Annotated in this window: 37 protein-coding genes and 2 pseudogenes; 20 read left to right on the top strand and 19 right to left on the bottom strand. The window is 60.0% G+C overall.

Translation table 11 applies throughout. From position 1 onward, the window contains the following. The 6 genes and pseudogenes from FHX09_RS27780 to FHX09_RS27755 all read right to left on the bottom strand — a co-directional run. Positions 1-182: pseudogene (locus tag FHX09_RS27780) on the bottom strand (aldehyde dehydrogenase family protein); the annotation flags it as partial. Between the two features lie 135 nt (positions 183-317). After that, on the bottom strand, positions 318-1,043 hold the full coding sequence (locus FHX09_RS27775) for a ribonuclease activity regulator RraA (RefSeq protein WP_132590395.1): 726 nt from the start codon (positions 1,041-1,043) through the stop codon (positions 318-320). Positions 1,044-1,057: 14 nt separating this feature from the next. Then, entirely contained in the window at positions 1,058-2,794 is a 1,737-nt protein-coding gene (gene araD / locus FHX09_RS27770; RefSeq protein ID WP_132590397.1) for an L-arabinonate dehydratase, read from the bottom strand. Between the two features lie 41 nt (positions 2,795-2,835). Continuing rightward, entirely contained in the window at positions 2,836-3,705 is an 870-nt protein-coding gene (locus tag FHX09_RS27765; RefSeq protein WP_183721199.1) for an ABC transporter permease, read from the bottom strand. A gap of 3 nt (positions 3,706-3,708) precedes the next feature. Then, positions 3,709-4,524 (bottom strand): ABC transporter ATP-binding protein, encoded by an 816-nt coding sequence (locus FHX09_RS27760; RefSeq protein WP_132590401.1) that lies wholly within the window; start codon positions 4,522-4,524, stop codon positions 3,709-3,711. A gap of 65 nt (positions 4,525-4,589) precedes the next feature. Further along, complete coding sequence (locus FHX09_RS27755; protein WP_132590403.1) at positions 4,590-5,594, bottom strand: ABC transporter substrate-binding protein; 1,005 nt, start codon at positions 5,592-5,594, stop codon at positions 4,590-4,592. A 147-nt stretch (positions 5,595-5,741) separates the two neighbouring features. Here FHX09_RS27755 and FHX09_RS27750 point away from each other — a divergent pair, with 147 nt between their 5' ends. Further along, the gene (locus tag FHX09_RS27750; protein WP_007800779.1) at positions 5,742-6,434 is read left to right on the top strand and encodes a GntR family transcriptional regulator; all 693 of its coding nucleotides are present in this window, start codon (positions 5,742-5,744) and stop codon (positions 6,432-6,434) included. A 205-nt stretch (positions 6,435-6,639) separates the two neighbouring features. Here FHX09_RS27750 and FHX09_RS27745 read toward each other — a convergent pair whose 3' ends face one another. The 6 genes from FHX09_RS27745 to FHX09_RS27720 form a co-directional block, all read right to left on the bottom strand. Beyond that, on the bottom strand, positions 6,640-7,122 hold the full coding sequence (locus tag FHX09_RS27745) for a MarR family winged helix-turn-helix transcriptional regulator (RefSeq protein ID WP_132590405.1): 483 nt from the start codon (positions 7,120-7,122) through the stop codon (positions 6,640-6,642). A gap of 145 nt (positions 7,123-7,267) precedes the next feature. Further along, on the bottom strand, positions 7,268-8,299 hold the full coding sequence (locus tag FHX09_RS27740; RefSeq protein WP_184450966.1) for a leucyl aminopeptidase: 1,032 nt from the start codon (positions 8,297-8,299) through the stop codon (positions 7,268-7,270). 44 nt (positions 8,300-8,343) lie between these two features. Beyond that, positions 8,344-8,985: an N-carbamoylsarcosine amidohydrolase gene (locus FHX09_RS27735; RefSeq protein WP_132590409.1), complete on the bottom strand. Its 642-nt coding sequence runs from the start codon at positions 8,983-8,985 to the stop codon at positions 8,344-8,346. A gap of 11 nt (positions 8,986-8,996) precedes the next feature. After that, positions 8,997-9,749, bottom strand: coding sequence for an Asp/Glu racemase (locus FHX09_RS27730; RefSeq protein ID WP_132590411.1), 753 nt, complete (start codon positions 9,747-9,749; stop codon positions 8,997-8,999). Positions 9,750-9,823: 74 nt separating this feature from the next. After that, positions 9,824-10,624, bottom strand: coding sequence for an alpha/beta hydrolase (locus FHX09_RS27725; RefSeq protein WP_007800770.1), 801 nt, complete (start codon positions 10,622-10,624; stop codon positions 9,824-9,826). Continuing rightward, a complete protein-coding gene (locus tag FHX09_RS27720) occupies positions 10,621-11,757 on the bottom strand; it encodes an FAD-dependent monooxygenase (protein ID WP_007800768.1) in 1,137 nt (378 codons plus the stop codon). The genes FHX09_RS27725 and FHX09_RS27720 overlap by 4 nt, the downstream gene beginning before the upstream one ends. A gap of 358 nt (positions 11,758-12,115) precedes the next feature. On the opposite strand from FHX09_RS27720, the gene FHX09_RS27715 reads away from it, so the two are divergent. The 11 genes from FHX09_RS27715 to FHX09_RS27665 all read left to right on the top strand — a co-directional run bounded on the left by FHX09_RS27715 (position 12,116) and on the right by FHX09_RS27665 (position 28,857). Continuing rightward, a complete protein-coding gene (locus FHX09_RS27715; protein WP_246699523.1) occupies positions 12,116-12,655 on the top strand; it encodes a (2Fe-2S)-binding protein in 540 nt (179 codons plus the stop codon). Further along, positions 12,652-16,194 (top strand): molybdopterin cofactor-binding domain-containing protein, encoded by a 3,543-nt coding sequence (locus FHX09_RS27710; protein WP_184450964.1) that lies wholly within the window; start codon positions 12,652-12,654, stop codon positions 16,192-16,194. Before FHX09_RS27715 ends, FHX09_RS27710 begins: the two co-directional genes overlap by 4 nt. 13 nt (positions 16,195-16,207) lie before the next feature. Further along, a complete protein-coding gene (locus FHX09_RS27705; protein ID WP_132590417.1) occupies positions 16,208-18,892 on the top strand; it encodes a carbohydrate-binding protein in 2,685 nt (894 codons plus the stop codon). Positions 18,893-18,909: 17 nt separating this feature from the next. Beyond that, the gene (locus FHX09_RS27700; protein WP_184450962.1) at positions 18,910-21,165 is read left to right on the top strand and encodes a trehalase family glycosidase; all 2,256 of its coding nucleotides are present in this window, start codon (positions 18,910-18,912) and stop codon (positions 21,163-21,165) included. Between the two features lie 355 nt (positions 21,166-21,520). Then, complete coding sequence (locus FHX09_RS27695; RefSeq protein WP_132590421.1) at positions 21,521-22,597, top strand: extracellular solute-binding protein; 1,077 nt, start codon at positions 21,521-21,523, stop codon at positions 22,595-22,597. Continuing rightward, positions 22,587-23,501: an ABC transporter permease gene (locus FHX09_RS27690; protein WP_132590423.1), complete on the top strand. Its 915-nt coding sequence runs from the start codon at positions 22,587-22,589 to the stop codon at positions 23,499-23,501. Before FHX09_RS27695 ends, FHX09_RS27690 begins: the two co-directional genes overlap by 11 nt. A 10-nt stretch (positions 23,502-23,511) precedes the next feature. Further along, on the top strand, positions 23,512-24,291 hold the full coding sequence (locus FHX09_RS27685) for an ABC transporter permease (protein ID WP_007800754.1): 780 nt from the start codon (positions 23,512-23,514) through the stop codon (positions 24,289-24,291). Continuing rightward, positions 24,278-25,327 carry an ABC transporter ATP-binding protein gene (locus FHX09_RS27680; RefSeq protein ID WP_132590425.1) on the top strand — a complete coding sequence of 350 codons (1,050 nt, stop codon included), beginning with the start codon at positions 24,278-24,280 and terminating at the stop codon, positions 25,325-25,327. Before FHX09_RS27685 ends, FHX09_RS27680 begins: the two co-directional genes overlap by 14 nt. Positions 25,328-25,329: 2 nt before the next feature. After that, positions 25,330-25,926 carry a cysteine hydrolase gene (locus tag FHX09_RS27675; protein WP_132590626.1) on the top strand — a complete coding sequence of 199 codons (597 nt, stop codon included), beginning with the start codon at positions 25,330-25,332 and terminating at the stop codon, positions 25,924-25,926. Between the two features lie 55 nt (positions 25,927-25,981). Next, a complete protein-coding gene (locus FHX09_RS27670; protein ID WP_007800749.1) occupies positions 25,982-26,470 on the top strand; it encodes a MarR family winged helix-turn-helix transcriptional regulator in 489 nt (162 codons plus the stop codon). Positions 26,471-26,508: 38 nt separating this feature from the next. Continuing rightward, complete coding sequence (locus tag FHX09_RS27665) at positions 26,509-28,857, top strand: glycoside hydrolase family 3 C-terminal domain-containing protein (protein WP_007800747.1); 2,349 nt, start codon at positions 26,509-26,511, stop codon at positions 28,855-28,857. A gap of 265 nt (positions 28,858-29,122) precedes the next feature. Here the strand turns inward: FHX09_RS27665 and FHX09_RS27660 are convergent, their stop codons facing one another. Further along, positions 29,123-30,118 carry a LacI family DNA-binding transcriptional regulator gene (locus FHX09_RS27660; protein WP_132590628.1) on the bottom strand — a complete coding sequence of 332 codons (996 nt, stop codon included), beginning with the start codon at positions 30,116-30,118 and terminating at the stop codon, positions 29,123-29,125. 175 nt (positions 30,119-30,293) lie between these two features. On the opposite strand from FHX09_RS27660, the gene FHX09_RS27655 reads away from it, so the two are divergent. The 6 genes from FHX09_RS27655 (at position 30,294) to FHX09_RS27630 (ending at position 35,621) form a co-directional block, all read left to right on the top strand. Continuing rightward, positions 30,294-31,241, top strand: coding sequence for a sugar ABC transporter substrate-binding protein (locus tag FHX09_RS27655; RefSeq protein ID WP_132590427.1), 948 nt, complete (start codon positions 30,294-30,296; stop codon positions 31,239-31,241). A 124-nt stretch (positions 31,242-31,365) separates the two neighbouring features. Further along, positions 31,366-32,487 (top strand): ABC transporter permease, encoded by a 1,122-nt coding sequence (locus tag FHX09_RS27650; RefSeq protein ID WP_132590429.1) that lies wholly within the window; start codon positions 31,366-31,368, stop codon positions 32,485-32,487. A 2-nt stretch (positions 32,488-32,489) separates the two neighbouring features. Beyond that, positions 32,490-33,284: an ATP-binding cassette domain-containing protein gene (locus FHX09_RS27645; protein WP_132590430.1), complete on the top strand. Its 795-nt coding sequence runs from the start codon at positions 32,490-32,492 to the stop codon at positions 33,282-33,284. 82 nt (positions 33,285-33,366) lie between these two features. Further along, positions 33,367-34,170 (top strand): TIM barrel protein, encoded by an 804-nt coding sequence (locus FHX09_RS27640; RefSeq protein WP_184450960.1) that lies wholly within the window; start codon positions 33,367-33,369, stop codon positions 34,168-34,170. Between the two features lie 42 nt (positions 34,171-34,212). Further along, positions 34,213-35,205, top strand: coding sequence for an inositol 2-dehydrogenase (gene iolG / locus FHX09_RS27635; protein WP_132590434.1), 993 nt, complete (start codon positions 34,213-34,215; stop codon positions 35,203-35,205). A gap of 128 nt (positions 35,206-35,333) precedes the next feature. Then, positions 35,334-35,621, top strand: coding sequence for a MurR/RpiR family transcriptional regulator (locus FHX09_RS27630; protein WP_007800733.1), 288 nt, complete (start codon positions 35,334-35,336; stop codon positions 35,619-35,621). Positions 35,622-36,099: 478 nt separating this feature from the next. On the opposite strand, the gene FHX09_RS27625 is transcribed toward FHX09_RS27630, so the two are convergent. From FHX09_RS27625 to FHX09_RS27605, 5 genes are all read right to left on the bottom strand, one after another. Further along, complete coding sequence (locus FHX09_RS27625; protein WP_132590436.1) at positions 36,100-37,284, bottom strand: M20 aminoacylase family protein; 1,185 nt, start codon at positions 37,282-37,284, stop codon at positions 36,100-36,102. Positions 37,285-37,356: 72 nt separating this feature from the next. After that, positions 37,357-38,136 (bottom strand): amino acid ABC transporter ATP-binding protein, encoded by a 780-nt coding sequence (locus tag FHX09_RS27620; protein ID WP_132590438.1) that lies wholly within the window; start codon positions 38,134-38,136, stop codon positions 37,357-37,359. Continuing rightward, complete coding sequence (locus FHX09_RS27615) at positions 38,133-39,059, bottom strand: amino acid ABC transporter permease (RefSeq protein ID WP_132590440.1); 927 nt, start codon at positions 39,057-39,059, stop codon at positions 38,133-38,135. The genes FHX09_RS27620 and FHX09_RS27615 overlap by 4 nt, the downstream gene beginning before the upstream one ends. Next, a complete protein-coding gene (locus FHX09_RS27610) occupies positions 39,056-39,943 on the bottom strand; it encodes an ABC transporter substrate-binding protein (RefSeq protein ID WP_132590442.1) in 888 nt (295 codons plus the stop codon). Before FHX09_RS27610 ends, FHX09_RS27615 begins: the two co-directional genes overlap by 4 nt. A gap of 60 nt (positions 39,944-40,003) precedes the next feature. Further along, positions 40,004-40,972, bottom strand: coding sequence for a nitrate ABC transporter substrate-binding protein (locus FHX09_RS27605; protein WP_132590444.1), 969 nt, complete (start codon positions 40,970-40,972; stop codon positions 40,004-40,006). A 103-nt stretch (positions 40,973-41,075) separates the two neighbouring features. On the opposite strand from FHX09_RS27605, the gene FHX09_RS27600 reads away from it, so the two are divergent. Together FHX09_RS27600 and FHX09_RS30535 are read left to right on the top strand one after the other, a co-directional pair. Further along, the gene (locus tag FHX09_RS27600; RefSeq protein WP_132590446.1) at positions 41,076-42,401 is read left to right on the top strand and encodes a PLP-dependent aminotransferase family protein; all 1,326 of its coding nucleotides are present in this window, start codon (positions 41,076-41,078) and stop codon (positions 42,399-42,401) included. Positions 42,402-42,502: 101 nt separating this feature from the next. Continuing rightward, positions 42,503-42,628, top strand: a pseudogene (locus tag FHX09_RS30535) (short-chain dehydrogenase); the annotation flags it as partial. A gap of 450 nt (positions 42,629-43,078) precedes the next feature. Here FHX09_RS30535 and FHX09_RS27595 read toward each other — a convergent pair. Continuing rightward, positions 43,079-43,185 (bottom strand): aldehyde dehydrogenase family protein (locus FHX09_RS27595; protein WP_184450958.1); only part of this gene is annotated, 107 nt, incomplete at its 5' end.

Below are 43,185 nucleotides of genomic sequence, written 5' to 3'. Positions count from 1 at the left end.
GGTGACTTTCCCCCCAGTTCCTGATGCACCCTTTTGACTGTGAGGGCACCGGTGCGAGCCACCTCGATCCCAGCCGCAGTTGAGCCGGTGAAAGAAACAAGGTCGACGTCGGCATGGCTCGTCAAAGCATTGCCGACAACGCGGCCATCTCCATGAACAAGGTTGAACACGCCCTTGGGTACGTCGTTTCATGTCGGCAAAGGCGGTCGACAGCAGCTTGCGCAAAACCTCGGCCTTACAAAGAAATAGTAAACGTCAGTCACTACTTGGAACCACAGCATGCTGGTGGCAGGGTAAGGAGAAAGGCCACACGGCCTTCAGCGCCCGCAGGTTTGGCGCCACGTTTCATACTTCGCCAAGTGCTCGTCCTTGGTAGGAGGGTAAAGACCGATGATGGCTTCGCCAGCCTTGACCTGCTCGAGGACAAAATCCTCGAAGCTTTCCATCGCCGTGCATTCCTCGGCAAGTTCTTCCGCAAGATGAGCTGGGATTACCATCACGCCGTCTCGATCGCCGACCAGCACGTCACCGGGAAATACCGCCACATCGCCGCAGGCGATCGGCACATTGATATCGAGCGCTTCGTGGTGAGTCAGATTGGTCGGGGCCGACGGCTTTGCGTAATAGGCGGGCATGTCGAGTTCGCCGATGCCGACCGCGTCGCGAAAGCCGCCATCCGAGACGACGCCGGCGGCGCCGCGTAGCGCCAGGCGGGTGATCAGGATCGACCCGGCAGTCGCTGCGCGGGCGTCCTTACGGGCATCCATCACCAAGACATGGCCGGGTGGGCAGGTTTCCATCGCGACGCGCTGCGGATGATCGGCATTGCGGAATACGGTGATCGGATTGCGATCCTCGCGGGCCGGAATGTAGCGCAGTGTAAAGGCCTGCCCGACCATGGTATCGGCCTTCGGCGCCACGGGCACGACGCCCTGGATGAACTGGTTGCGAAGGCCGCGCTTGAACAGCGCTGTGGCGATCGATGCGGTCGAGATCTTCTTGAATTTGGCGCGGGTCGCTTCGCTCAATACGTAGTCGGTCATCGGTATTCCCTTCCTCAATAGATATCCGGCTCGCCGGCATTCTTGCCGAAACCGGTTTCCAGAAAATCGAAGTCGCAACCCTGGTCGGCCTGCGTCACGTGGCGGGAGAACATCCAGCCGTAACCGCGCTGGAAGCGCGGCTCCGGCGCCTTCCATTCGGCCTTGCGGCGGGCAAGCTCATCCCCGCTCACCAGCATGTCGAGTTGACGATTGGGCAGGTCGAGACGGACGATATCGCCGTTCTGCAGGAGCGACAGCGGCCCGCCGATATAACTTTCCGGCGAAACGTGCAGCACGCAGGCGCCGTAGGATGTGCCGGACATGCGGGCGTCGGAGATGCGCAGCATGTCGCGGTGGCCTTGCTTGATAAGGGCCTTGGGGATGGGCAGCATGCCCCATTCGGGAAAGCCCGGCCCGCCGAGCGGGCCAGCATTTCGCAGAACAAGCACATGGTCGGGCGTGACGTCGAGTTTCTCGTCGTCGATCGCCTTCTTCATCTCCGGATAGCTGTCGAACACCATGGCCGGGCCCTGATGCACATGATATTTCGGGTCACAGGCAGCCGGCTTGATGACGGCACCGTCCGGGCAGAGATTGCCGCGTACCACGGCGAGCGAACCCTCGTGATAGACCGGATTGGAAAGCGGCCGGATGACATCGTCGTTATAGACCTGCGCGCCCTCGAGGTTCTCACCCATGGTCTTGCCAGTAACGGTCATTGCCGAAAGTTCGAGCCGGTCCTCAATCTGCTTCATCAAGGCTCGCAAGCCACCGGCATAGAAAAAGTCCTCCATCAGGTAGTCCTTGCCGGATGGGCGGACATTGGCGATCAGCGGCGTGACGCGGCCGAGGGCGTCAAGGTCGTCGAGCGTCAAGTTGACACCGGCGCGCCGCGCAATGGCGATCAGGTGCACGACTGCATTCGTGGAACAACCGGTGGCCATGGCGACGATCGCGGCATTGCGGCAGGCAGCATCGGTGACGATCCGGTCGGGGGTGAGATCTTCCCAGACCATGTCGACGATGCGACGGCCGCAGCTTGCCGACATGCGCTGGTGGTTGGCATCGACGGCGGGGATCGACGAGGCACCAGGAAGGGTCAGGCCCATGGCATCGGCAATCGCCGTCATGGTCGAGGCAGTGCCCATGGTCATGCAGGTACCGGCGGAGCGGGCAATGCCACCCTGCACGCCCAGCCATTCCTCGTCGGAGATGTTACCTGCGCGGCGTTCGTCCCAGTATTTCCAGGCATCCGAACCGGAGCCCAGGATCTTCCCCGCATAATTGCCACGAAGCATCGGGCCGGCGGGGAGATAGATCATCGGCACGCCGGCCGAGATGGCGCCCATGACGAGGCCAGGCGTGGTCTTGTCGCAACCGCCCATCAGCAGGACGCCGTCGAGTGGATGCGAACGGATCATCTCTTCCGTCTCCATGGCCAGCATGTTGCGGTAGAGCATGGAAGTCGGCTTGGTGAAGCTTTCGTCGACCGAGAGCGACGGCATTTGAACCGGGAAACCACCGGCCTGGGAAACGCCACGCTTCACATCCTGCACGCGTTCCTTGAAGTGCGAATGGCAGGTGTTGAGTTCCGACCAGGTGTCCAGGATGCCGATGATCGGCTTATCTCGAAAGTCCTCTTCCGCATAGCCGAGCTGCATCATGCGTGAGCGGTGACCGAATGAGCGCAGGTCGTCAGGCGCAAACCAGCGGGCGCTTCGCAGCGTTTCTGCCGTTTTTTTGTTTGTCATGGGATGACCTTCTTGGGAATTGCGAAGGAACAGTCTGACATCTATTCCTTCATGCCCCATTTCTGGATGGTATGGCGTTCGATCGTCTGGAAAACGAGGTTTTCAACGATCAGACCGATAATGATGACGGTGAGAAGGCCGGCGAATACCGCCGGGATATCGAGCAGGTTGCGGTTCTCGAAGATGAACCAGCCGAGACCGCCCTGGCCGGACGAGACGCCGAAGACAAGTTCGGCGGCGATCAGCGTGCGCCAGGCAAAGGCCCAACCGATCTTCAGACCGGTGAGGATGGACGGGAAGGCGGCCGGCACGAGGATGCGCAGCACGTATGAAATGCCGGTGAGGCCGTAGTTTGCCCCGACCATGCGCAGGGTGCGAGACACGCCGAGGAAACCGGAATGGGTGTTGAGGGCAACGGCCCAGAGCACCGAATGCACGAGCACGAACACCAGGCTGGAGGCACCCAGGCCGAACCAGATCAGCGCCAGCGGCAAAAGCGAGATGGCCGGGAGCGGATTGAACATTGCCGTCATGGTTTCGAGAAAGTCGGTACCGATACGGGTGTTGATGGCCAGCACGGTCAGGAGCGCGGCCAACACCGTGCCCACCGCATAGCCCACGAACAGGATCTGCAGCGTCGTCCAGATCCGGGCCGGCAGTGTCCCGTCCGCAAAGCGGTCGATCAGCGTGGTGATCGTGTCGGTGAGGGTCGGGAACAGCAGCGGGTTGTCGAGAAACGAAGCATAGACCTGCCAGACGACGGCAAGGGTCAGGATCAGCAGCGTCTTGCGCAAGGCGCCGATGCCCCACAGGGTTTCGAGTGGGCTGAGCTTCTGTTCCACCGGCTTGATGTTGTCATAAGGTTTGTTGGCCTCGACATCGGCCGCGAGAATGATGTTTGCGGACAGCATGGCTTATTCCTTGTGACCGGGCTCGTGGGAGAACAGCAGGTTATGGATATCGCGCTCAAGGGCCGCGGCGCTGCCATCCTCGTGGCTGATCCTGTCTACATCGACGACCTCTGCCTTCACGCGGCCGGGATGCGGCGAGAGCAGCAGGATGCGGTTTGAGATCTTAATGGCCTCTGCGATCGAGTGGGTGACGAAAATGACCGTGAACTTGGTGTCTTCCCAGAGCTGCAGCAGCTCGTCCTGCATCTGCCGGCGGGTCAGCGCGTCAAGGGCGGCGAACGGTTCGTCCATCAGCAGGATGTCCGGCTGCATGGCCATGCCGCGGGCAATGGCCACGCGCTGTTTCATGCCACCCGACAGTGTGTGCGGGTAGCTTTCGATGGCGCGAGTCAGCTTGACCTTGTCGATATATTGGCGAGCCAGCGCCTCGGCTTCGGCCTTCGGCAGCTTGCGGGCGACAACGAGCGGGAACATGACATTTTCTAACACCGTCTTCCATGGCATCAGCTGGTCGAATTCCTGAAACACCATCATCCGGTCTGGCCCGGGGCGCTTTACCTCACGGCCGTTGATGTGGATCGCGCCAGCAGACGGAGCCATGTAGCCGCCGACAGCCTTCAGCAGCGTGGACTTGCCGCAGCCCGAGGGGCCGAGAAGAACGAAACGGTCGGATTCGCGGACATTGAAACTGACGTCTTCGGTGGCGGTGATGAGAAGGTTGGGTGTCTTGTAGCGCAGTGTCACGTGGTCAACGGACAGAAGCGGTGCCTTGTCGGCAGCCGGCGCAATGCGCTCGGCGGCGGCAATATTTGCCTGCATGATGGGTTCACTCCCTAAGAGGAGCAGCGGCAAGCGTGTCCGCCGCTGCTGGTGTCGCGACGGGCTCAGTTGCCGTTGAGATAGGCGCTGTCGGGCAGGTAATAGTCGGTCCAGGCCTTTGGCATGGTCTTCAGCGTGCCGATCTTGTTGAGATGTGCGGCAAACTTCATCGTTCCCTGCGGGTCGGTGCGCCATTCGTCCATGCCGGGTTCCTTCAGCATGGCGAGAAGATCGTCGAGGCTGGTCTTGTCGCCGGAGATGGACTTATAGGCTTCAAGGGCTGCCTTCGGATCCTTCTTGATGAAGGCGACGGCCTCTTCGGTCGCCGTACGCAGTGCCTTGACCAGTTTCGGATTGGCTTCTGCGAAGGCCGTGGTGGTGAAGAAGGTGGCTTGGGTCAAGGCACCGCCAAGGATTTCGCGCGAATCCGTGACCTTGTGGACACCTTGCTGTTTCAGCTCGACATACTGGAACGGCGGTGCGGAGAAGTGGTTCTTCACTTCATGCTTGGAGTTGGCGATGGCTGCCACTGCATCCGGATGGCCGAGCTGCACGGTGTTGGAATCGAATTTCTTGACCTGATCGTCGCCATAAAGCTTGGCTGCCGCCATCTGCAGCAGGATAGCCTGGGTCGAGACGCCGACAGTCGGCACGGCGATCTTGTCGCCTTCGCCAATATCCTTCAGCGATTTGATGCGCGGGTCGTTGGACACCATGATGACAGGTTGGGCCGAGCTGGTGATGATGCCCTTCACCTTGCCGCGGGTGCGATCCCACAGAAGCAGGAGGTTGCCAGTACCTGTATTGACGACATCGACATTACCGGCGAGCAAGGCATCAGTCTGGGCGCCACCGCCGCTAAAAGTCCGCCATTCGACGGTCACGCCCTCGACACCCTCGTTGGCGGCCTGTTTTTCGATGAGCTTCTGCGTCTCCATTACATGGCTCGCAAGATAAAGAATGCCAGGCTGCCGGGTGATGGAGATATTGGTCTTGTCCTGTGCCTGGCTCGGACAAGCCAAGCCTAGAGCCATAGCAATTGCGGTCACGCCGCTGATCAAGAGTCGCATGGTTTTCCTCCCAAGGTGCGGACCCTCCCGGCCCGGGTTTCGCCTAGTGTGAAAAGCGATTAATGCATTGAAGCACTAAAACATCAGTGCATCAACCCCGCTTTTATGTTTTAGTACTGTGATGGCGAGCAAGTGGATGGAAATGGGATGGGTAGTGTGATGAGGGGCAGCCAACTGGACCGTTCGAGGCAGGTGGCGCTACAGGTGCATGAAATTCTGCGGGAGCGCATCCTCAAGGTAGAACTAGCGCCAGGCACGATTTTGTCGCGGGCATCGTTGCAGTTGGAGTTCGGGGTCAGCCAGACGCCGGTACGTGACGCCCTGATGCGGCTGCAGGAAGAAGGGATCGTCGATGTCTATCCGCAATATGCGACGGTTGTGGCGAAGATCGATATTGACCATGCCAGGCAAGCGCAGTTCCTGCGGTTGTCGATCGAACTCGAAGCGGTGCGAAGGTTAACGGAGGCGGCACCCGCCAAGACTGCAGCCGAACTTGGAGAAATCCTCGCCAGGCAGAAAGCGGTGGCAACGCCCGAAACCTACGACACATTTGACGGCATCGACCGCGAGTTTCACAGAAAACTCTATGAAAGGAGCGGCATCCTGCAGCTCTGGGCAAATGTTCGTCGCCAGAGTGTTCACCTCGATCGATTGCGTCGCCTGAACCTGCCAATGCCTGGAAAGATGCAGATGGTGATCGCGGACCACGCGGCAATCGTCGAGGCTATAGGGTCCGGCAAACCCGAGGCAGCGGCTGCGGCGCTAAGGCGCCATCTGTCAGGCACTCTTTCCATCATTGACGTTATCAGCGCAGAATTCCCTGATTATATTCGAGCTTGATTGGACAGCCCCAGGGACTATCACATTCCGAGAATAACGCTTCATAGGGGCTGATTTTTGTTACTCAGCCGAACCTCATGCTCTTAACAGGCGATAGAGACTGAGCCGAAATCGCGAACGCCAGTTCCATAAAAAGCGATATATGCCGCAATCGCCTGATCGATGGTTCGATTCCGTTCAAGACCGCAGGTACCCCAATCAACACCTACTGTTCTCCAGTCTCATCGTCGGCGATCTTGCGCAGCAGATACAACAACGCTATGCGTTCCGCGGGGTTGAGACGCGCGACGGTCTTTTCGCTGATGATATAGGCTTGTGGATACATGTCCTGCAGCAGGGCTTCGCCCTTGGGCAGCAGGGAGATCACCACCTTGCGGCCGTCGGCCTGGTCCTTGGAGAGATCGATCAGTCCGCGGGCCTTCAGCCGCTCGACGATGCCACGGATGGTCGCCTGGTCGACGGAGGTGGCCTTGACGAGCTCGACCTGTGAACTGGGCCCGAGGTCATGCAGCGCGCACAGCGTCACAAACTGCACCGATGTCAGGTCTGGATCACTGGCATTGGTCTGGAAAATCGACAGATGACGCTGATAGGCCTTGCGCAGCAGATGCCCGACTTGCTCCGTGACGTGGTAGCCATTCTGAGGCGCCGGCGCTTCGGGGAGGCCTTCGGTGTCTTTTGCGGTCATCGTCGGTGTGGTCCATCGGTTTGCGGCTCTTCGGCGCGAATGCATCGCGGACTGCAGGAAACATCACAGCAGGTTGCGCTGGTCAAGGCGTCTCGAGCCGCACCCGCTCCGCGCGATTTCACGCGGAGCGGTTTGGCTATCTCGGCTATTTGAAGTTGTACTTCATTTCCTTGACGGCGATGTCGCCATCCAGAACCATCGGTTCATCGTCGAGGAACAGCGAGCAACCGCGCATCGGGATGTCTAGATGGCAGGCGGTGTCGTTCGGGCCGCCGAGCTCGTTGTTGGGGCCAGTGGAGAACATCACGTTGCCGTAGAAGGAGCGTGCCTCCATGCCCATGCCTCCGGGGAATTCGCCGGGCACCATTCGATGCCACTTAGCGTTCTGATTAAGGCCCCAGCCGACATGGCTCATGCCCATGCCACGCGGGTCGTTGAAACCTGCCATATAGGATTTGACCAGCTCGGCATCGAGACCGCCGCGAATGTCGGTGATCCAACCGTTTTCGATCGTATAAATGATCGGGTCGCGCACGTAGATGTTCTGCGGCAGCAGGATATCGCCCGGAGCAACGACGATTGTACCGTCGACGCCATCGTCGTCACCACCGGTAAAGACAAAGCCGGACGGCCAATGATCCCAGCGGCCCGGCTCGTCCGTGCACGCATATTCGGTAATGGCGGGATAGGTGTTGAGCTTGTAGGTGACATCCGTGCCATGCAGAGAAGTGATCCGCATCACCTTCGCCTTGGACAGCAGGTCTCCGGCAAATTCAACGCGCTCGCGCAGTTCCTTTGTCGGCAGCATGCGCGCCAGAATCTCCGGCGGTTCGACGGCGGTCAGGATACGCGTGCCGGCCGCCTGGATCGCCATCTGTTCCGGGCTGAAGAGTAGAAAGATGCAATCGATCAGCATGTCGGCGGCCTTCAGGGCCTCTACCGCTTCCGGCATGGCAGCAAGGCCTGTCTGGCCGACCGCCCATGCACCTGCCGGCGGCACCGGCGGCAAACGCATGTGATACATCTTGGCGCCAAGACGCATGCCCGCCGCCATGAAGGCGTCGGCGTAATCGAGGCGCTCGTTGCCCTGGGTAAGGACAATGAGTTTTTCTCCCTCGTGGACGCCCGACATCTTCAACTGATGTAGGCAGATTTCCGTGAAGCTGAATTGATCCATGCTCGTTCCCTTATCTTGCTTGAAGGCTTGGGTGTTTCGTCCAGTTACGGACAGTCGGACTTGACCTTGGCGATTTCGGCGATCGCCTCCTCCCTCGAAACGACATCGCCATATTTGCTGTCGATATCGAAGAGGTTGGCATTGTGCGGATCCGGGTGCCGGTCGCCGACGCATTCTCGCACGACGATGCCCCGAAATCCGTGCTGGACCGCATCGACGGCGGTGGCGCGAATGCAGCCGCTGGTCGAGCAGCCGGCCATGATCACGGTGTCGATGCCCTGCGCATGCAACTGTGAGGCGAGGCTGGTGCCGAAGAAGGCGCTGGCATATTGCTTGACGATGACGAGCTCGCCATTGGAAGGCTCGACGCCGTCGCAGAACTCGGCAAGTGCGTTGCCTTCGACCATCCCCTTCATGACAGGCGATTTCTTCACCCACATGCCGCCATCGGCGCAGTTTTCCGCGAGATAGAGGATGCGCGTATGGATGACCGGAATGCCGGCCTCGCGGGCGGCCTGGATCAGCGCCGGTGTCTGCGCGACCGCTTCAACCACGCCCGCCGCAAACAAAGGCGCGCCCTCGGTGGTGTATCCCTTGAGGAAGTCAATGACGAGCAGGGCAGGGCGTTGACCGAAGCCGATGCGGTTGCCCCAGACGCCCTGATAATTGCTTTCTGCGCTCTGCATAATGGCCCTCTTCAGTAACCGCCGGACAGAAGTGCGCCGGCGCCGGGCACGACTGCCTCCAGGCCGAGCTTCTTCAACATGCAGTATGTGGTTGCAACCGCGGCGGTCAGAACCGGCTTGCCGGTCATGGCTTCGACCTTGGCAATCACCGGCAGCGACGGCATCTGCACGCAGGCCGAAAGCACGATCACGTCAACGTCGGTCAGGTCGAGCGTCTGCACGATGGCCGGCAGGTTTTCCGGGTCGTGGCGGGCGACATCGAGATTATCGGCAATTTCCAGCGCCCGCCAATCCATCACCTCGAAGCCCTCTTCGCGAATATAGTTCACGACGAGTTCGGTGAGGGGCTTCATATACGGTGCGACGACGGCAATCTTCTTGGCCTTCATCACCTTCAGGCCTTCGATCAGCGCGCCGGCGCTGGTAACAACCGGAATGTTCGTGTCGTTTTCCTGAGTGCGGCCGGTGAGGCGCTTTTCCGACTGGCGGTGATAGCCGAGGCCCATCGCCATGATCGCAACCAGGCAGGCGTATCCGAGAACATCGACGCGGGCGTCGGAAAGCTCGACGGCGCAACGGTCGGATTCGGCGTCCATCGCTGCCAGTTCTTCCTTGACCACTTTCTTCATTCGCATGCGGCTGGAGTGGAAGGTGAAGCGCTCGGGGCGGATGGACTGGCGTGCCGTCAACATGGCGGGAATTTCGGTCTCCATCGTTGTATTGGAGCTCGGAACGATCTGGCCGATACGGTAATATTTCTGCACGGATGGAATCCTCTGCGTTGCAAAAGCGAGTGTCAAACAAACGCCGGTGGATCGTCGATCCGCCGCCGTTCCAATCAACGGGAGAGAAAATCTCCAAGCGCGGCAAAGAAGCCGTCGAAATCATCCCAAGGGATCATGTGCCCGGCATTGGGCACCCGGGTGATTTCCAGCGCCGGATACAGCGAGCGGGCCTCGTCCTCGTCCACGGTTTCGATCACGCCTCCTCGGCCGGCCACCATCAGCATCACCGGCCGCTTGAGCTTCGGCAGATCCGGGAGGATGTCGTCCTTGTGGAAGTCCTCGAAGGCGGTGACGATGGCGGGCTCGTAGCAGGTGTGCAGCCATTCGGCGCGCAGTTTCAGCTGTTCGTCGGTCCATGTCGGGCAAAACGCCTTCATGCCTTCCGCATCGATGCCCTTCAGCGCAAGGCGGATGCTGTCGACATACCAAGGCAGCTTGCTCGGGTAGGCGCGGCGTCCGGGGCCAGAAACCGGCGGATCGATCAGCGCGAGCCTCGAAAACGCCTCGGGCGCCGCAACGGCGGCGCGGATGGCGATGCGCGCGCCCATCGAATGGCCGAGTAGGGCAGGGGCAGGAAGCCCGAGCGCTGTGGCGAAGCCGACCACGTCGGCGGCCATCGCGTTGAGGCCGTAATCAAGGTCGGGCCCCGTCGAAGACAGCCCCCGGCCGCGCACGTCGATCACGTAGACGTCGTAGCGTTCGGCGAGCCGCTCGGCGACGAAACCCCATGTGATCGCAGGGCTGGTGATGCCAGGGATCAGGATGACCGCAGAGCCGCTTCCGCCGTAGCGCAGATAGTGTTGCCGAATGCCGTTGGCGAAGACGTTCGCACCGTACAAGGCGCCGCCGCTCATGCTGCGGTCTCGCTCTTCAGCGGCTCGGCATAGATGTCGTAGCCATAGACCCACGCGGGATCCTCCTGCTTGAGCAGGAAGGTGTTGGCGTTCGAAACGCTCTGGACACGCGTCGCGCGGTCGCGGCGGTTAGTCTCATACAGTCCGAAAGCGGCGCGGAAATCGTTGATGCCGGTTTCCTGCAGGCAGCGGGTCAGCATGGCGGCGTCTTCGATCGCCATCGCGGCACCCTGCGCCATATGGGGTTTCATCGGATGGCAGGCATCTCCCAGCAGCACGAGGCGGCCCTTGCTCCAGAGTGGCAGCGGGTTACGGTTGAACAACGGCCACTTCGTCACCTCATCGGTGCTTTCGATCAGAGCCTGGATGATCGGATGATAACCCTCGAACGCCGCCGCCATCTCGTCGCGGCTGCTGTCGACGAAAGCCGAATCGAACTCCCAGGCTGGATGCGGAACGCCGGTGACATAGTAATATTCGTCGCGGCGAGCCGTCGTGTAGTAGACCATCATGTGACGGTCCGAACCCCACCACTTGACGCAATCCTCAAACGTCAGGTCGTATTTCTTCAGCTTGTCGGACGAGATCAGAGCGCGATGACCGACCCAGCCGCTGTAATTCGGCCTTTCTGCGCCGAGCAGCGTTTCGCGAACGCGCGAATTGATACCGTCGGCGCCGATCACGATATCGGCGCGCACCGAGGTTCCATCTTCGAATTCGATCAGCACATCGGTGCCGTTGTCGTCGAGGCGGGCCAGCTTCTTGCCGAAATGCAAGGTGCCCGGCTGCAACGCATCGCACTGAATGGCCTGCAGGTCTCCGCGGTGAACGGTGCAATAGGTCTGGCCGTAACCTTCGAGCGGAACCCGCGCGGTGTATTCGCCGGTAATGCCGTCGCGGCTGAGCCAATGGCTCGGTGTGCTGCTGATGCGGATGACCTTCTTGTCGACGCCGATGCGCTCGAAAATCTTCAGGACGTTCGGCCCCATATGGATGCCGGCACCCAGGCGCGAGAAGCTCGGCGCCTGTTCATAGACGTTGACGTCAAAACCCGCGTGCTGGAGTAGCGCACCCGCGACGGCGCCACCGAGGCCGGCGCCGATAATCGCGATCTTTTCTTTTCCGTTAGACATAGCGACCCTTCTTAGCTGTCTTTCGACGCATTGTTCCCACGATTGGTGGCTTGGCAAAAGTCTAGCGCATACGCTCTAAATAGCAATAGCGAGGCTTTAATTTTCATCAAAATTGTGCAGAAATTCCTTCGTCAATTGAATATACTAGGGAAATCGCAATCGCTAAATCCGACTTGTCATCTGTCATTATAAAGCGTATACGCTTTTTAATAAAATAAAAGGGGCAATAGATGCGAAGAGTCGGTGACTGTCGCATCGTTATGATTTGTGGGCGTCCGCGCGATGTCTGCTGCGTAGCGGTTCGGCCGATGGAAAAAGGCGTGGTCTGTGTTTCGTTCTCCGGTGCGGAGGGCCTGCTTTGACACTGCCAGTTTGCTTCAGTTTGAATGTGAACGATGCCGTAGCGAGCGTCGAAGCAAGCCCGGAAACACCGCTCCTGTACATCCTAAGAAACGATCTCTCTCTCAACGGCCCGAAGTACGGTTGTGGGCTCGGGGAATGCGGGGCGTGCGCCGTTCTCGTGGACGGTCGTGCCGTCCGGTCCTGCACGGTGCCGCTCGGTGCGGTTGGCGCGCGCCGCGTAACCACGCTTGAAGGGCTCGGGACACCCGAGCATCTGCATCCGGTCCAGGCAGCCTTTATCGACGAGGCCGCCGCTCAGTGCGGATACTGCCTGAATGGCATGATCATTGCCACCGCTTCCCTGCTCAATCGCAATGTTGATCCGAACGAGGAAGACATTCGCGACGCACTGCGCCATCATCTCTGCCGCTGTGGGACGCATATGGAAATACTCGCTGCAGCCAGGCGGGCCGTCGGCTATGCCAAAGCCGAACGTGCGCGCCGACCCATGCCGGATCCCGTGCCGCTGGACGCCGTGAAGGAGGTTTCTCCATGACCAATCACCGCGAAATGCCAAAATCCGGCTATATGTCCGCTGCAGACATGCTGCTCATCGTCAATGATGCGTCGCTGGGCGATGCCGCAGAGCTTTACATCGCGGTCGGTGCGGATAGCCGTGTGACCGCATTCAACGGTCACGTCGATCTCGGGACCGGCATCCGTACCTCGCTGGCGCAGATCGTAGCCGAGGAGCTCAGCGTGCCGTTCGAGCAGGTGGATATGGTGCTCGGCGCCACCTCGGCTGCCCCCAATCAGGGTGCGACGATCGCCAGCGAAACGATTCAGATCACTGCCATTCCCCTGCGCCAGGCCGCCGCCACCGCCCGCCATTATCTGCTCGCCAAGGCGGCAAACAAGGCTGGCGTGGCGCTTGAGCGGCTGATCGTGGACAATGGCATCATTCGTACGGATGGCGGCGAGAACTGGCAGCTCAGCTTCGGCGACATCATCGCCGGCGACCATGTGAGGCTGTCGATCGACAAGACAGCCGCGCTAAAGCCGGCGGCGGACTATCGGCTCGTCGGCTCGTCGCGTCCGCGTGTCGATATTCCTGAAAAGGCCACCGGGCGCTGGACCTACGTGCATGATGTACGCGTGCCCGGCATGCTGCACGGTCGGGTCGTGCGCCCTCCCTATGCCGGTTTCGATCACGGCGAGCATGTCGGCAATAGCCTGATTTCGATCGATGAAGGATCGGTCGCGCATATTCAGGGGCTGGTCGGCGTGGTCGCCATCGGCGATTTTGTTGGTATCGTCGCGACCCGCGAGGAGATCGCCATCGAGGCGGCCAAGAGCCTGAAGGTCGTCTGGCGCGCGCCGCCCGAGTGGCCGGATCTGAACGCACCTGAAAAGGCGATTCGAGCCAACCCGGCGAGGCCGCGCAAGCTTGCCGACCTTGGCAATGTCGATATGGCGCTGGCCGGCAGCGCCCAGCCGATGAACCGCACGTATGTATGGCCCTACCAGATGCACGGCTCCATCGGTCCGTCCTGCGCGGTGGCGGACTATAGCGAGACAGGTCTCACGGTCTGGTCGGGCACGCAGAACCCATTCCCCATGCGCCGCGATCTGGCACTCCTTCTCGACATGCCGGAAGATCTCATCCAGGTCGAGCGGCTGGAAGCTGCGGGCTGCTATGGCCGTAACTGCGCCGACGACGTCACGGCTGACGCAGCACTGCTGTCGCGCGCCGTCAAGGCACCCGTGCGGGTGCAACTGACCCGCGAGCAGGAACATGCCTGGGAGCCGAAGGGCGCCGCCCAGATCATGGACGTGCGCGGCGGTCTCGATCTGGAGGGTGGTCCGTCTGCCTACGATTTCGAAACGCGCTACCCCTCCAATCTGGCGCCGACGCTGTCCCTGATCCTAACCGGCAAGGTGCCTCCGGTTTCCGACGTCGTGCAGATGGGCGACCGCACCGCGATCCCGCCCTATGCTTACGGCAATCTTCGCGTGACCGTGCATGACATGCCGCCGATCGCGCGCGCTTCCTGGTTCCGCGGCGTCTCGGCGATGCCGAACACTTTTGCCCACGAATGCTACGTCGACGAACTGGCCGCCGCCGCCGGCGTCGATCCGGTCGAGTACCGGCTTCGCTACCTCCACGATCCGCGCGCCGTCGATCTGGTGCATGCGCTGGCCGACCGGGCGAAGTGGGTGCCGCATACGGCATGGGGCACTCTCGGCGGCGAGGGCGACCTGCTCTATGGGCGCGGGTTTGCCTATGCCGTTTACGTCCACGGGCCGTTCCCGGGCAAGGCCGCCGCATGGGCCGCTTGGGTCGCCGATGTCGCCGTCAATAAGAAGACCGGCGAGATCGCGGTGACCAAGGTCACCTGCGCGCAGGATTCCGGGATGATGATCAATCCCGATGGCGTGCGCCACCAGATCCATGGCAATATCATTCAATCCACCAGCCGGGTGCTGAAGGAGAAGGTCGAATTCTCGTCGACCGCCGTGCAGTCGAAGGAATGGGGCGGCTATCCGCTGATCACCTTCCCCGAGGTGCCCGCCATCGACGTGCTGATGCTGCCGCGGCAGGACGAACCGCCGCTCGGCGTCGGAGAGTCCGCCTCCGTTCCCAGTGCCTCGGCCATTGCCAACGCGGTCTATGACGCCACCGGCATTCGCTTCCGTGAATTGCCATTGACGCCGGAGCTGGTGCTCGCTGCGCTGAACGGCAAGAAGGATGAAACCCCTTCCGCCCCGCCCGCGAATAAGCGTAAGTGGTGGAACATCGGTCTTTCCGCCGTCGGTGCTGTCGCGGCACTGTCCGGCATCGTCACCGTGTCCTCGCCATGGCGACAGGCAATCGGCACCATTCAGCGGCCGGATACCAATGTCTATAGCGCCGCCACCATCGAGCGTGGACGGCTGGCGGCAGCTGCCGGTGCCTGCAATGTGTGCCATGTCGGCCCCGACGGCACGCCCTTTGCTGGCGGCCGACGCTTCGACACGCCTTTTGGGGAGGTCTATGCCACCAATATCACGCCGGACACGGAAAACGGTATTGGCGCGTGGTCCTATCCGGCCTTCGAGCGGGCCATGCGCGAGGGCGTGAGCCGTGACGGCCATCACCTCTATCCCGCCCACCCCTACACATCATTTGCGGGTGCCGATGATGCTGATCTTCAGGCGCTCTATGCCTACATGATGACGCAGGCCCCGGTTGCCGAAAAGGCGCCGGAGACGAAACTGAAATTCCCCTACAGCATCCGCGCGATGATGGCGGGCTGGAACGCGCTTTTCCTGAAAGCGGAGCCGTTCAAATACGTCCAGGCCCGTAATGCACAGTGGAACAGAGGCGCTTACCTAGTGGAAACGCTCGGCCACTGTTCGGCCTGCCACACCGATCGAAACATGCTCGGCGCGGAAAAGAGCGGCAGCGCCAGGCTTTCCGGCGGCTTTGCCGATGGCTGGGAAGCGCCGGCCTTGAATGCCTTCGCCAAGGGTCCGGTCGGCTGGACCGCCGATGCTTTCTACGACTATCTGCGCACCGGTCACTCGCGCGATCATGGCAGCGCGGCGGGCCCGATGGCGCATGTCGTCGAAGTGATGCAGCCGCTGCCGGACACCGATATCCGCGCCATGGCAACCTATCTCGCAAGCCTGAACGAAGCGCCTGCCGACACCAAGGCACAGAGTGAAGCGGCCGTTGCGGCGAGCGAAGCCGCCAAGGTCTCTGCTGCGCATATTTCACCGAAGGGCGAGCGGCTTTTCAACGGCGCCTGCGCCACCTGCCATACCGGAAACACTATCCTGTCGTCGCTTGCCCTCAACAGCAACCTGCATGCAGACACACCCGACAATCTCATCCAGGCGATCCTGAACGGCGTCGAGGCGCCGGCGATCCTTGCGCAAACCACCGGCCGCGAAGGCCCAGAGGTGATGTCGATGCCGGCGTTTCGCGAGACGTTGAACGAAAGCCAGATCAAGGATCTCGCCGCCTATCTCAGGGCGCGCTTTGCTCCGGACAAGCCGGCCTGGACGGAGACGACAAACGCCATACAGCGCGTCACGGCATCAAGCCACTGAGGGAGCAGACGAGTTGGCCCAGATCCGAACCGGACAGGATATCGACCACCGCGGCGTGTTCGAAAAACCGACAGCCGCCTTTCGGCCCTCGGCCTACTGGTTCTGGCATTCGATCCCGACGGAGGAGGTCTGCCACGCACAGCTCGACGATTTCAAACTGAAGGGGATCGGCACCATCCTCATCCAGGCGCGTCTTGCGATGTCGCGGGATGATTATCTGTCGCCTGATTACCTCAATGCCTATCGCGTTGCGGCCGAAATCGCCGGTGAGCTTGGCCTGAAGCTCGGCATTTATGACGACTACAACTGGATCAGCGGTCACGCCGGCGGGCGCACGGTTGCGGGCTGTGACGCGGTGCGCGAACGCCACCTGTTCTGGGCCTCGTCCGAGCAGGCTGAGGGGCAGATCAGCGGCATCCATCCGCCTTTCACGCAAAAGATGGGGTCGGACATTTTCGAGTGGCAATATGAAGGCGGTCGGGTCGAGTGGTGCGAATGGGTGGTCGCGTCCGCCCTGCTGCATTCCTCCGATGAGGTTGGCGGTCTGGACGAGATTGTCGATGTGATCACACAGACATCGGTCGTTAGAAGCGACGATGTTTCCTGCACCTACGCATTCGACGGCGAGATTAAAGACGGCCAGACGTTGACGGTCTTCATCAGCGCGCGCTCAACGACCTCCCGGCTGATCAACTACCTCCTGCCGGAAGCCGCGGAGCGGTTCATCGACGTCGGGCTTGATCCGCTCGTCGAAGCGCTTGGTGATCTCGTGCCTGATCCCGTCGGCTTCGTGTTCTATGACCAGCCGGCGGCCGGGTTTTACAAGTGGGATCAGATTTCGGGCAGTCTCGGCAACAGTCTGCTGTTTGCTTCGACGCTGCCGGATGCCGCTTTGCACAGCACGGGCCAGCCGTTCGCCAAGACGCTGCTGGCGCTGCTGCGCGATGTCGGGCCTGAAACCTTGCGGTTGCGCGCGCAATTCTATGCTGCCTATTCAGCCCTGATGAACGATGCCTTCTCCGGCACGCTGCGTCGATGGGCCGAGGGCAAGGGCATCGCGCTGACTGGACACGAGATCCTACCGCATATCAGCGCGTGGTCTTTGAACGGCGGTTTCACCAGCATAGACCCCAGGGTTGCGCTCGCTGTGGATTTCTTCGGCATCGACGCTTTCAGGCATGAGACGGCGGTCGATTCCAACAATTTCATTGCCCAGCTTGCGCCGAAGCTGGGCGATTCCGTTGCCCGCTCGAATGGCCGCAGCCGCTGTGTCGTGGAGACCTATGCCAGCGCCGAGCGAACGCCCGTGCGCGCCGCCGGCCAATGGGAGCTGACGCTGGAGACAATGCGCGCGCAAGCGATCCGGCTCTATTGCCTCGGCACCCGACAGTTTCTCTGGCACGGCGTTTACCAGAGCGATGGTCACGACGACGATCCGACGCCCTTTGCCAATCCGCGTTTTGATTTCGGGCCGGGCATCAATTTCGAGCCGTGGTGGAGTTATCACGATCTGTTCGCGCAGGAGACCGCACGCATCTCCGCCTTCATCGAGCCGGCCAAACCCCGTACCCCCGTTGCAATCCTCTATCCGCTTCAGACTGCGTTCGCAGAAGGCCCGCGCCACACACATGCCACCCACATCGGCGCATGGTGCGAAAAGCTTCTGACGCAGGGACGCGACTTCATGTTGGTGAGTGAGGCTGATCTTGCGACTGCAACGATAGAGAGTGGCCGTCTCCTGGCATCGGGTCTGGTTTTCGATGCGATCGTCCTGCCATCTGTGACCGTGCTGGAGACTAAGGCGACGTTGCAAACCCTTGATGCCTTCAAGGCTGCGGGCGGTGTCATCTGGTCGTCGGGCGATCACTTGTCCACCGTCTGCGATAGCGCAATACGGGATGCCGTCGAGGTTTCAGTGCATGTCGAAGGGATGCCCGGCGACAGCGATGTGATCGCTCTGTTGCAGTCGCTTCCGTCGTCCGGTCCCGACTTGGTCTGCCGCTCTGGGAACAAGCCATGGCAATGGGTCGGATACGAGGCTGACGGCTGGTGGCGGGTTGTCCTGTTCAACGATGGCTCAACGGAGCTCGTCAGCGAGATCTCCTTCGGAGACAGCTTCGAGTGTGAGGTTTGGGCCGCGACGACAGGCGAGGTGAATGAGGCATCCACCTTCGGTCGTCTGGCGGTCGCGCTCGCACCACAGGAAGTACGTTGCATTCGGCTGCGGCAAGTGCTGCAGAAGGCAACGATCCAAGGTCAACTCTCGGATCAACCGCTTCTTGATGCTGGACACGCGATATCGCTTGTCGACGGTTGGAGCTTTGCGCCGGGCACCGGTTTAGAGTTCGTGCCGATTTCGGTGCTATCAGGTTGGGAGATGCAGGGCTTTACCGATTTCTCCGGTACCGGCATCTATCGGCTGACGCTGGAAATAGGCGATGAGGCCGATTGGGTCCTAGAATTGCCTGAGGTCAATACCGTGGTCGCCGCGTGGCTGGACGGCAGGCAGATCGATCGCCGCGGCTGGCGGCCCTATCGTTTTGCCTTGGGTCGGTTGGTCTCCGGTGTTCATTCGCTGGAACTGCGCGTCGCCAACACGGCCGCAAATCGCTATTACAGCAACACACCCTATCTCGGCGACAGCCTCGACAAGAGCGGATTGACCGCAGCACCGAAACTCATCCCGCAGACAAACTGACCGGAAACCACCTAGCCATGCCACAACATTCGACGATCCCCCTGATGCGCGCCTGGAACAGCTGGTCCAACCGGCCGGCCGAAATGGTTTTCCTGCCCCTCGGCGTGCGGATCACGCCGATTCTGTACTCGACCCGCAGCAAGTCGACCTCTGTCATCGAACCGCGCCGCGACTCGGTCCGGCTGGGGCGCCACACGATCGACGGCTCGCTGATCGAGCTGGAGACCGATCACAGCGGCACGACCGTGGCCTTTTCGACCACGAAGACCGATCCCTTCGCCGTTCGCGGCAGCTGGGACGGCAAGGTTTCGGCCGAATGGGGGCTGCGCTTCTGGGTGACGCTGGCGATCTCGTCCGATGGCAGTGAGCTCGCCGTCCATGATGCAGGGCGAAACGTCACTCTCTTGAAGATCGGCACCCGCTTCGTGGCGGTCGCGACCTCCGAACCGCCGATCCATGTTACCGGCCACGAGACGATCGACGCATTGTGCGCGGATTTCGAGGAGAACGGCTACTTCTACACCGCCACTCGCAAGAACGAGGCACCTGTCATCGCCTTGCGCTTCAATCTCGAAATGATGCGCAAGGGCGCCTATGCCGCAGGCGTTGCCGATAGCGCGGAGCTTGCCATTTCGAAGGCGCAGGCCTGCCTCGCTGCCGGTGCGCCCGCCGAAATCGCCGATGTCCAGGCAGGCGTGTTCGAAGGCGCGCTCGACGCCATCCGCGATGTGGTCGCCTGGAACACGATCTGGGACGAAACCAATGCGCGCCCCTATACGGCAGTGACGCGGATCTGGAACCTCGGGAAGTTCGCGGTCTGGTACAATGACCAGATTTTCGCGGCTCTATTGGCCGGCGTCTTCGACGCGGATCTGGCGCGCGAGAATATGGCCACTGCGGTGGCGGGTGCGACGCCGCAGGGAAATATCGCCTGCATCGTCACCTCCAACGACGCATGGGTCGATCGTACGCAGCTTCCGTTCGGTGCTTTGGTGGTCTGGCAGTTGTATCAGCGCACCGGCGAACGCTCGATGATCCAGGCAAGCTATGATGCGCTGGTCCGCAATCGGCGCTGGTGGCAGGAAAACCGCGATCCGGATGGTTTAGGGCTGCTCTCCTGCGGTACGTCGGATGTTGGCGAGGGCCTGTACAAGGGGACTGCCTTTGCCGCGCGCAATGAAACCGGCATGGACAATTCCGCGACCCATGACGAGGCGGTCTACGATCCCGTCACCCGCACCCTGTCGACGTTCGACCTCGGCCTCAACTGTGCAGCGGCTCTCGACGCCGAGATGCTGTCGAAAATGGCCGCGGTGCTCGGCAAGCCCGAAGATGCACGCGAATTCGCCGCCCTTGCCGAGCGCAGCCGCAAGCTGATCTCGGAAACACTGTGGGACGAAAGCCGTGGCATATTCGCCAATCGCCAGCGGCGCGGTGGCTTCGTGCGGTCGCTATCGCCGACCAGCTTCTACCCGCTGCTATGCGGCGCGGCCACGCCAGTGCAGGCCGCCCGCCTGCTCGAGCATCTGAGCGATGAAAGCACGTTCGGCGGCGACTACGTTCTTCCGAATGCTACGCGCGACGATCCTGCGTTCGCCGACAATGTCTACTGGCGCGGACGCATTTGGCCGAATGTTAACTACATGGTCTGGCTCGGCCTGCGCCGCTATGGCTTCGTTGCGGAAGCGAGCAAACTTGCCGCCCAGAGCTACGACCTCTTCATGAAGTCCTGGCGCGAGGATCGCATCGCCTCTGAAAACTACAATGCGGTGACCGGCGAGGCGATGGACCAGGGCGATACCGACCCGTTCTACATCTGGGCAGCGATGCTGCCTCTGATGGCCGCCGGCGAGATCGTCGAGTTCGATCCCTGGACGGGCTGGACCGTGCGCAACACTGGGCAGGATGTCGCTCTCGGGCCGATGGTGTCGCCGTCAGGAACGCTGCATCTGGCCGTTGAAGCAGGCATTCTTGCCTTGACGCTGAACCGCCGCACCGCGCTCAGGACCGACCTGCGGACCACGCTCTCGCGCATCACCATCGCAGAAGGGCGGATTGCCTGCACCGTCGCGCCAACCGCCGAAGATGGCTATATCGAGCTGCCTGACCTGAACATTCGTCAGGTCGTTGCTGTCCGTCTGGATGGGGAGAATGTCGCCTTTGTTGCATCACAGCAAGGGATACGCCTCATGATTGCCGAGAGCGCCCGTGACCGCCAACTCGACGTCTATTTTTCACCATGCGAGCCGCTCCCCACGCAAGGTAGCGCTTGACACAAGTCAATTCCTCATCAATAGTTTGTATACAAATAAAAAACGAAAAGACTGATACTAATATCAGAGGGTTTGAACTGAGGTCGGCGACAAATCGAATGATTGAAGTTGGCTTTCTATCGGCGTTATACGCTATTATCCGTCTATAAAACGATGTTCCGCAACTGTGCGGCGCAGGTTTTCACTTGCCCGGAAAAATGCGTGTTCCAATATTCGATTTCCTCTGATGATAGTTTGCATACAAACAATTAGATGTGCCTGGCATGTCGCCTGTTTTCGGCTTAGCCGATCCGTTGAGGTCGCTGACTGCGGTCGCGATCGTCTATAACTGTGTATGTTCAAGAGGGGTGCCACAATGACTGAACTCACCAGACGCAATACGATGAAGTTGATGTCCGCAGCGCTTGTCGCTGGCGTCAGTTTCTCCAGCCTGCCGCGCAAGGCCTTTTCGGCTGGCACCATCACGGTATTGAACTGGCAAGGCTACGGCACGGACGAAGCATGGTCCGTCAAGGCTTTCACCGAAAAGACCGGCATTGCAGTCGTTCACGACTACTATAGCTCGGAATCGGAGATGCTGACCAAACTGCGCACCAATCCGGGCGCTTACGATCTCGTCGTTCTCAACGCCGCACGTTGCGCCCAGGCCGTTGCCGAAGATCTGCTGCAGCCGATCGATTTCAGCAAGGTTCCGAACGCAGCGACGGTCGATGAGAACCTGCGCTCCAACCCGAACTTCAGCAAGGACGGCAAGGGCTTCGCAGTTCCGTGGGTCTGGGGCATGACCTCGCTCGCCATCCGTGAAGGCATGCCGGTTCCCAATAGCTACGCCGTTCTCGCCGACCCTGCCTATAAGGGCCGCGTTGCCATGGACGACGATGCGATCATCAACGTTGCCGTCGGCGCCCTAATGAGCGGCCAGGACATCAACGATCCAAAGGATCTGGCCGCTGTTACGGCTGCACTCAAGTCGATCAAGCCGAACGTTAAGCTTCTCTGGTCCACGGAAGATCAATGGAACAAGTCGTTTGCCGCCAAGGAATTCGACCTGTCGCTCTTCTGGTCGGGCGGTTCGGTGCGCTCCAAGCGCAACTCGAAGCTTCCAGTTCAGTTCGTTGTTCCCAAGGAAGGCGGCATCGGTTGGGTCGATGGTCTCGGTATCCCGGCATCGGCTCCGAACGCGGAAGGCGCGCTTGTGTTCGCCAACTGGATGATCGATCCGGCATTCTATGTGGAATGGGCCACCAAGGTCGGTGCTCCGGCGTCGTCGAACTCGGCCGCTCTGTCCGCGCTTCCGACCGACGATCTGAGCCGCCAGGTGCACAAGCCTGAATACCTGAAGACAATGGGCATCATGTCGGCGCTGCCGGACGATCGCCGCGAAGCCTTCAACAACGTATGGCAGGAAGTGAAAGCCTTCTATGCAGAATGACCAACTGACATTGGCGTTAGTGCGTGGACCTTCGGGTCCGCGCAGTCGGCGCGCGCTCCCGTCATGGGTTTCGACGACAGCCTTGCTGCTGCCAACTTATGCTTGGTTGACACTTGCTGTCTTCCTGCCGCTGCTGACTATGTTCGTGTTCAGCTTCATGTCGGCGACACCGATGGGCAAGGCCCCGATCGTCTTTACGCTGAAGCAGTACCGCGCCTTCATCGATCAGCCCTATCTGGTCGGCATCGGCATCACATCATTGCTGATCGGCTTCTGGACAACGCTGTTTTGCGCCATACTCGGCTTTCTCGCCGCCGTTGCGCTGGTTCGATCGACCTTTGGCAAGACGCGCGAAATGCTGCTGATCCTGATCCTTCTGCCCTTCTGGACCAACGGTCTGGTGCGCGTGTTCTCTTGGACGATGGTGCTCCGGGAAAACGGCTTCCTCGACAATCTGCTGCACATGATTGCGCCCGAGGCCGGATCGATCGGCTTTCTCTACACACGCTATGCAATCGTGGTCGGTCTTGTTCACGGCTATCTGCCATACATGATCCTGACCTGTTACATCGCCCTGGTGGCAATCGACGACGCGATCATAGAGGCTGCATCCAGCCTCGGCGCACGCTGGTGGACCATTCTGTTCAAGATTCTGGTGCCGCTCGCGGCTCCTGGCCTGATCTCCGGCTCCGTCCTGATCTTCATTCCGGTCATCGGTTCGTTCATGGAGCCGCGCATCCTGGGTGGCCGTGTCGGCGTCACCATGGGGACGGTGATCGAAGACCAGTTCACGCAAGCCTTCAACTGGCCGCTCGGCGCATCATTGTCCTTTACGCTGCTGGCCGTCGTGCTCGCCATTTTCGCAACCTTCTCCGGCGTTCTGCGCCGTGGCACGACAGCTTGAGGAGGGGATCATGAACCCGCTTGGACGTCTCTATCTCATCGCGATCCTGATCTTCCTCTATACGCCCATTCTCGTGATGATGGCGATGGGCTTCAACGCTTCGCCGCTTTATCAGCTGCCGTTCAGCTTTTCGCTGCAATGGTACCAGGCGCTGTGGAGCAACACTGTTTTGCTGACGGCCGGCATCAACAGCATCGTTATTGCCACCATCACCGCGGTGCTGGCGACAGCGCTCGGGACCATGGCATCGGTGGCGCTGTCGCGGCGGACATTCCGCGGCAAGAGCCTGCTGCAGCTTATGCTTCTGCCACCGATTGCCATCCCATGGCTGATCACCGGCACGGCCATGCTGATCTTCTTCTACTGGAGCGGCATCGGGCGCGGCATGCATGCCCTGCTGATCGGCCACGTGGCCCTCGCCATCCCTTATGTGGTTCTGGTGGTCGGTACCGGTTTTCGGACCATTCGTGCCGATCTCGAAGACGCCGCGATGAGCCTTGGCTCCACGCCGGTCCACGCTTTCTTCTCGGTGACACTGCCGCTGCTTTATCCGAGTATCCTCGGCGCGGCACTTTTCGCCTTCGCCGTATCGCTCGACCAGTTCGTCATTTCCTACTTTCTCGCAACGCCCGGCTACACCACGCTGCCGGTGCAGATCTACTCCTCGATCCGCAAGGGCTTCACCCCTGAAATCAATGCGATCTCGACCGTGCTTCTGCTCGGTTCGATGACGATCATCCTGATTTTCGCGCGCTTCGCCAAGCCCGGAGACACCCGTGACAAACGTTAAAGTCAATTCCGTCGCCAAGACCTATGGCACCACGCCCGTCCTGTCAGATATCACCACCGAGTTTCCGGAAGGCTCCTTCACCAGCCTTCTTGGACCGTCCGGTTCCGGAAAGACTACGCTTCTGCGCATCGTCGCGGGCTTCATCAAGCCGGACCAGGGCGTTGTCACGATCGGCAACAACGATGTGACCGATATCCCGGTCTGGGGTCGTAACATCGGCATGATGTTCCAGTCTTACGCCTTGTTTCCGCACATGACGATCGCCCAGAATGTTGCGTTTGGTCTGGAACGTCGCGGCATCAAGGGCGCGGCCGCTCGCAAGGAAGTCGATCGCGCTCTGGAGATGGTGCGGCTTCCCGGCTTCGGCGACCGCACGCCCAAGCAGCTGTCCGGTGGCCAGCAGCAGCGCGTCGCGCTGGCGCGCGCCATCGTCATCAAGCCGAGCGTGTTGCTTCTGGACGAACCGCTGTCGGCGCTCGATCGGCGTCTTCGTCAGGAGATGCAGGTCGAACTGCTGCGTATCCAGCGCGAGAGCGGTCTTACGACGATCTTTGTCACCCACGACCAGGAAGAGGCGCTGACACTCTCCGACAAGGTCGCCATTCTCGACAAGGGGCGGATTGTCCAGATCGGCGAGCCGGAAGCGGTCTACGAGCGGCCCCTGACACGCTTTGCCGCGGAATTTCTCGGCGATTCCAACTTCCTGACCGGTACGATTGATAACGGTGCCGTGCGCCTGAACGATGGCACCGTGGTGACAACCACCGGGACACTACCCGGCGACCGCTCGAAGGTCACGCTCGCCGTGCGCCCGGAAAAGATGTCGATCGTATCGGGCCCGACGGACGGCAACAGCCTGACGGCGCGCATCACCACCGTCATTTATGCTGGCCCGGTGCTTTCTTATCTCCTGGAAACCAAGGACGGACTGCCGCTCAAGCTGTTTGCACAGAACCGCGACGGCAAGGTCCTGAGCGATGGTGACACCATCACCTTGAGCTGGTCTCCGGAACACACGGTCCCGGTGGCTGAGTGACCATGGCGACCGTGCCGTTTTCGAAAAAAACGTTGCATGTCGTCATCGATATGCAACGCCTGTTTATCGAGGAGACGGCGTGGTACACGCCGGCGATTGCCGAGATTCTTCCGAACGTGATGGCGCTGTGCGCTGCAAGGCCATCCGATACCGTGTTCGCCCGTTTCATGGTTCCGCGGGATCCCGAAAGCGCCAAGGGCCGATGGAAGAACTATTATCGCCGATGGTCGGCTGTGACGCTGGATGAACTTGACGTCGCGATGCTTGATCTGGTCGCACCGCTTGCGGCGGTCGCCCAACAGGGATCGCTCGTCGACAAGGAAACCTATTCGGTCTTCGGGTCGCCCGGTTTTTCCGAGCGATTGCAGGCAGCAGGCATCGATACCATGATCTTTTCGGGCGTCGAAACCGATGTTTGCGTCTACGCCAGCGTTCTCGATGCAGTCGATGCCGGCTACCGTGTCGTTCTGGCAGAAGACGCGCTGGCAAGCGGCGACATGAAGGCGCATAGAGTCGTCGTCGAGAATTTGGCGCCAAGGCTTTCTGAGCAGATTGAAATTCTGTCGACAGAAGCCATCCTGAACTTATGGCGAGAATGAATTTAGGAACGCGGTTGCCTGCCTGGAAGACGAACAGATAGATTTGAGAGATCCCATGGACGTTCCGTTCAAAGATAAAGCCGATTCGCCAAAGGCAGCACCTTCATCCGCGGCCGACGCAAACGCTCCGCAGGCCGAATATGCGCTTGGCGAACAGATCGGATTTTATCTGCGCCAGGCCAACCAACGCCATGTCGCCATCTTCACAGGCCTGATGGCTGAGAAGCTGACCACGACCCAATGGGCAGCGCTGGTCAAACTCAAAGATCTGCAGCCCTGTTCCCAGGGCAATCTTGGCCGTGAGACGGCGATGGATATGGCGACCATCAAGGGCGTCGTCGACCGGCTCGTCAAGCGCGGGCTGGTTCACACCGCGCCGGATGCAGCCGATGCGCGGCGTCTTGTTTTGACGCTGACTGCAGAAGGGGAGGCGACGGTAGCGCGCAATCTATCGATCGCCCTTCAGATTTCGCAAGAAACGCTGAGCACCTTGACGCTTGCCGAGCGGATGATGCTGATGGAACTCCTGCAGAAGATCTGCTGACAGGACCATCTCTGCTGCCCAGAAATGAGAGAGTATCGATGTTTCAGCCCAGCGACGACGAAATCCACTCGCTTGTCGGCCAGATGACGGTTGCCGAAAAGGTCGATCTGCTGAGCGGACGTGGTCTGTGGAAGACAGGATCCATCGAACGGCTCGGCATTCCATCTGTTGTCATGACCGACGGCGCCTATGGCGTTCGTTACTCGACGACCCAAATCGACGCCGGTGACAGTGATGCAGACAGCCTGCAGGCATTCTTGGAACTCGTCGACCAGCAGGCCGATGCGCCAGGCGGTATGTTCGGCATGACCCGTCCCGCGACGTGCTTCCCAAACGGCAATCTGCTTGGCTGTTCGTGGGACGTCGATCTGGCCTATCGGATGGGGGCGGCGCTGGCGGCGGAATGCCAGAACTTCGGCGTCCATCTCCTGCTTGGACCGGGCATCAATATCCGCCGCACGCCGTTGGCCGGCCGTGCCTACGAGTATTATTCCGAGGACCCCCTCATCAGTGGGGACATTGCTGCGGCCGTCATCTCGGGCCTGCAGGATAACGGCATCGGGGCCTCGCTGAAGCATTTCGCTTGCAACAATTCCGAGATCGAACGAACAACCACCAGCTCAGAAGTCGATGAACGGGCACTGCGCGAGATCTACTTGGCTGGCTTTGAACGGGCGATCGAAAAGAGCGCGCCCTGGACCGTCATGAGCGCTTACAATCCGCTGAACGGTGTCCAGGCGGCCGAGAATCACTGGCTTCTCACCACAATCCTGCGCGAGGAGTGGGGCTATGACGGGCTTGTCGTTTCTGACTGGCACGCCATCAAGGATCGTGGGGCTGCGCTCTCTGCCGGGACAGATCTCGACATGCCGGAGAGCAAGCCACGCAAAGCGCGCCTGAGTGCTGCGATCAAGGCCGGTAAAGTGGCGCCCGAGGCGGTCGACGCTGCCTGCGCGAAGGTTCTGGCATTCGTGCGCCAATGCAAGTTGAACGAGCGGCGCGGGATGGCCGCGAACCTTGACGGGCACCATGCCCTGTCGCAGGAGATCGCCGCGGAATCGATCGTGCTGCTGCGCAACGAAGGCAATGTGTTGCCTATTGATCCAAGCCGCCCAGGCGAGATCCTCGTCGTCGGCGATGGCGCTGTCACCCCTGTCATTCAGGGTTCTGGGTCGGCCACGACCAACCCTTATCGCGTTGACAGCCCCTTCGTTCAGATCGCCGCCCGGGCGGGAAGTGACCTCAAGGCAAGGCATCTGCCATTTTCCTCCACTGTTCCGGTCGGCATGCCGGCATCGATCGAAACGATCGTCGAGGCAGCATCGAGTGCCGACGTCACGCTGGTGTTCGCGGAGAACGAGAAAAGCCGCCACGGCGAGGGCAACGACCGTGACTCACTGAGGCTGGCCGCCAGCCACGATGCTCTCATCAAGGCGTTGGCGGCAGCCGGACGGAAGGTCATCGTCGTGCTCTCGATGCCCGATACCGTCGAGATGCCGTGGCTCGAGGATGTCCATGCCGTGCTTGCCATCTTCTATCCGGGGCAAGGCGGCGGCGAAGCGCTCGCTCGCATTCTATTCGGCGAGCAGAACCCTTGCGGCAAGCTCTCCGCCAGCATGCCCGCGCGAATGCAGGATATTCCCGGCTGGCACACCTATCCCGGCGAGCACGGACGCCATGTCTACAGCGAGGGTATTTTTGTCGGCTATCGCTTCTACGATCTCAAAGCGATTGTCCCGGCGTTCCCGTTCGGGCATGGGCTCAGCTATACGACGTTCTCTTATGAGAATATCGAGATCGATGCGCGTGAGATCGGCGCAGCTGCGGATTGTCGGGTACGTGTCACTGTCCGCAACAGCGGATCGGCCGCCGGCAAGGAGGTCGTCCAGCTCTATGTGCGCCCGCTTGCGCCAGGCCTGAAGCGGCCGATCCGTGAACTCAAATCCTTTGCCAAGCTGCATCTGCAGCCCGGCGAGGCGAAGACGGTGAGCTTCACGCTAACGCAGCGCGATTTTCGCTATTTCGATACCTCACGCTCTACCTGGGTTCTTGATGCGGAGGCTTTCGTGATCGAGGCTGCGGCATCCTCCCGCGATATCCGCTTGTCCGTCACCCTGCCGTGCCGCCCGGAAGCTTCCGCTCTGCCTGTCATCTCGCCCAACTCTCCCACGGCGCTCGTTTTCGCCCATCCGAAGGCCGAGGCCGCTCTGGTCGACTTCTTCATCGCGGCGCTTTCGATTTCTGTTGCGGAAGCCACGGCACTTCTGGCCAAAACGAAAGGCTCCTTTCTTGGCTTCTACGACACCCTCAGCTGGTATGTCGGCGATAGCGTCAAGGAGAGCGATCTCGCCAGTGTCTTCGCTCGATTGAACGACCATCACTATTAGGCTCCGTCAAGATGATGGCGGCCGGCTATTCGAACCGTGCATCGCCCATCTTGCTGGGCGATGCATCCTAGCGTCGCGCTGTTCTTCGCTCCGCATTTGGGACAGGGTTTAAAATAGCCAAAGTTCCATAAATAGGCGCTATGCCATATCTCATAGGTTCTTCAGGGGGGCGCTGGTAATGATCCTTTCAAGAGCTGACCATTTAGACGCCATTCGATCATGGTCAGAAGTGCGAGGTGCTCATTGGACGATCCTAGGGACATTTTCATGCCGATGACCTCGGCACAAAACGCCCCTGCATGACAACCATTTCAGCGTCGCGCTTTCCGGTGATCATTGCGACAATGGCGTCGACCATCTCGCCGGCGGGCTGTTCGTAGCTTGTCAGTCCATAGGCGGGGGCGCCGCCGAGCTCGATATTGTCGAAGCCGACGACTGCCAGGTCTTGCGGGACTCCGAGACCGAATTCGCTCCGGGCGACATCCATCGCTCCCATCGCCAAAATGTCATTTTCACACATCAATACATCGATGCGCGACGCGGGCGAAGTTGCACGCAAATAAGTTCGTGCTGCCTCGGCGCCGGCCTGGGCGCTGTATCTTTCCGCGGCCAATTCTGTGACGCCTTCAACACCCTTCCGTCGCCAGAAATTTGCATAATGATGGCGCCTGCCCAGCGCCGTCGACAGGGTTCTCGCCCCCGTCATAAAGCCGGGACGGCGATAGCCCTTGTCGAACAGGTAATCGACGATCTCGCTGAGAGCGAGTTCTGCATCGCAGGCAATCGCGGGAACGCCGGGAATTTGGCTGTCTCTCGCAAGAACGAACATCGGCGGGAAACCTCGGCCAAGGCGTCGATCACCGAGCGTTTCCTCGCGAAAGGCGGTACCGAATAGGATAACGGCGTCGAATTGTCGTTGGTCGGCGTTGATCAACGCGTGAACGTGATCGAAATGGCGGTTGATGTTGATCAATACGGTCAGCAGACCCTGTGCCTGCAGGCGCTCGGTCAACATCTCCAGAACCGGAAGCTTGTGCGGATTGGCGAAGTCGTCGACGAAGACGGCCACCTGATGGGTGGTGTTCGTCGCAAGACTGCGGGCAAGCAGGTTAGGCGAATAGTTCAGGACCTCGGCCGCCTGAAGCACTTTTTGTCTGCTTGCGTCCGTAATCGACGCACCTGGCGTGAACGCACGGATGACGGTCCATTTCGACACGCCGGCAGCCTCAGCCACCTCTTTTGCCGTCGCCCGTTTGCGCATGCCCGCCTCCTTCTGATTGGAATGAATATTCCACAAAAAAATAAAAATGGAATGGACGCTTGATTTTTGTCGACAATAAAGTAGCTTTATCGAGTTTGCTACCGGGTGCAAATGGAGTTGCAACCGGTAGCATTCGGAGGTTCGGGTAGCGCGGACTGTTTTTTGGGAGGGTAAAATGAAATTCGGTTTGAAATCGCTTCTCACGGGCGCGGCCGTTGCTGCTGCGCTCATGGGCTCTTCGGCAATCGCCAATGCCGCTGACATTCGCATCGTCACCGTCACTCACGGCCAGGCCAATGATCCTTTCTGGTCCGTCGTCAAGAACGGCGTCAACGCAGCGGCGAAGGACATGGGTATTAGCGTCGATTATCGCGCTCCGGAAACTTTCGACATGGTGTCGATGGGGCAGCTCATCGATGCTGCCGTCAATCAGAAGCCCGATGGGCTCATCGTCTCCATTCCAGACGCCTCAGCACTCGGTCCATCCATCAAGAAGGCTGTCGCCGCCGGTATCCCGGTTATTTCCATCAATTCCGGTTCCGACGTTTCAACGGAGCTAGGAGCGCTGTTGCATGTTGGCCAGGACGAATATACCGCCGGCAAAGCCGCCGGCGCGAAGCTGCATGAGCTGGGCGGCAACGAAGGCCTGTGCGTGAACCAGGAGGTCGGCAATGTTTCGCTCGATCTGCGCTGCAAGGGCTTTGCCGACGGGTTCGGCGGCAAGGTCACGGTGGTACCCGTCAGCAACGATCCGGCAGATGTCCGCGCGAAGGTCAAGGCGGCACTGAGTTCAAATACCGCCGTCGACACCGTCATGGCGCTCGGTGCCAGCACGGCCGGCGAGCCGTCGCTGGCGGCGGTAGAGGATGTCGGAATGACCGGCAAGATCAAGGTGGCGACATTCGACCTTTCAGCCGATTTCCTGAAAGCCGTGGCCGACGGCAAGGCAGCATTCGCGATCGATCAGCAGCAGTTCCTGCAGGGCTATCTACCGGTCGTATTTTTGGCAAACTACGCCAAATACGGGCTTATCCCGGGTGGTAATGTTCCGTCCGGCCCGAACCTCATCACCAAGGACAAGGCTGCCCAGGTTGTGGATCTTTCCGCCAAGGGCATTCGCTGACCGGAATTGCCGAAAGGCATTCTCCCAGAATCTCCTCCTCCTAGTGGGGAGGAGGTTTGGCTGACCGAACGCGCTGCCGAACAGCGCCACCGCTACCCTAAATTACGATCCAGTCGGAGGAGTTATGGCTTCGCTTGAGCAGAGAACGGCGGCTGCGCCGAAGGCCGATGAGCGCGTCAAACAAGTGAATTTTCTGACGCATATGATGCGGCGGCCCGAGCTTGGTGCTGTGGCAGGTCTTGTTCTCGTCATCGTCTTTTTCTTTCTTACCGCAGATTCGACGATGTTTTCGCTTTCCGGCTTGATGACCATCATGGCGCCGGCATCGCAATTGGGAATCCTTGCCATTGCGGCGGCACTTTTGATGATCGGAGGAGAGTTCGATCTCTCGATTGGCTCGATGGTGGCCTTTGCGGGACTGATCTTCGGCGTCATCCTCACGAATTTCGGTCAGCCGCTTTCGGTTGCCATCGTTATGACGATGCTCTTTGCCGCGTTCATGGGCGCGATCAATGGGCAGATCGTCATTCACACACGCCTTCCGTCCTTCATCGTGACCCTGGCATTCCTCTTCATTCTCCGTGGCCTGACGCTTGTCGGCCTGAAATGGGCGACAGGCGGCTCGACGCAGCTTCGCGGCATCAGCGACCGTGTCAAGGACAGTCCGCTGCTTGGCTTCTTTTCCGGCGATGCACTGAAGGGCGTCTTTGTCTGGCTCGCGGATCACGATCTGATCGACAGGTTCCCCAACGGCGTGCCGAAGGTCACGGGCATCCCGGTCTCCGTATTGTGGTTTGTCGCGCTTGCCCTGGCTGCGACCTGGGTCCTCCTGCGCAACCGCATGGGCAACTGGATCTTTGCTGCCGGTGGCGATCCCAATGCGGCGAGAAACTCCGGCGTCCCCGTTCACAGAGTTAAGACCGGCCTGTTTGCACTGACAGCATGCGCGGCAGCTCTGGTTGCCATCATCACCGTGCTCGATGCTGGCTCGACTGACGCCAGACGCGGCTTTCAGAAAGAGTTCGAGGCGATCATTGCCGCCGTCATTGGTGGGTGCTTGCTGACGGGCGGCTACGGTTCGGCGATTGGCGCCTTCTTCGGCGCGATCATCTTCGGCTCGGTCTCGATCGGCCTGACCTACACCAAGTTCGATTCCGACTGGTTTCAGGTCTTCCTGGGTTCGATGTTGCTGCTCGCCGTTCTCTTCAACAATTTTATCCGCCGCAAGGTTACCGGGGAGCGCTGATCATGTCTGATGTCAATAATCGAACGCCGATCATCGAAGTGACTGACATCATCAAGCACTACGGCTCCGTGATTGCGCTCAACGGCGTGTCGATGCAAGTGTCGGCCGGAGAAGTGCTTTGTCTCCTCGGAGACAATGGCGCGGGGAAATCCACATTGATCAAGACGCTCTCCGGTGTCGTGCGCCCAAGCGGAGGTTCGTTCCTGGTCGAAGGCAAGCCGGTCAATTTTCGCAGTCCGCGCGACGCGCTCGATGCAGGGATCGCGACCGTCTATCAGGATCTTGCCATGATCCCGCTGATGTCGATCACCCGTAATTTCTTCATGGGGCGGGAGCCTCGCAAGGGCTTCTTCCCTTTCCGTCGCCTCGACCTCACGCATTGCAACGATGTCACGCGGGAAGAGATGCGCAAAATCGGCATCGATATCCGCGATCCCAATCAGGCGGTGGGTACATTGTCCGGGGGCGAACGCCAGTGCGTTGCCATTGCTCGCGCCGTCTATTTCGGCGCCAAGATCCTCATTCTCGACGAGCCGACCTCGGCGCTCGGTGTGGCGCAAACCTCGATGGTGCTGAAATACATCCATCAGGTTCGACAGAAAGGACTGGGCGTCATTTTCATCACCCACAATGTCCGCCATGCCTATGCGGTGGCAGACCGCTTCACCATCCTCAATCGCGGCCAGACGCTTGGTACCTTTGCCAAGGCGGACATCGCGATGGATGAGCTTCAGAACCTCATGGCTGGCGGCAAGGAACTGCAGCAATTGTCCGCAGAACTCGGCGGTACGATCTAGCCGGCCCGCTTCCGAAGCGGCGATCGCTTGGCTTTCAAAGGACGTCGCCGCCCTCTCACTCAATCAACTATGGAATACTGTTATGAACGACGGCTCGTCGAATGCCTCATCCCCCTTCACGCTCGCGGTCTGCGCCGAGATGGTCTTTAAGTCGCTTCCTGTCGTCGACAGGCTCAAGCGCATTACCGAACTCGGCTTTCAAGCCGAGATCTGGGACTGGACGAAACATGACATCGCTACCCTTGCAAGATCAGGAGCAGCCTTCTCGTCGATGACGGGCTATGTGACCGGCACGCTCGCCGATGACGAGGGCGCCGACGAATTGCTGCGAACTGCGAAGCAATCGATCCCGGTCGCAAGGGAGCTCAATTGCCCGCGCCTCAACCTGCACGGAACCGGTCTCGACGGCCAGGGCCTGCCGGTGGTCAAGGCCGACAAAGTGACGGGCGCCATGTGGCTCAAGGCGCGCGACACGCTTAACCGCATCGCGGACCTCGGCGAGAAAGAGGGCGTCACCTTCGTGCTCGAAAACCTCAATGAAGCAGTCGATCACCCCAAGACACCGTTTGCCAAAGCCGAAGATACGCTCGCGCTCGTTTCGTCGGTGAACCGACCGGCGCTGAAGCTCAATCTCGACCTCTACCACGCCCAGATCGGCGAAGGAAACCTGATCGAGCTGTGCCGGCGCGCTCTGCCCCATATCGGCGAAATACAGGTGGCGGACGTTCCCGGCCGCATGGAGCCGGGCACCGGAGAAATAAACTACAAGGCAATCGCCCGTGCTCTCAAGAATATGGGCTATCGCGGGACGATCGGCATGGAGGCCTGGGCCTCCGGCGATGATGAGACGGCGCTTGCCCGTTTCCGCAACGTCTTCACCGTTTGAAGATTTCGATAGTCAACGCTTACACGTCATGGAGAAATATCAATGATCAGGTTTGGAGTGATCGGCGCCGGCCGGATAGGCAAGGTGCATGCCGCGACTATTGTGGCGAACCCGAAGGCGAAGCTCGTCTATGTGGCGGATGCCTTCAAGGCATCGGCTGAGGCGCTTGCCGCGCAGACGGGCGCCGAGGTTGCCGAAGCGGCAGATGTCATCAAGTCCTCAAGTGTCGATGCGATCCTCATCGCGACACCGACCCCCAGCCACGCCGATCTCATCGAGGCGGCCGCGAAGGCCGGCAAGGCTATCCTCTGCGAAAAGCCGGTGTCCCTGTCGGTCGAGCGCATCAATGCCTGCCTCGACATCGTCGAGAAGAACAGGTCGACCTTGATGATCGGCTTCAATCGCCGGTTTGACCCCAACTTCGCCAGTGTGGAAGCACGTCTGCGCCGCGGCGACATCGGCGACATCGAGATCGTGACGATCACCAGCCGAGATCCCGCGCCGCCGCCGGCCGACTACGTCAAGTCCTCCGGCGGGCTGTTCCGCGACATGATGATCCATGACTTCGATATGGCCCGCTTCCTCATCGGGGAGGAATTCGTCGTCGTGAATGCACTTGGATCGTCGCTCGTCGACAAGGCGATCGGAGCTGAGGGCGATGTGGATACCGCCGCCGTGCAGATGCAGACGGCTTCCGGACGCATTGCGGTCATCACCAATTCTCGCCGGGCGACTTACGGCTACGACCAGCGCATCGAAGTCCATGGAGCTGCCGGCATGCTAGCAGCGAGGAATATCCACGCAACCAGCGTCGAGCTTTCCAATGCGAATGGTGTCAGCGGCGACCCCGTTCAATATTTCTTCCTCGAACGCTACGCCCAGGCCTACGCCAACGAGATCAATGCCTTCATCGATGCGATCGACAGCGGCAATCGTTCACCGAAGCCCGGCGGACTTGATGGCCTCCAGGCGCAGAAACTGGCGGAGGCCGCCACCGTGAGCTGGCAGACGGGCAGGCCGGTGCAGCTCGGTTAACAAGCCTCGATGCGGTGCGGCCAAGTCCTGACGTTGCCGCATCGCCACCGGGCTCACGTGCCGCCCCGCGATATGCGTCCGGATCGCACCGCGCTTTCCGGAAGACGTTCTTTGGAAGGCGAAGCGCAATGCCACAGGAAAGAAACCACCATCCTCCCGCGACACTGCAGGAATTGAAGTACCTGATCGCCAAGCGGCAGATCGTCTTTCCCAATAGTCTCGAGCAGGTCGCGAGACAGATCATAGAACGGCCGGAAATGATTGCTTTCGAAAGTGCTGCTGCGATTGCACGCAATTGCAAGGTTTCTCAAACGACGGTGCACCGATTTGCACAGCACATTGGGTTTCAAACGTTGGGCGAGTTTCGCGCGGTGATAAGAGATCATCTTCGCAAGACTGCTGCAAATCGCCGCTAGGCGGACAGCAGCTGTGGGCTCCTGTCATCAGGATCATGTTGGGTACGGAACAAGAACAGCTCTGGGCGCCATCCGCGTTGGCAGCAGGGATTGAACCATGGCGCGGTATGCCGGTTTGCGTTTCGGAATTTCGTGGGGCACACTTGGAAGCGGGAGCGCGCCCGCGACCGGACTGCCTTCTCATCGATCCCATGTAAATCGGGCAACGTCGAAGCTTCCCCGCTTCAATTGCCGCGAGACTTTTTTGTTGCCATGGACGCGGAACTTCGCATCGTAGCCACCGCATATCTTGATCTTCGATATCCGTTGCGGGCGCGGACCGACAGGCGGTCGACGTCCAGGAGCTTCGCGACTTGACGGGGGAAATCGCAGCGGATCGGCTCGGTTCTGAACAACCCCCGGTGTCTGTCGATGAACGATGTCATCGCTTCAATTGGCGGTCGAGCTCTGGCCCGAGAACTCAACCCGACTACAAGCTCTAAGCGTCAAGATAACGCTCGGCCAGACGCGCCCAAATGGCCGCGCCGGTCGTCAGGCTGCCGTCATTGAAATCGTATTTCGACGAATGCAGGATCGGCGAGTCCTTGCCGTTGCCGAGACGGAGGAAACTACCGGGCCTACGCTCAAGGAAATAGGCGAAGTCTTCGCTGCCGGGCAGGAGAGGGCATGTGAAGACATTTTCAGCGCCAATCAGTTCCTCGGCCACTTCGCGAGCGAATGCCGTTTCCCTTTCCGAATTCACAACGACTGGATAGCCATGCTCATAGTCGATCTCGGCTCTTGCGCCATGGCCCTCCGCAACGCTTGCCGCCAGCGTGCGGATGCGCTCCTCGAGGAAGGTGCGGATCGCCGGGTCGAATGAGCGGACGCTCATCGAGATCTTTGCCGTGTTCGGAATGACGTTCGACGCTTCGCCGGCATGGATCGTGCTGACGGTGACGACGGCCGTCTGGGTTGGATCGACATTGCGCGAGACGATCGACTGCAGCGTGACGACGAGGTTGCAGGCGACCAAAACCGGATCAACTGTGAGATGCGGTCGCGACGCATGGCCGCCCTTGCCGACAATGGTGATCTTTACCGTATCGCCGGCCGCCATCATCGGACCGGATCGGGTGAGCAGTGCGCCGGCCGGCATGCCGGGATGGTTGTGTAGGCCGAAGATCGCGTCGATCGGGAAACGCTCGAATAGGCCGTCGGCGATCATCCGTTGCGCGCCGCTGTTCTGCCCGGCCTCTTCGGCCGGCTGGAAGATCAACGTCACTGTGCCGTTGAAGCGTCTTGTCCGCGCCAGATATTCGGCTGCACCGAGAAGAACCGTGGTGTGGCCGTCGTGGCCGCAGGCATGCATCTTGCCGGGTATGGTGCTGGCATAGGCGACACCCGTCTCTTCCTCGATCGGCAATGCATCCATGTCGGCACGGATACCGATGCTCTTGGTGCCGGTGCCGTTCTTCAGCGTCGCCACGACGCCATGGCCGCCGACATTGCGGGTGACAGCATATCCCCAGGCTTCCAGCTTATCGGCTACGTACCGGGCAGTCTCGGTTTCCTCGAAGGAAAGTTCCGGGTTGGCGTGCAGGTGATGGCGGGTCGCCTTCAGCTCGGCTTCCATGGCATCGAAATCGGATACGCGGGCGTAGAGATTGTCTTGCGAGGGCATCGGAGTTCCAGACTTAGCAAAATTCAAACAAAAGGCCCCGGCCTTTGGGGCCGGGGCTAGGCGGGGAGATTTTTAAAGAAAGCGCGACAGAAAAGCCTGCGTGCGCGGATGCTGCGGATTGCCGATCACATCCTCGGGCTTGCCCTGTTCGACGACCACGCCGCCGTCCATGAACACCACCCGGTCGGCCGCTTCACGGGCAAAACTGATCTCGTGGGTGACGACGATCATGGTGAGACCCTGCTTTGCCAGATCCCGCATCGTCGCCAACACTTCGCCGACCAATTCCGGATCGAGTGCCGAGGTCGGCTCGTCGAACAGCATCAGCTTCGGCTTGATCGCCAGTGCGCGGGCAATCGCCACGCGCTGCTGCTGGCCGCCGGAGAGCTGCCGCGGATAGGCATTGGCCTTCTCCGACAGACCGACGCGTTCCAAAAGGCGCTTGGCGTTCTCGATCGCATCCTTTCGGCTTTGACGATGGACGCCGACTGGCGCTTCGATGACGTTCTGCAGCACGGTCATGTGCGGGTAGAGGTTGAACTGCTGGAACACCATGCCGATCTTGCGGCGCTGCCTGGCAATGCCGGTGGGCGACAGCTTTTCCAGATGGTCGTTCTTCACCCGGTAACCGATCTGTTCGCCATCAACCTCGATATATCCCTTCTGGATATCTTCGAGGTGATTGATACAGCGTAGAAAGGTGGATTTGCCCGAGCCGGACGGCCCCAGAATGGCCACGACTTCCCCCGGCATGATGTCGAGGTCGATGCCCTTCAACACTTCGAGCTGGTCGAAGGACTTGTGGACATTACGAGCCTGGACGAGGGGCTTGGCGGTATCGACGATGGTCAATGGCTTGCCTCCTCTATGACGGCGGCGGGCTTGGGCGTGGCGCCATTGCGGCGGTCGCTGCGGCCGTAATAGGCTTCGATATAGCTCTGGCCGATATTCAGCACCGAGGTGATGAGTAGGTACCAGATGACCGCGACCAGCAGCATTGGGATGATCTCGAACGTGCGATTATAGATCGACTGAACCGAATAAAGCAGGTCGGCCATGGCGATGACGCTGACGATCGAGGTCGCCTTGATCATGCTGATCAGCTGATTGCCGGTCGGTGGTACGATCGAACGCATCGCCTGCGGAATAATGATCCGCCATAGGGCTCGCGCCTTGGTCATGCCGAAGGCTTCCGCCGTTTCGGTCTGACCGCGGTCAACCGACAGAAGGCCGCCGCGGATGATTTCCGCCATATAGGCCGCCTCGTTGAGTGCGAGGCCGACGATCGCCGCGGTCAGCGGCGTGATGACGGAATTGGTATCCCAGCTGATGAGCGTCGGGCCGAAGGGAAGGGAAATCGATATCGTCGGAAACAACGTCGACATGTTGTACCAGAAGATCAGCTGGACTAGGAGCGGCGTGCCGCGGAAGAACCAGATGAACAGTGACGCGAACGAGCGTGCTAGCTTGTCGGACGACATGCGTGCAATCGCGATCACGAGGCCGAGCGCGACGCCGAGGATCATGGCGATCACGGTGAGGCCAAGGCTGACGTAAAGACCGTTCAAGACCGTCGGATCGAAGAAATACTGGGCAACAACCGGCCAGCCGAAGTTTTCGTTAGCGGCGATGATCCAGCCGAAGTCGACGACGACCAGCGCAATCACGATCCGGAGAGCAAGAGGGCCGCTCCGGAAAGGCGTGTGGGCCGTCGCCACATCGCGGAAGTCCTCGGCGCCCGAAGGCGCCGCATGTGTCGTAGTGTTCGCGCTCATTTGGGAAGCTGTCCACCGAGGTTGAGGCCGGGCTGCTTGATCATGTTGTTCTCAAGGCCCCACTTCTTCATGATCGCGGCATAGGTACCGTTGTCCATGAGAACCTTAATTGCGTCGATGAACAGCGGGCCGAGCGGCGAACCCTTTGGAACGACGGCACCCTGGAAAATGTCGTCAAAACCGTTCTTTTGCCCGACGCCGTTCAGTTCCAGCTGGCCGTTCGCCTGGCTGACGAAATAGGTCAGCGGTGCCTGCGAAGAGAAGAAAGCGTCGGCGCGCTTAGAGCGGACGGCCAGGATGGATGCCGGCTGATCGGTATAGGACTGCACTTCCACCGGTTCCTTGCCTTCGGCCTTGCACTTGTCCGACTGTACCTTGATCACCCGTTCGGCGGATCCGCCGGCCATAACCGAGATGCGCTGGCCGCAGGCCTTGTCCAGCGAGGTGATGCCCTTCGGGTTGCCCTTCAGGGTGGCGAAGACAACGAATTCCTGCACCCAGTCGACGAAGTCGCTTGCCGTTTCGCGATCCTTGTAGTCGCCGACCGGACCGAAGGCGAACTGGTAACGGCCCGAGTTGACGCCGGCCAGCAGCGCCGGCAGCCCGCCAACTGTCGCATGGTCGATCTTGACGCCGAGCACCTGTCCGATCGCGTCCGTCAGGTCGGCGCTGGCGCCGGTCATGACGGTGCCGGTGACGATCTCGTAGGGAGGGAACGAGCCGTTATTGACGGAGATCATTTTGCCGGCCGACTTGATGTCGTCCGGCAGGCGATCGTGCAGCTCCTTGTTGACGTCCAGCTTGATGGATACGTCCTGCGCCTTGGCGACGCTAGCAAGTGCTGCGCCGGCGAGGGCGAGAGCGATGAGTTTCTTATGCGACATGTTCATTCCCCTTGTTTTACTAAGCTACGTTTCTCGAGAGATTAAGGGTGCGACTGCCGGTCAGATCCGGCTGCCATCCGTATCGAATGCGAAAAGCTCTTCCGGCGTCATGTGGCGCTTCATGATGCCCTGGGCATGCAGCTCACTGGCGAAATCGTCGATCATCTTGCGGTTGGCGGTAAATCCGCTGGCATCCCAGCCCTTGGGCAGCTCGCGCGACGTTTTCAGTACCTCTTCGAACATCCACGGCGTGGTTTCAGCGTACTTGCGGCGCTTGGCGGTCCACATGCGCTGCGATTCGTCGACGAGCCGGCTCACTTCGGCAATCACCCACGGGTTCTCGGCAACGATCTCGGCCTTGATGCCGATCAGATGCATGCCCGGAACATATCCCACATCATCGAAATACTGGCGCTCTTCTGCGCGGAAATCGGCCAGCACCTGACGGAACGGCGAGCCCGGCTCGAAATAGCCATCAGGCATGAAGGGCGTAAAGATCGCATCCAGTCCGCCTTCGCGCAGAAGGTCTACCATCGGGCGTTCGCCGGGGCAGGCTTCGATTAGGCCGGCCTGGCCAAAGCCGTCGAGGCGATCGGTGACTGGGTGTGCCTCCGTCAGGCGGCCGGCATACCACATCGCGTCCTTGACCTCGACGCCTTCGCGGCGGATGGCCGCACGCGTCCAGGTGTTGCCGCTGTCGCGCCATCCGGTGACTCCGATGCGTTTGCCGGCCAGCTGGCCAAGAGTCGTGATGTCGCTGTCCCGGGTAGTCATGATGCAGCGATGGCGGAATCCGCGCATGATGAAGTTGGGAATGCCAACGACACTGTCATCGCCGTCATGACGAAGCTGGGTATAGCGGCTGAATGAAATCTCGGCAGCCTCATGGTCGGGGCTTTTGCCGAGATGGGAGACAAGCGTTCCGATCCGGTCCACCTGTATGTCGAGCTTGTCGGACGCGACATCGCCGAGAATCAGCGGTGTCATGTAATCCCAGTCACGCAGTGCAATTCGAAGGCTCAGTGTCATTCTAGATACTCATGTCAGGAAATGCTTACGAAGGGAGATTAAAATGTTCACTTCGTAATGATCAAATGTTATTACGTTATTGAACATTTAATCTGGTGAGAAAATGAGCGACGCCTACGATTCGATCTGGTTTGCCGAAAAATTAAGCGATCGAACAATTCGCGGAATCGCATTAGAAACCAGTGCCTTGATCAGGGCAGGGGCGCTTCCGGTCGGCGCCAAGTTGCCTCCAATCCGTGATCTCGCTTTTTCGCTCGGTGTCAGCCCGGCGACGATTTCGGAGGCCTGGAGCGAGCTTAGACGGCAAAAGATCATTACAGGCAGGGGACGAAACGGCACCTGGGTGAGCGGCGACCGCTTCATCGCAAAGCCAGAGCGCCTGGCAAGTTCCGGCCACTACGGTGCCGATGTGCTCGACCTGACGATGGCCGTTCCTGACCCAAGGCTGCTGCCGCCTTTAGAGAAGGCGCTGGCGTATGGCGCTTCCGCGGAGAACCTCAACAGCTACGAGCGCAGCCGTATTCTGCCGGAACTGGAGGCCGAACTTCGCAAGACATGGCCGTATGAACCGGAGGCATTGCTGGCGACCAACGGCGGTTATAACGCTGTGTATACCGCTATTCATGCACTGGTGACGCCCGGTGCGCCTGTCGCTATCGAAGAACCGACGGCGATGCGCCTCCTGGATATCCTTGAGCATCAGGGCGCACGCATCCTACCTGTGAAATGTGACGAGTACGGGCCGCTGCCCTCATCGCTACAGGATGCCATGCGCTACAAACCGGTCGTTTTCCTCTTCCAGCCGCGGCTGCATTCGGTGACCGGCCGGACAGTGACGGCGCAACGCCTAGGCGAACTAGCCGAAGTACTACGCAACAGCGACACCCTGATAATTGAGGATGATGGCATCTCCGATATTTCCGGGGTTGAGCGTCATTCGCTTGGCACCCAGTTTCCCGACCGGGTTATTCACATCATCTCGTTCTCTAAAACGCTCGGTCCCGACCTTCGCTTAGCCGTATTGTCGAGCACGTCGGCAGTCGTTGAACAGATTCAATCTTATCGCAGTTTTAGTGCAGCCTGGACCAGCCGCGTTCTTCAAGCCGCCGGCGCATGGTTGTTGCGCCAACCGGGAACTTGGGAAAATATCGCATCTGCCCGGGCTACCTATAAAAAACGACGCGATATGCTCGCTAGCGCCTTGCGAGTGCGCGGCCTCACCATCGAAGATGGGGAAGGGTTGTCTTTGTGGGTGCCAGTTGTTTCTGAACCCTTTGCAATGGTTACGCTCGCTGCCCGAAACATTGCAGTCAACTCAGGAAGCAAATTCTGCGTTGCTCATAGCAATAACATTCGCGTGGCAACGTCGATGTTGGATGAGCGCTGCGAGGATGTAGCTGACGCGATTGCGCTCGCCCACATTATGTAGCTGCACGCGCAACGCGTTGACGGCTCCGGTGCAACCGCAGCTTACAATCATATTCGAGAGAAACTAAAGACAATAGAAGAGGCGTTCGAGCGAAACTCAGGCGAGCGCTATCACAGGGGAAAGCGTCCGCGATCGCCGGGTTCATGAACAACGTCGTTGCGTTTTCAAATCGCCTGACGCCGCGTTCGATGCAGCGAGCCACCATGAAAAGAATTCTGGGGCCATAGAATTTGGTATCGGTTGCCGCTCCACACTCCCGAAATCTGGGCCGGTCAGTTTCCAATCTGACAGCGTGCGATGCGTCTTCGACATGGAAATCTACCACCCCGAACGATCCCTTCAGTCGCTTACAGCATCCCCAACACCTAGGGATGATCAATGGTATCGACACGATGAGAGTGGTTGCTATCCGTGCCAGTGACCGCTGTACGGCTGACGGAAAGTTCCATAAATAACTATACTGATCTGAAAGCGGCAGGACGCTCCATCTGCCGGCGCCGCCTTCTATTTTCTTCCGCGCCGGGGTGGAAGATCGAGAACAGATGGGGCTGCAAGAAAGCATCGCGCTTTCGAAAAGTACTGACAGATCACGGTTCCTCCGCCGGCGGTGGGAAGAAACAGCAGAATGCCCGGATCAATCGAGTTCCGGGCATCCGTTGTCAAAAGTCCTTAGGCTGTCAAGCTGCCTGACGGAAACCGATGATGGCCTTGGTCTCAAGGAATTCAGCGATCGCCATCGGACCCCATTCACGTCCGTTGCCGGACTGCTTGTAGCCCCCGAAAG

Source organism: Rhizobium sp. BK538, assembly GCF_014197575.1.
Lineage (GTDB): Bacteria > Pseudomonadota > Alphaproteobacteria > Rhizobiales > Rhizobiaceae > Rhizobium.
Note: the sequence above shows the minus strand (reverse complement) of the source record. Positions and strands in the feature narration are given on the sequence as shown.

Bases quoted from the DNA above. Each gene is read 5' to 3' on its own strand.
- FHX09_RS27775 (WP_132590395.1), bottom strand. From the start codon at position 1,043: ATGACCGACTACGTATTGAGCGAAGCGACCCGCGCCAAATTCAAGAAG.
- araD (WP_132590397.1), bottom strand. From the start codon at position 2,794: ATGACAAACAAAAAAACGGCAGAAACGCTGCGAAGCGCCCGCTGGTTT.
- FHX09_RS27765 (WP_183721199.1), bottom strand. From the start codon at position 3,705: ATGCTGTCCGCAAACATCATTCTCGCGGCCGATGTCGAGGCCAACAAA.
- FHX09_RS27760 (WP_132590401.1), bottom strand. From the start codon at position 4,524: ATGCAGGCAAATATTGCCGCCGCCGAGCGCATTGCGCCGGCTGCCGAC.
- FHX09_RS27755 (WP_132590403.1), bottom strand. From the start codon at position 5,594: ATGCGACTCTTGATCAGCGGCGTGACCGCAATTGCTATGGCTCTAGGC.
- FHX09_RS27750 (WP_007800779.1), top strand. From the start codon at position 5,742: ATGGGTAGTGTGATGAGGGGCAGCCAACTGGACCGTTCGAGGCAGGTG.
- FHX09_RS27745 (WP_132590405.1), bottom strand. From the start codon at position 7,122: ATGACCGCAAAAGACACCGAAGGCCTCCCCGAAGCGCCGGCGCCTCAG.
- FHX09_RS27740 (WP_184450966.1), bottom strand. From the start codon at position 8,299: ATGGATCAATTCAGCTTCACGGAAATCTGCCTACATCAGTTGAAGATG.
- FHX09_RS27735 (WP_132590409.1), bottom strand. From the start codon at position 8,985: ATGCAGAGCGCAGAAAGCAATTATCAGGGCGTCTGGGGCAACCGCATC.
- FHX09_RS27725 (WP_007800770.1), bottom strand. From the start codon at position 10,624: ATGAGCGGCGGCGCCTTGTACGGTGCGAACGTCTTCGCCAACGGCATT.
- FHX09_RS27720 (WP_007800768.1), bottom strand. From the start codon at position 11,757: ATGTCTAACGGAAAAGAAAAGATCGCGATTATCGGCGCCGGCCTCGGT.
- FHX09_RS27710 (WP_184450964.1), top strand. From the start codon at position 12,652: ATGACCAATCACCGCGAAATGCCAAAATCCGGCTATATGTCCGCTGCA.
- FHX09_RS27700 (WP_184450962.1), top strand. From the start codon at position 18,910: ATGCCACAACATTCGACGATCCCCCTGATGCGCGCCTGGAACAGCTGG.
- FHX09_RS27695 (WP_132590421.1), top strand. From the start codon at position 21,521: ATGACTGAACTCACCAGACGCAATACGATGAAGTTGATGTCCGCAGCG.
- FHX09_RS27690 (WP_132590423.1), top strand. From the start codon at position 22,587: ATGCAGAATGACCAACTGACATTGGCGTTAGTGCGTGGACCTTCGGGT.
- FHX09_RS27685 (WP_007800754.1), top strand. From the start codon at position 23,512: ATGAACCCGCTTGGACGTCTCTATCTCATCGCGATCCTGATCTTCCTC.
- FHX09_RS27675 (WP_132590626.1), top strand. From the start codon at position 25,330: ATGGCGACCGTGCCGTTTTCGAAAAAAACGTTGCATGTCGTCATCGAT.
- FHX09_RS27670 (WP_007800749.1), top strand. From the start codon at position 25,982: ATGGACGTTCCGTTCAAAGATAAAGCCGATTCGCCAAAGGCAGCACCT.
- FHX09_RS27665 (WP_007800747.1), top strand. From the start codon at position 26,509: ATGTTTCAGCCCAGCGACGACGAAATCCACTCGCTTGTCGGCCAGATG.
- FHX09_RS27660 (WP_132590628.1), bottom strand. From the start codon at position 30,118: ATGCGCAAACGGGCGACGGCAAAAGAGGTGGCTGAGGCTGCCGGCGTG.
- FHX09_RS27655 (WP_132590427.1), top strand. From the start codon at position 30,294: ATGAAATTCGGTTTGAAATCGCTTCTCACGGGCGCGGCCGTTGCTGCT.
- FHX09_RS27650 (WP_132590429.1), top strand. From the start codon at position 31,366: ATGGCTTCGCTTGAGCAGAGAACGGCGGCTGCGCCGAAGGCCGATGAG.
- FHX09_RS27645 (WP_132590430.1), top strand. From the start codon at position 32,490: ATGTCTGATGTCAATAATCGAACGCCGATCATCGAAGTGACTGACATC.
- FHX09_RS27640 (WP_184450960.1), top strand. From the start codon at position 33,367: ATGAACGACGGCTCGTCGAATGCCTCATCCCCCTTCACGCTCGCGGTC.
- iolG (WP_132590434.1), top strand. From the start codon at position 34,213: ATGATCAGGTTTGGAGTGATCGGCGCCGGCCGGATAGGCAAGGTGCAT.
- FHX09_RS27630 (WP_007800733.1), top strand. From the start codon at position 35,334: ATGCCACAGGAAAGAAACCACCATCCTCCCGCGACACTGCAGGAATTG.
- FHX09_RS27625 (WP_132590436.1), bottom strand. From the start codon at position 37,284: ATGCCCTCGCAAGACAATCTCTACGCCCGCGTATCCGATTTCGATGCC.
- FHX09_RS27615 (WP_132590440.1), bottom strand. From the start codon at position 39,059: ATGAGCGCGAACACTACGACACATGCGGCGCCTTCGGGCGCCGAGGAC.
- FHX09_RS27610 (WP_132590442.1), bottom strand. From the start codon at position 39,943: ATGTCGCATAAGAAACTCATCGCTCTCGCCCTCGCCGGCGCAGCACTT.
- FHX09_RS27605 (WP_132590444.1), bottom strand. From the start codon at position 40,972: ATGACACTGAGCCTTCGAATTGCACTGCGTGACTGGGATTACATGACA.
- FHX09_RS27600 (WP_132590446.1), top strand. From the start codon at position 41,076: ATGAGCGACGCCTACGATTCGATCTGGTTTGCCGAAAAATTAAGCGAT.